We start from the raw sequence: 55,436 nt of genomic DNA, 5'->3' as shown, positions 1-55,436 counted from the left end.
GGAAGGACGGCCTGCTTGCTCTGTGGGAACTGACGGAAGACTGGTCGAAGCAGTATCGCCAGGTGGCGGAACAGGTCCTCGGGTAGTCGGCGCCTCAGCCTGTGAGTCGTCGATAGCCGATGAGGGTTGCGGCTATGCCGACGAAGGCGAGGAAGTGCTCGGCCTTGCGTTCGTAGCGACGGTGGAGCCTTCGGGCAGCCTGCCAGCCAGGACAGGGTTTTTCGACCACCCAACGATGCCGGCCCAGCCGCTGTGAGGACTCGACGCCCTTGCGGGCGATGCGGTGGCGGATGCCCCGCCTGCGGAGCCATCGACGCAGATGGTCGTAGTCGTAGCCCTTGTCGGCGTGCAGTTTCACCGGCTTCCGGCGCCGGGGCCCGCGGCGGGACCGGATGGGCGGGATGCCGCGGACGACAGGTTCCGGGCCCAGGCTGTCGTGAATGTTCGCGCCGAAGATACCCAGGGACAACGGCAGTCCGTTCCGGTCGGTGATCAGGTGGATCTTCGATCCCAGCTTGCCGCGGTCGGTCGGATTCGGTCCGGTCAATGGCCTCCTTTTGCGGCCTGCAGACTGACGGAGTCGATTGCGCACCTCGACCAGTCCAGCTCGCCCCGCGCTCCAAGTTCATCGAGGACACGCGGTAGAGCCGGGCCCAGACCCGGTCCCGGCTCCACTGGGCGAACCGGCGGTAGACCGTGGGCCAGGCGGGGCCGAACACCGGCAGCAGCTGCCGCCACGTGCAGTCCAACGTCGCCACGAAGCCCGCCGACGCGGAGGTGTTCCCTCTCAGATCGCGGTGTCCATCTGGGAGTCGTGGTCCTCCCCGCTGACCCGAGGGTGGGCCGGCCCTGGTCCTGGCCGTGGTCCTGGTGGTCCGCCCTCCGGGAGTTCCTGGCGGCACTGCGGGATCCCGACCGCGTGCCTTCCTCGCCCTCAGCACCGGTGCCCATGTTCGGAGTCACCCAGCAGTGGGCTGCCGTCGAGCAGGAGCGTGTGACCACGGCCCTGGGCGGGCGGCGGGTGGACCGCACGTCAGGAAACGGCAGCCTCTTCGATCGTGCCGCGAATCTTGAGGAGTTGGTCGACTCCGGTGATCTCACACAGTCGCCGCACCGGCTGGGACGGCGCCACCACGCGCAGGGTGCCGGCCTGGTGGGTGAGGATCAGCAGGTTCAAGAAGGACGAGTCCGCGAAGGTGATGCCGGAGGCGTCGAGGATCACCTTCGGGTACTTCCTTGCCGCGGCATCCAGCGCCTCCGCCAACGGCGTGATGGAGTCCATGTCGTAGGAGCCGCGAGCCGCGATGACCCAGGCGCCGGACCCTTCGTACTGCTGTACCTCTGCCGTATGCGAGGCGTGCGCGGTGCCGTGTTTGGGCTTCTCACCGCAGCCTCTCACAAGCGTGGGTGTACCGGCCTCGTTCCAGGGCACCTTCCGGCTCCTTCTGTGGCGCTCCCAGCGGGAGCATGTCATCGATTGCAGGAAAAGTATGTCATGCAACAGAGTTCCAGCAAGAGATGTCCCCTAAAATGCTCAGCATGGTCGCAGTGCCCGAATCCCACACCGGATGGACGTTCATCACCAGCCACGCTCGTGTCCTGGCAACCGTCGCCGACAACCCGAACGCCCGCATCCGTGACATCGCCGCCCATTGCCGGCTCACCGAGCGCGCCGTGTCGCGGATCATCTCCGACCTCGAGAGGGACGGGTATCTCTCCCACACCCGCGACGGGCGCACCAACACCTACCGCATCGAACCGGACAAGGTACTGCGCCACCCCGCCGAAGCCGGCCTCCCCGTCGCATCGCTGCTCTCCCTGCTCGTGCAGGACGAGACCGACCGCGCCGGCAAACCGTCCATCCAGGAACAGCATCCGGTCCACACGCACCATCCTCGATGAACAGCAGCGTCATCCCCAGCCTCCGGGGTGGTCAGGACAACGTCGGCGCGGTCCCTGCCCATCGCGGGGTTCTTCCAGGTGACCTTCACCGGGAGCGCGACCCCAGTGGCGCAGGAGGCGAGGGTGCCGATCCCGTCATGCCGTGCCATGGGAAGCGCCTGCAACTGTCGCCGATGTATGGCGTACTGGAGGGCCATCGTGCATCTGATCTCGCTACCCGATGTGGAGGAAGTCCTGGGTGCAGGTGAATCTGTACCCGCCCGCTACGGAGAAGTTGGCCTGGACGTAGTCCTCGACCTGCTCCCGGCGGGGAGGGGCTGGCAAGGGGGCGAGGCCGAGCATGAAGGCGGCGACTTCCACGGCGGCGGGCAGATCGGGGGTCTGCACGTGCGCAGGCACGGTGACCAGATCAACGAGTCTGGTGAGCCTGCCGTCCAGGGCGCTTCGGGGGTCGAAGCGGGGACCGCCGAAGTGCTGCAGCATGCGCATGCAGTCGCTGTCGGGGTTTTGCAGGGCGATGACACACACCCCGCTGCTGGTCTTCCAAGACACGAGCTGGCGCAGGTGGGCGGGCCACTGGTCCAGCGGAATGTAGTAGAGGACATGCGCGCACAGCACGAGGTCGGCCTTGCTGCGGGGGCGGACGTTAAGGATCTCCTCTTCGTGGATCTCTGCCTGGGGAAGCTGGTGCGCCAGGCGTTTGCGTAAATCAGGGTTGGGCTCGACCGCGACGGTGTGCTCAAAGTGCCCGGCCAGCTGGCCGGTGGTCTCACCGCTGCCGGCTCCTGCGTCCAGCAGCACCCGGCGATGGGGGATTGCGGAGACGACCTGGCGGAGATAGTCGTGGGCCTTCCGCTTCTGATCAGTGTGCGCGAGGAACGTCGCGAACGCCTTCTCGTACTGTGTGCTCTGGGAATTCCAGGCAATGAAGTCCGCGGTCATGTCTGAACCTTTCATGGCTGCTTCGGGGCTGAGGGCTGGCGGGGCACATCAGCTCGGCCAACGCGCGGGCACCCCCCGTGGGACCGAGGAGAACAGCAACTCGTCGAGTTGCGGCCGTACTTCGTTCACAACGCAGCACTGTCGGCCACGCCGTCCACCGGCCGGGCGATTTTCAGGCGATCTCAGCTACCAGCACGAGGAGATCAACAGTCACTCAGCGTACGCAGCCACAACAAGTGGGCCAGAGCCCGTTCTCGGACAGAACCACCTGGGGGGTGTTGCTGTCCAACAGCAAGACTCTGCGCGGCAAGCGCGGAACGGCTCCAAGCACTGGCGACGCTGGGCGTGGAGTGGGCGGTGGGGTAAGTGCCTACATGGTGGTGAATGGGCACGGTTCCGTGCGACGCTGCAAGGACAACCAGCCTGGTCTGGTGAGAGACCCTGCGTCCTCCCTGAGGTCACCACGATGGCCGGGGCGGGATTCGGGTGGTTTCGCTCGGCTGTGCGTGGCCCCACGTCGCGCGCTGACACCCTTTCGTCAGGGGTGTGATGGGCTCGACCTCGGATCTGAGGCCAACCATGAAGGATCTCACCGTCATCACGCAGCAATACGCTGATCGGACCGTGATCACCGCAGCCGGGGAGATAGACCTCAACACATGCCCGGCACTTTGGCGGGCCACCCTCGTCAGCCCGCTCGGCGGCAGAACACTGCAGATGGACCTGTCCGGGGTGACCTTCATGGACTCCACCGGCCTGAATCTCATGCTGCAGCTGCGTAAGCGTCTTCTCGCCCAAGGCGGCCAGATTGTGGTCACGGGGCTTCAGCCCCGGGTTGAGTCCGTGCTGCGCCTGACGGAGACCTATGAGCTTCTGACCACTGCTGCTGTCAGCAAGGCAGCGTGAGGCCAGGAACGGCCGTGAGGGCCGGGGTGAGTGCTTGCTTTCATTAGAATGATCTACATGGACATGCGGAGGATCGTCGCAGTGCTGGCCGAGGAGGCCGACCAGCAGATCCAAGACCAGGTGTGGCAAGTGGCGCCGAGCGACCGCGCCCTCGCCCTTGAAACCGAGGCTCGCCTGCGAGATGTTGTCGGCCCCCAGGACGTCCAGGAGGCCATGCCTCCGATCAAGCGGCTCGAACACCTGCGGGAGACTCTCGCCGTCCTGGCCATCTCGCTCGCTCGCACTCACGGCCGCATGGCCTGGTTCCTCTCCGGCGCCCTCAACGCGCTCGAACCGGTCCTGCGCTGGCGTGCCCTGCCAACTGAGGGCGGCGGCACCTTCGGCACTGTCCTCCCGAGCCCTGAGGAATACACGGAGGCGGAGGATGCCGTCCGCCGACTCCAGGACGCCCTTGCACAGATCACCGCCCCGCCAGTCGACCCCGGCAGCGCTCACCCACATCAGCAAGCAAACGGAGCTTGAATGCCTGTCGGCAGGGTTCCCCCAGTTGGAGGCGGCCAAGGTCGCCGATAGCGTCGGGTCACTGCCGAGACCTCTGTTCGCGGTTCACTCATGAAAATCTGCCAGCGGATGCTGGGTCGGTGGGTGTGGCGCTAGGCGTTGTGAGCCCAGCGGCCGACGCGGAGCCGGAGCTTCTTGCCGAGGCAGCGCGGCACCCCGAATGGACGATTGCCGGTCGCCGTCCTGAAATGCGGGACCTAGCGTCGTGGTCACAGCCCCATGAGCGCGGAAGGAGGGCTGCCGCATGCCCGTCCTTGGGTATCACTACGGCCCTGACTGGAATCAGGAGCTCTACCAGGCGACCATCGACCGGGTCATCCCAGACCGCAACGATCTGCCGAGTGGGTTGATAGCTCACTATGCCGCACCCCGGGAAGAAGGCGGCTGGCAGGTTATCGACGTCTGGGAGTCTGCGGAACATCACGACCGCTTTCTTCGGGAGAAGGTGGTGCCTGCCGCCCAGGACCTCGGTGCGCCTCCCTTCGAGACCAAGGTGACCGAGCTCTACAACTCCCTGGTCGCGTAGCAGCATTCAACGTCTCTGTACCGTGCGCGGCGTGACAGGACGCGGCGCCGGGCCACCGCGACAGTTCAGTGGACAGGGCCCACCGTCGTTGACTTCTCGGTCCGCCACCCGTGGATGCCCAGCAGCATGCCGTCCAGCGGACCGCCGACAGTTTCGCGTAGGTCCGGTGCGGGAGCGGGCCGGGGGTTGGGGCCCGCGACCTCCATCCGTATACCTCGTTGCCCTCGCTGAGCTGTCGGGTGGACAGATCCTGCCAGAGTGTGAGTGACCTCGACCGCAGGTGGCGCATGCCCCAGATCGCGTCCTCAGGCTACGCCCGCCTTCTCGGCGGGAAACGTGTGCGCAGAGGAGCCGGGCCCATCCGATTGCGGTCAGCATCCAGGAAAGGCGACCTCCATGGATCTGGAAGTGAAATTCCGGCGTATTGCCGTGAGTAAAATCTCCGACCCGGGCAGCAATGCCGAGGTCGAGTTCACACTCGCGGCCAACGGCCAGACACAGAAGTTCGTGGACAACGATCTACGCATCGGCATCACCCCCATCAACCGCACCTTCCTGGTGCGCGTCCCGCCGACATCCACCCTGAACATCGCTGTCGCAGGGGTGGAGAAGGACGTCAGCAGCGCTGACGACCCGCTTCCCGGCTTCGTCCGACGATTCGGTGCGGCTCAAAACTTCGGCCTGGGCACCCACTCCATTTCGGCGAGCAACATCCACATGACCTACCTCATGGACTTCGAAGTCCAGCCGGCGCCCGGTCTGCTCACCTCCCTCACCGGCACCGCAACCCTGACCACCACGGACGACCGCGCCCCCGGCCCCTTCACCACTCCCATCACCGTGGAGCTGTTCTTCAACGACCCACGTACCGAAGTCAGCATCAGCTCATTTCCTCCCGTCACGGTGCAGACCGGCAACGGTCCGGTAACCGTCACCCACACCGCAGGAGGCAACGGCACCTTCGACAAGAACACAGGAACCATGCGATTGCCGGCCGGCCTCCACTTTGACCTTCCGTTCCCTGCCAGCGACTCGAACTTGCCGCTGACACTCACAACAGGAAGAGCCGGAAATCTGATCGGAACACCACTGAATCGCACCACTGGTGGCATCCGACTCGTCGGCACCGCCACCTTCACGGGAGGCACACTCGCCGGCAAGGAAGGCACGCTCGCCATCGATGGCGAACTCACACAGCTACCGTAGCCAGAGAGGAGTGGCCGGCGCACTTCGTGGCCTTCGACCTGGTCCACCGAGGCGACGACCTGACTGGCTGGCCGTACGCCCGGCGCCGTGCGGCGCTGGAGGCGCTGTTCGCGGAGCTCGCATGCGGCCCTGTATGGAGACCTGGAACCCCTCGTTCACGCCGTCCCTCCGGCGTCCTGACCTGGATCTGCCCGGCCTTGGTACATCCGTACAGCGGTTGTCGGTGAACATCGGGGCGGCACATGACAACGTCACAGTCTGTTTTGGGCTGACCCGCGAACACCAGGCATGGCGCGCGATCAGCAACCCATGCTCCATGGCAATCTGCGGGCCAAGCGGCGTTTTGGAGCCGGAGGTACCCCGCCCGTGGCGGCGAGCATCAATCCCACCGTCAGGAGACGTCGCCTGGGAGCTGAGCTGCGTCGGCTCCGCCAGGCCATTGGGTTGGAGAGCACGGAAGTGGCCGAGCGGCTGATGGTCTCCCAGCCCAAGATCAGTCACCTGGAGAACAGCCGCCGCGCCATCAGTCCCCGCGATGTGCGCGACCTGTGCGCGATCTACGGGGTGTCAGACCAGCAGGTCATCGACGCCCTGATGGAGATGGCGAGGGAATCGGGCACACGGGGCTGGTCGCACGCCTACGGCGACATCCCCCAGAGCGTCTACATCGGCCTGGAGACGGACGCTGCCTCGGTCCACGTCTACGAGCCCCTGGTCATCCCGGCCCTGTTGCAGACCCCGGCCTATGGGCATGCGGTCATCGGGGAAACGGTTCCCCGGCTCACTGCCGGGCAGGCCGCCGCACGGCTGAAGGTGCTGCTGCGCCGGCAGCACCGGATCTACGACCCGGCGGGCCGGTTGCGGCTGGGGGCTGTGGGCTGTGGGCTGTCCTGGACGAGTCGGTCCTGCGTCGTGTCATCAGTTCTCCCGACGTCATGCGGGGGCAGCTGGAGCACCTGACCGCGCTCGGCGCGGAGCCGAACGTCACCGTGCAGGTCCTCCCCCTCGCCGCCGGCGCTCACCCGGGCCTGTCGGGGCAGTTCTCCATCCTGGGGTTCGCCGACAATCGCGGGGCGAGGGTGGTGTATCTGGAACGGTTCACCAGCGACCTCTACCTGGAGAAGCCGTCCGACGTGCGGCACTACAGCGTGATGTACGCCCATCTCCAGGCCCAGGCCCTCGACCCTGCCAGCACCCGCATGCTCATCACCGACGCCATCAAGTCGTACACCGAAGCGGCGAACCGCCCCTGATCGCTGTGCCCAGTGGGGCGCGCGCCGGGGCGGTGGCGGCCGGGATCAGGTCGGCGGGGCAGGGCCGACAGCGGCTCCGGCCTCGGAGAACATCGGTACAGCGGCCCACGCTTCCAGCATCACGCGCCCGGGGGCTGCTCGTCCTGGTCGGCGTCGGTCTCCGGCTCGTCGTCGGGGTGGGGCCAGCGGCCGAACGGCCCGACAGGCTGCTCGGGGGTGGCGCCGAGTACGCCGGGCCCCTTCATGCGGTGCGGCGGCAGCGGGATCACGCATCCTCCTCTTCCTGGGCGGCCTGCGCCAGCAGCGCCGCCACGGCGTCGTTCGTCCCCTCGGCCTGTTCAACGAGCGTGTCCGTCACCTCGTCGCCGGTGCCGTCGAGGACCTGCCGGGTGAGAGGCCCTGACCATCGGCGGCCCCAGCCCAGCCACTCCGGCTACCCGGCCTCCGTGCCCGGGGCATCCCGCTGGCTGAGTGAGTCCGCACCAGCACGGCGAGGGCCTCCACCACAGATCCTGACGGCGAAGCCCGCACCGAATGGATCACCGCGAGAAGCAGAACGAGAAGCAGGGAAGCAGGGAAGCGATGGAATCCGCATTCTGCGGCTCCGTCTGCCCCGTTATGCCCCTCTGTTTTTGTGTGGCGCCTTGTTTGTGAGGCAGGAGCCGGGGCACAAGCGGCTTCACCGCGACCGCGGCACCCAAGGTTACGAGGAGGCGCGTTCCATGACTGCCGGCGAGAAGGCCAAGGCGAAGACCGAGCAGGCCGAGGGCAAGGCCAAGGAGGCCCTGGGAAGCGCTCTCGGCAACGACCGCACGGCTGCCGAGGGGCAGGTGCAGAAGAGCAAGGGTGACGCCCGTGAGGCCAAGGAAAAGGCCAAGGACGCCTTCAAGCACTGACACGTTGTACTAGCCGAGGGCCTTCCCGAAAAGTTTCCGGGGAAGGCCCTCGATTTGCTGTGGAGGTACCGTGCGCCCATCGCTCCAGGCGTTTGTCGGCGGTAGTCACAAAATCCATCGTGCACGCCAACTACAGAAGGCCCGGAAGGGCGTTTCCGAGTAGGCCTCCGGTTCAGCGCTACGACGACGCTCCGCCCGCCGCGTCCCAGCCTCCGAAGAAGTCGGACAGGGCGCGGCGTTGCTGTCCCTCACGAACAATCTGTTCGGCGAGGACGTCGCGGTCGATGTACGGGTCAACGGCGGCGAACACTAGGCGCTGGAGTTCCTCTGGCTCGAGGGCTTCGACCTCCCACTGCACGGGGTGGTCGATGTCGACGCCGTAGCGGCGGGCGAAGGCCGGCCATCTCGGGTCGCGGCGTTTTCCCTCGGTCGCGGGGAGCTCGTACTCGTTGATGACCTGGTCGTAGGTGAGCAGTACGCGCCGCACCCGGCTCCAGCAGCGTGCGCGCGCCACCCAGTCGCGTTCGACGTCCTCACCCGAGCAGTCGAAGTCCCCGGCGTTTCTCTGGGGCACCGTGAGTGTGCGACTGGCGTTTTCACAGCTCATGAGCTGTCGCGAGCACAGTAACGGATGCAACACGTGTGGTGCACGAATCACCGAGCCCCACGCGCTGTCATCCGACGGGCTTCGGCGCCCCCACTCCCCGGGCCGAGGTGTGCGACCGGACAGGAACGAGCTCAAGGCAGGTCAGAAATGTTTGTGCCTGAGGGAAGCTCCAGTCCAGAGGGGATCATCTGCAGGCCGAACCTCGGAGGGTGGCTGAAGTCGGCTACTTGGGACAAGTCGACGGTGCCGCCTCTGAAGCGGGCGGGCGGTGCCGTGCGGTAGATGGAAGGAAGGTGGTGTTCACCGAAGTTGACTGTGGTGCCGGTGAAGGTCGCGCCGGTGAAGTCGATGGTGCCAGCGGAGAACTCAGCACCCTCGAAAGGGACTTCTCCGCTTGTGAAGGCAGCGTCTCGGAAGTTCACATGAGCGCCGGTGAAGTGGGCACTGTCGAAGGTGACCCAGCCGCCACTGAAGGTGGCACGGTTGAAGCGGACGGTGCCACTACGGAATTCGGCGAGCCGGAAGTAGACGTGAGCGCCTTCAGCAAAGTCGGCTTCGTCGAAGATGATCTGGTCCGTTCCGTGGCCAGCAAAGAGGGTCTTGACGAAGAGGACGTCGCCACCGGTAAAGCGGACGCCACGGAAGTCGGCTTCATCAAGGACAGCACCGGTGAAGTCGAGGTCGTAGCCCTGCCAGGACGCGGGCGCACCGTCGCGCAGGTGGGCGGCGATGAGTCCCAGAACAGTTACGCGTACTTCCCGCTCGCGCTGCCACGACACCAGCACCTGATCATCGGTTGGTGGATCGGGAGCATGCGGCATTCTCAAGTAGCCGCACAGCACGTCGATGCACATCTGTCGCTCCTGCAACCACTCATCGGCAAGCCGTGCCATCGCGTACGCGCCAGCCATGCGTACGGCTGGCTGGTCAGCTCCGAGTTGTTCGGCCGCGGCGCCGAACCGTTCGATCAGCGCCTTGCCGTACTCACGGAGGTCGGTCGCTTCACTGAGATGCTGGCGCCGATAGGCGACCACGAGTGCCACGACCCCGCCGACTCCCGCCACCACAGCCAATGCGATCTTGATGGCGTCGTAGGTATCACCGGGCTTGAGCGGTCCAGACACCTGAACGCGTGGCTCCCCCAGCACCAGCCACAGAAGGCCCAAGACTGTGAGCGCTGCGGCCACGGCCAGCACTAATACTACGACGATATGCAGGCCCAATGGCCAGCGCATGACACCGCGCGGAGCCAGGCTCGAATTCCGCTCAGCCGCGGTCAAGCTCGATCTCCCGGCCCGTCGGCGATCACGGAGTCGAAAACGACCGCATGTTCATCGCCACAAACAAACAGCCTCATCACGCCCTCCCCCTGGTCCTTCCGGTGACAAGCGTGGCGTACCTTCAGCACGCGCACCAGATGGCTGGGACCGTCGACCAGACCGCCAGTAGCTATCCCCTCCTCAGCGACGTTGGGATCGAAAACAAGCACTGCCCGTAGGAGAGCATGCCTCCCACCTGGCGCTGTCACGTTGGTTGGCCGGTGGGATGATCTTCTGGTTGATCGTGCTGGAGGGGGCTGTCTGTGGGAGCCGTGTCTCTGTCGTACAAGGGGCACCGGTATCCGGTCGAGGTGATCTCTCACTGTGTGTGGCTGTACTTCCGCTTCCCGCTGTCGTTCCGCGAGGTCGAGGAGCTGATGCTCGAGCGCGGGATCGTCGTCTCCTACGAGACGATCCGCCGCTGGTGCGCCAAGTTCGGGCAGACCTACGCAGGCGCACTGCGCCGCCGACAGCCTCGGCCTGGGGACAAGTGGCACCTGGACGAAGTCTTCATCAAGATCAATGGAGCACAGAAGTACTTGTGGCGGGCCGTCGACCAGGACGGCAACGTCCTGGACATCCTGGTGCAGAAGCGCCGGGACAAAGCCGCGGCCAGACGCTTCTTCCGCAGACTTTTGAAGAGGACCGGTGCGGTGCCGCGAGTGATCGTCACCGACAAGCTCCGCTCCTACGGAGCGGCCCACCGCGAGGTCATGCCCTGCGTCGAGCACCGCCGGTCGAAGTTGCCCTTGCCGAATACCTAATCCACGCAGGTGGGATCGGGTTTGGGTGTTGGCCGGGGCCGATCGAGTCGCCGGTATCGCGCGGCGCCGGTTGGCGCGGCATGATGAACGGTCGTGCTGCTGAGACTGGCGTACCTGGGTGTGACGAACGCGTTCGCGATGCTGCGACTGCTGCCGATGAGCGACCGGGAGAAAGATGTCGAGATCCTGGCCTTGCGCCACCAGATCGGCGTTCTGGAACGGCAGCTGAACGGGCAGCAGGTCCGGTTCCACGCGAGCGACCGGGCGTTTTTGGCGTCGCTCCTCCATGGCCTGCCACGGGAAGTGCTGCGCCGGATGCGGCTGCTGGTGCGGCCGGACACGGTACTGCGCTGGCACCGCAACGTCATCGCCCGCCAACACGCTTCCCAGTCCCGGCCGAAGCGCGGAGGCCGGCCCCGCACCGTGCACTCGATCCGGGCGCTGGTGCTGCGCCTGGCCAGGGAAAATCCAAGTTGGGGCTATCGGCGCCTGCACGGTGAGCTGCTCGTACTCGGGGTGAAGGTGGCAGCATCCACGGTCTGGGAAATCTTGAAGGAGGCCGACGTCGACCCGGCGCCCGAGCGGGCCTCCAGCACTTGGGCGGACTTCCTGCGCTCCCAGGCCGACGCGCTCCTCGCGTGCGACTTCTTCGAAACCGTCACCCTGTCCGGGGCCCGCCTGTACGTGTTCGCCGTGATCGAGCACGCCAGTCGCCGGATCCGGATCCTGGGCGCGACCGTGCACCCGACCGCGTCCTGGGTGGTCCAGGCCGCGAAGAATCTCGTCATGGACCTCGAGGACGCCGGCTGCCGGGCTCGCTATCTGATCAGGGATCGGGACGGGAAGTTCCCACGGCCGTTCGACGAGGTGCTCAAGGACGCGGGTATCGAGGTGGTGCTCAGCGGCGTCCGGATGCCGCGCATGAACTCGATCATGGAGCGGTGGGTGCAGACCTGCAGGCGAGAGCTGCTAGACCATACGCTGATCTGGAACCAGCGCCATCTCCTGCGCGCCCTGCGCGAGTTCGAGACGTTCTATAACGAGCACCGGCCGCACCAGGGTCTTGCGAATGCCCGCCCTCTCCACTCGCTGCCCGCTCCGATCGAGGACCCGGACCGGATCGCCCATCTGGACATACGACGGCGAGCGCGACTCGGCGGCACCCTCCACGAGTATCAACATGCCGCCTGACCAGCACGGAGGAGGTATTCGGCAAGCGCAGGGCTCCGAGTTGTCTCCAGCCGCTGACCAGACAGCTCTGATGGAGTGCGTCCAGTCACTGTCTGCCGGGCTGCTGAACCAGTTCGGCCTTGAGCCCACGTTCCCCTGACGCGCACGCCGCACGACAGGAGCGAAAGACGGACGGCTTTCAACGCACGCTCAGTGAGGCGTGGTGGATGAAGCTGTCGAGGGCTGCCCGTACTGCGGCCGTGCGGGTGCTCATCTCGTCCCGGTCGGCGGCGCGGTGCACGGTGTTGGCGTCTTCGAGGATCTGTCGGGCCTCGGCGACGAGCTCGGCGTCCCCGGTGGAGAACAGCAGGCCGTTGATTGCCTGGCGGGCGACGCCGCGCACGCGTTGCCCTTCGAGACGTGCGGCTTTGTGCTCGGGTCCGTCGGGGTGTTCCTGCTTACGCCACCACCAGTCCTGCTGGGCGCGTATGAACTCGGTGATGGCGCCGGTGTAGGCGAGCACGGCTGCTCTGCGCTCGGCGCGGTTTCCAGCGTGGCGTTGGAGGAGGTAGCCCAGGCAGCCGCCGAGGAGGGTGCCGGCGACCGCGATGAGGCTGGTCAGTATCTGAGTCATCGGCGCTCGGCGTGGTCAGGGACGCGAGTTACAGCGGGAGTTGTATGCCGAGTTCCTGCATGGCGCGGGAGGGCGGGCCGCCTTCGGAGCGTTCGGTCTTGTAGCCCTTGACCCGGGGTTGGAGGGTGCGCGGGTCGACCGCCTCGGCGGGGGCACTCCTGGCGTACAAGCCATCGGGCTCAGTGTCACGGTCGTGAGGCAGCAGCCAGAAGACGCGGCGGCGGAAGGTGCCGGAGGCGCGGGAGGCCTTGGCGTCGGGGCCGAGGATGGCGTAGCCGACCATGCGCCCGTCGCGGTGGTAGGGGGGTTTGCCCTTGCGGGTGGGCAGCCGGTCCAGGCTTTGGCGCACGTAGTCGAGGGCGTTGATGTCCTCCAGCCATACGAGTTCGGCTTCGTGGCTGATCTCGTCCGCGCTGATCAGGGAACTCATGCGCTGGTATCCCTTTCCTCGTCGGTGAGCAGTCCGATGCCCGGGTAGTACTTGCGCTGGTTGGACACTTTCATCTCCTTGGGCGAGGCCAGTCCGACCAGTTCCCTGGTTCGGGAGGCGAACGCGCGTGAGGAGATGATCTGCGCGCCTTCATTGTGGCACCAGGCGGTGTAGGCGGCGTAGAGCGCCGTCTGCTCGGCGCGCAGGTCGGGGCCCAGGCGGCAGCACTCTTCGTAGAAGCGGCCGGTGTGGTCCTCGGTCTCGGCGTAGGCGGTCGTGGCGATGCGGACGCGTTCGGGGCCGGTGAGGTCGCGGTCGCCGCCGAGGTAGCGGCGGGCGCCGTCGATGAGCCAGGCGAGAATGCCGGGGCCCTCTTCCATGACGAGGAGGTCGGCCAGGTTGTCGATCTTGCGGTCGTCGGGCACGACGCGTTCGAAGGGGATCAGGCGCATGCGGCGCCAGAACGCGAAGCCACCGGTGCCGACTTCGGGCTTGTGGTTGCCCAGCAGCCAGAGTTTGTGGGTGGGTTCGAAGCTGAAGGGGTCCTGGCGCATGCGACGGGCCTTGATGCGGTCGCCGCCGGTCAGCAGTTTCACCCGGGCTTCGTCGAACTTGTCGCCGGGCTTGATCTCCGAGCAAACGTAGACGCGCCGGCCGTGGAGTTCGGCGAGGTCGGTGGGGTGGCCTTCGAAGGGCTTGGCCATCAGGAAGCCGGGCGGGGCCGCGTCGGCGTAGTCGCCGAGCAGTTTCATCATGACGTCCAGGAGGACGGACTTGCCGTTCTTGCCCGTTCCCCACAGGAAGGGAAGGATCTGGGCTCCGACGTCCCCGGTGATCGAGTACCCGAGCAGCAGGTGCAGGTAGTCGATCATTTTGAGGCCTTCGGCGTCGTCGCCGAAGGTGTCGGTCAAAAAGCGCAGCCAGCGCGGAACGGGCATTTGCTGCGGGCCAACAGTGGTTGAGCGGGAGTGGAAGTCCTTGTTGGGGTCGGGGGCCCTCAGCAGCCCGGTGCGCAGGTCGACGACCCCGCGCGGGGTGCACAGGGCGTAGGGGTCGGCGTCCAGGCGGTCTGCTTTGAGGACCATGCCGGGCGCGGACCTGGCCTGGGTGAGCATCGCGTTCATGCCGGAGGTCGACATGGCGCGGGTGCGGTGCTTGTGCAGGGCGGTGGTGGTGAACATGCCGCGGGGGTCGTGGGTGGCGATGGTCTCGGCGAGGTCGCCGGCCGCCCACAGGACGGTGTCGTCCTCGTCGATCTGCCAGCGGGTGGTGTCCCACCGGTACCAGCCGATGTTGGGGACGTGCCGGAAGTCGTTGGCGTAGAGCTTGACGAACAGCTTGGCATTCCCGCGGTCGGTCAGGGTGTCCGGCAGGAGGCCGTTGGCAGTTGCTTGGCCGACGGGTCGCTCGGTGGTGGCCTGAGCGGGAAGCGGCGTGGCGGGGCTCTGTGCGCGGATCTGGGCGGCGACGGCTTCGGGGTCGAACTCGAAGAGAGTCTCGTTGCTGGGCGACGTCACGGGCGCCTCCCCGTGGCATGGAGGGGCCTTTTCAGACCGGCGGCGAGGCCACTGCGGATGATCTGTTCGATGCGCAGTTCCTGGCCTGGACGGGCCGCGGCCGCAGTGTCCTTGAGCGCCTGTTCGGTTTCCTGCCGGGAGAGGCGACCGGCGGCGATGAGGCCGCCGAGGGTGTAGGCGGCCCGGTTGAGGGTGTCGGAGAAGCCCGCGCCCTGGACGACTTGGCCGCAGGCCTCAACAAGTGCCAGGACAGCGGCGAGGGTGCGCTCGGCTTGATCGCGGCCGCCGCCGGCAGCGAGGACAGCCTGTTGGGCCCGCGGTGGGACGGGGCGGGGAGCGGGAATGGTGGGTGCGGGCAGGTGTCCGGTGCGGTCGAGTTCTTGGGCGAGCCATAGAGGAAGGGCCGCGGGCTCGCGGGCTTCGTCGACGGGGGTGTAGGTGCCGTAGTGGGTGGTGGTGCCAGGGGCGATGATGTAGCTGCCGTGGGCGCGGATGTCGACCTGCCAGGCCAGGGCGCGGCCGGGGCTGGATCCGGCGGAGGACTTCCACTGGCGGTTGCCGGTGGCCCGGTACCAGACGTGGAGGCCTCCGGAGGGGGTGCGTACGCGCAGGGTGTTGGTGTCGTCGGCGGGGCTCTGCTGGCCGCGGAGGGCGGCGAGGACGGCGAGGGTGTGGAAGCCGTTGGCGAGGCCTGTGAGGTTGACCTGGTCGCTGATGGGGATGCCTGGGAGGATCCGGTCACGCGCGGGAGGCTCGGCGTCGTGGGCGTCGATGTCAATGACGACCAGGCCAGGCGGGCCGCAGGAGACGCCGATGCCGAATTCCGGGTGCTGCCCCCACCACTGCTGGATGCGGTCCTGGTTGAGAGTGGCCGCGTGGAAGCTGTGGCACCAGCGGCCTGCGCGAAGGCAGGGGCAGTCGCCCCCGGCGTGGGAGTTGGCGCGGCACTCGCTGCAGTTCGCGGCTGGTGTCTTACGGCCCGGGGAGAGGGGGTGCACGGGCCAGCCTCGGCGAGCGCACTCCTGTGCGATGACAAGGGACGGAGCGACTGAAGAAGCAGGGATGGCAGGATCCCTTGAGTCGCTGCGGGAAAACTGCAGCTCAGCAGGCATCTGCACCCCCTAACAGCGACCGAAGCGACTCAACGACGGACACAGCCTAGCGAACGGCGTCGGTGAGTTCGTGGACCACATGCGGAACAACGGTGACGCCGTGTCGATGATGCGACCGGCGAGCGAGCGTCGAGCGACCGAGTGGGAGGCACAGCGACTCAGGACCGCTCGGTCGCTCCCTGCAGACAACGGCAAACTGCCAGGTCAAGCCGAGTGAAAGGCCTGAACAGCGACTGAAGCGACTGAAGCTCTCTGTATATAACGCACGCGCACACTCTCTCAAGCTCCGGTATATGCAAACTCCGAGTCGCTAGAGTCGCTATCTCTCTGCGGAGAACGTCTTGACCTGCGGTTTTCCCCGCTTAACCAGCCAGCGACCGAAGGGGTGCCCCAGTCGCTGGCGTCTGGGTCTCTGTACTCGGCACAGGACAGCGACCCAAGCGACTGAAGCGACCGAACTTCAAGCAATCAGGATCGGCGAGCCCGGGAGAGCAGGGCCGTTGTCACACCCCTCCGATTCACTGTGCAGCAACACGGCGAAAGGGCAGGGATGTTGCACCTGGTGTACGAGGACCCTCGCGGTTGGCTGCGGCACTACATCAAGAAGCGATCGGTCCCGGACCGGGCCTTGAAAGGCACAGGTTTCGTCTATGTCCTGGCGATCACCGGCGCCGTGTCGTACGTGAAGGTGGGCTCCACTGCAGGGCCACGTGCCCGCTTCGAAGCCCTACGCAGTGAAGCACACCGTGTCGGCTCGACCGTGTCCCGGGCCTGGCTCTCGCCTGAGCACCCGGACTACCAGACCATCGAGTCCCGCACCCTGGCAGCCTGCCGAGCGCTATCTCCCTCATCAACGCCTCGAGGCGAGTACTTCCCCGAGCTGGACTTCGTCACTGCCCGCCGCGAAGCTGTGAAGGCGGTTCTGGGAGTACGCGATCAGCCGCAGGTGTCCGTCACGACAGTCGCCGCCAGCCTACACGAACCAGTCCCCTCCGCTGTCCAACGGCGCCTGGCCCCGAGCGTCTACGACGTCCATCGGCGCCGGCAGGCCTACTTTGCCCAGGGCAGCCGACGATCGCGCTTCCTGCAGCGCAATGCCAGCCCGCCGCAACACCCCGGTATGACGCCCTTCCTCAAGGCTCTCAAGGAGCTTGCCCAGCCACTTGCCGAAGTCATCGATCTGCCGTGTCGCCGCCAGATGCAGACTGCCGAGTGGCTTCCAGGAAGCCTAGGGCCTGGGCATGGTGACGCGACTGCGCAGGCTTGAGAGGCGCAGCAATGTTGATCACCATCCTGCTGCTCTTGGGCTTCGGCCTGCCCGAGCACTCTCCCAACAGGAAGCCAGCGGCGTCGTCCCGGCTGGCGGCGGCCGCGTCACTTTCACCGTCGACCAGGACGATCCACGAAACCCCATCGGCGACCGGTTCACCGGCAAACAGTTCGAGAAGGCCCTCAACGTCACCCTCAACTCCGTCATCTTCCGCTCCAGTGGCCAGGACCTCACCACCACCGGTACCTACATCGAGATGCTCTTGCGGCTCTTGGAGCCCGCTCTCTTGGCCCTCGCCGTACTCGCCGTACGCGGACGCATCAAACGCTGACCATCGCCTGCGCCTCAGAGGCTCTCGGGCCCGGCACCGGCCTGATCCTCGCCGACGCCGCCCTGGAGGCCGTCATCGCGGTCCACTCTGACCACCGCCGTCGGCTGATGCGGGATACGTACGCGGGGCCGCATGATGCGTGCGGACGGGGCCACTGCACCACCGGTAACCAGGAACTGCCTGGCGGGTCCGGGGGCAGTGGAGTTGATGACCGAGGCTGACGGTCGACGCCGGCGGAGTGGTGCGGCTGGTCTCCCTACCGGTCGCACTCCCAGCGGACCGGCGAACCGTCACAGTGGGCACAGGGTCCGTGAGACCGGCAGTTCGTCCGCCGGGCGTGCGGCAGCGCGACGCCAGGGCAGTCCAGGCCGAGCGAGCAGGAGATGCTGCTGTCCTCGTGGTCGAGCTGGCGGCCCGAGCAGCCGCCCATGGTGGCGAGGGCCGAGGCGAAGCCGCTGAGGTCCGGCGGCCCCATCTCCCGGCACATCGCGACCAGGTCCTCGAAGACGAAGTCACCGGCCTGGTCGGGACGGTCCGCCTGGAGGGCGGCGCACATCTCTTCTGTGACGCGGTGACCGTTGAGGAGCGGCCAGGCGTCGGGGCCGGCCTGCAGGGAGAGCTTGTCCACGCCGAGGACGTCCGGCCGCCAGTCTCCGGTTTTGGGCTGCGGCAGCATCACCGCCAGGGCGTCGAGGACGTCGCCGGATGTGCGGAGCTCGTGCACGGTGGCCGTGGCGCCCGTCCGGGAGGTGTCCCGCAGGCGTCTGTCCCTGCGGGCCTGCTTCGCGCGCTTGGCGTCTCTTCCCATCCCGGCCTCCGTCGATCGGCGTGTGCCCCCGTACGGAGAACGACGCACCGGCCGGGTCGGTCTCGCCGGGGTCCCCCGGACAGCCCGGCGCGAAGCGGGTACCCGGTGTGATTATCGCTCTCCTGTGGGAGACGGCTGTCCGGACCGGCCGGCGGTCAGGAGGCGTCGGGAGGCCCTTCGAGCCGGGGCTTGGCGTACCCGCCACCTCGAGCGGAGTTGTGCGCACACGATCTGTCCGCCGGGAAGCTGGTGCCCAGGGCCGTGCTCAGCGCCGGGAAGAATCGCTGCCCGTCCTCGAACTGCGGCGTGGTAGTCCAGGTGAACGACTCGCAGCCGCGCATCGCGCGCAGCATCATGCGGGTGCCGTAGCCCTGGCGCTGCCGCTCATCGGTCACGCGGACCTTCATGACGTGACCGCGGCGGCACTCGGCGCAGGACTGCCAGGTGAGCCGCGCGAAGTCGTAGCCACTGCGCTCGCAGACCCGGAGCTGTTGGGGGCCCACACCGTTCTTCGGCGCGTAGTACAGCCAGAAGTCCTTCGTCTGCGGCCGCAGGAGCGTGGTGAGCCTCCACTCCCGTGCGGAGAAGCCGGACGGTGGCGGCCCCTCAGTCATGTGATCCCCCTTCAGGCGGCGCGTCGGTCGCGCCGCTTGATCCTCTCGCTCTCTCCGACCTTCGCCAAGGCCCCCACATTGGCGCAGATAACTGCTCTGTTATCTGCGCGACCGGTCATGGTGAGCTGCGGCTACACCCGGCCCGGCGTGCGCGAAGCGGCCCTGGTGTCTGCGGCAAGGCCGTTGGCTCCGGTGTCCGGTCCATCGTTCCCCGACGTCGATCGGGGCCGGACAGGTGCCGATCGGCGTCGGTCACGGTCTTCCGCGCCGGCCTCCTCATCGCGGGCATCTTCCTATGGTCTGCCCGCTGACCGACCAAGCAGATCAAGGGCCGGAGGCATTCTCCTTGCGGATCGAAGCAGACGAGTCCGTGCTCGCGAGCCAGCGTAGTGGCGTACTCGGACACCTCCTCCGCCTTGCCATAGGACATGAGCAGGTACGCGATCGGGCCCGATGCCTCCTCGGTGATCGGCGGGGCTCTCCACCCCGTTCATCAGGCTCATGCCCTCCGCGTCGGCGATCTGGGTCGCCATCGCGACCGGGCGCGCCCCGGGAGCGGTGAACAGCTGCAGCCGGAACGTCCCCGGCAGGGCGGGGGTGGTGAACATGTGGTCGTCCACGCTCGGCCGACGCGGAGCCGCCAGGGCGCGAAGCTCGTCCTGACCTCCAGGGCGCGATGCCGGCTCGGGGGCTGGGCTGGCGGGAACGTCATCGGTCATCCCCCGATCATTCCCGACCTGGCGGCGCCCGCCCCCGGCCGGTCAGCCGGGCCGCCGTCCGGGCGGTCCACCTCGCCGGCTTCGTCCAGGACCCGACGCAGGTTCCCCCGGAGGACGCACCAGGCAGTGACGTCCTCGGCGGGACGGGGCTGATTGCGGCACGCGGCGGGCCTGTCGGCGTACAGTCCGGCGGCGGGTGACGTACGGTCCCTTGCCCGGCTCGACAGGATGGCCGCGGCCTGCGGTCCCGCGCTTCCTTCGCACGTTGCGCGGGCCCGCACTCGTCGATCCGCTGCTCTGCGCCCGCGTCCGCTGCCGGCGTGGGGATGCGGCGCTGGCCGGCATCCCCACGCCGGGCGGCCACGGATTGCCGGCGGGCAGCGTGCGGTGAGCAGGTGGCGGAGCATCGTGTACGGCTCGAGGCCGGGGGCCGGGGCGGGGAATGCGCGCCGAGCCGGCACCGGGGGGCGGTGCCGGCTCGGCGGGTCGGCGGGCGCGGGCCAACGCGCCTGCCGGAGAGTCCTGAAACGGGTTCGGGCTTGCGACCAGGGCCGTCAGGAGAACACCGACGGCTTGGCCGTCGGTGGTGTGCTGGGACCACCGTCTTTCTGAAGGGGCCTGGGCCGCAAGTCGGCTGGAACAAACGGTGACCCGCCCAGGGCGCTGTGCGCGCGGACTGCACCGTCGCCAGCACGGTGGGCACGGGTCGGCGGGGCGCCGAATTTCGTGACGGGACGCGGAGCATCCGCGAGGCCAGGAAGCCGCATAACGGATATATAGCACGCCGGGGCGAGGCGGCTGGGTGCGCGAGCGTGGAAGGCTGTGTGCCGCGCAGCCCGCAGCACGGCAGGGCCAACTGCCCTGCGGAACGCGTCACTTGCGACCAGAGCCCGGGCCCCGGCATGCCGCCGGCGGCCCCCGTCAGGACGGAGTCCTGCACCCCGATGAGCCATATCCCCCTCCCCCGCCCGGCCGGCCCCGCCCCGGCCTGTTCCTGTCCCCCCGCCACCGTGGCGCCGGCGGCCCGCGGTATCGAACCGAACGGCGCCGCCGGGCGGTTCGGGCCCACCCACGCGCTGATCCTGCTGATCGCCTTCCTGGGGCTGGGCTGCGGCCTGTTCCTCGCCGGCACCGAGCTGGACACCGTCCTGGTGCTGCTGGGCGGCTGCGGGGCGATCGGCGCGGCCACGCTCACCGCGGCCGGCGGCGGCCGCCGCCTGATGACGGTCCTCGTCGAGACCGCCGTGCGCTCCGGCGCGGGCAAGTAGACGGCCGGCCATGACCCGTTCTGCTGCCGACGGCGCACCGCAGCGCCCCTTCGCCGACCTCGCCCAGCACCTGACCGCGCTGCGCCGGGCCGCGCGGCTGCCCCAGCGCAGGCTGGCCGAAGCCGCCAGCGTCTCCCGCGGCGCCGTCCAGCGCGCCGAGTCCGGCACCGCCGCGCCCACCGAGGCCGTCCTCGACGCCTACCTGCGCGCCTGCAGAGCCGGCGAGTCCGACCGGGCCCGGGCCCGTCTCCTGCGCACCCGCGGCCGCATCGCACACCGCGACAGACTCCACGAGCTCAAGGCGCCCGCCCCCGACTTCATCACCGCCAAACGGGACCTCGCCCTCGCCCTCGCCGAACTCTACGAACGGGCCGGCGCCCCCTCCCTCAACAACGCCCGCCTTCGCAAGCTGCTGCCGCGCACCACCGCGTGGCGGATCGTCAACCGCAAAGGCCTGCCGGCCAGCGCCGAGCAGCTGGTGACGTTCCTGACCGTCTGCGGCATCAGCCGCCCGGCCGCACAACGCCCGTACATCGACGCCTACCACCACGTCATCGCCCAACGGAGCACGCGCCCCGCACCCCCACGCACACAACGCACGCAGCTGATCCGCCGCACCCACCCGGTGCCCCTGGCGTACAGCGGCGGGATCTACACCGAGATGAGCGCCGAACTCGCCGGCACGACCGCCGACCTCGCCCGGCTGTTCCCCGCCCTCGAAGAGGCCTTCACCACCGCCCTGCAGCATTACGCCGGCCGCGAAGCACACCGCAACGGCACCACCCCACCCCGCTGGATCACCACCTCTCACAATCTCGACCGACTTATCGCCCGCACCCCCGACCACGCCGACGCCCTCGTCCTCCGCTCCAGCGATGGCAGCACGGCCCGTTACCAGGTCAAGCTCCACCGGGGGCGGCTCGGGCCGCCCCCGGCACTGTCAGGTGTCCGGGCCCCCACACCACCGTCACGACCGGCTCCGGCCGCCCGCGCTTCCTGACTACCGCCGCAGGCGAGCGGCAGCCGCGCCCAGGTACAGCCTGCACGGAAGCACGCGGGGCCGGGTGCGCGAAACCTTCCACCAGATCACCGCCCGATCCGCCGAGGCGGACAAGTCGTCTCCCGGCTGAAGGCAGTGGAGGCAGTACGGAAATCGGTATGCGCAGGTTGTGACGCTGGTCCTACCCTCGATGCGGGAGTTCCGGGTTGGGGGCACCCGTTTGATGCACAGTGAGGATTCGCGCGTGATCTCGATCTACCTGTCTCCGAGCAACCCCCGCTGGACCCCGAAGACCGAGGCCGACCTCCAGGCCGCGATCACCGGCGGTCTCATCGAGGAGAAGCACTACTTCGACGCCAAGGAGATGCTCGTCACGAAGGGCGACAACAGGGAGTTGGCGCGCGACCTGTCGTCCTTCGCTATCGACGGCGGCACGATGATCGTCGGGCTGGCCGAAGACAAGCAGAACGGCACCTTCAGCCTCGCCCCGCAGCCCCTGCAGGGGCTGCCGGAGAGGGTCGAGCAGGTCGCTCACTCTCTCCCCGACCCCCCTCTGGTGATCCTCACCGACCCCATCAAGTCGGAGGCAGATCCCGCCCAGGGATACCTCGTCATCCACATCCCGGCCAGCCCGCTGGCCCCGCACATGGTCGACGGGCGCTACTTCGGGCGCGGCGACAAGACCAAGCGGACTCTCCCGGACTCCGAGGTCGTCCGGCTTCACGAACGACGCCGGAACGCTGAACAGGATGCACTCTCTCTGCTCAAGCACGAGATCGACAACGATCCGATGCAAGACGTCGGGAAGCAGTCCCACATGTTCCTCGTCGCCCAGCCCCTCGCCGCCCCACGGGACATGCTCTTGGACCTCACCAGCGGACCGAACTGGAACCTGCAGCTCGCCCGGTTCATCGAGAAGGCCTACACCCCCGAGATCAACGCTCGCGTAGATGGCCTTGAGACCTACCCGAAACTCATCGACGCAGGCAACGGATACCGACGCAGCGGAGGGGCCGCCCGGGCCAGCAACAACCTCGGCGACGGCCGCATCTTCACGCGAAACCCGGGCACCTACCACGACGAAAACGCGATCGAGCTGCGGGTCTTCGAGAACGGAGGCCTCCGGCTCTTCTCCAGCCGCCTCTCCGAGCGGTTCGCAGGAGATACCGAGGACCACTTCATTTACGATCCTGCCGTGGTGGGCAACACCCGTCGCTTCCTCGCACTCGTGCGCCAAGCTGCAGAAGACGCCAGCTACATGGGCAACTGGGCCCTCGCCCTGGGCCTCACCAGGCTCCGTGGCCGCAGCCCCTACACCAGCGTTCCGCGGAACTACCGGGGGACCTCCGTGCAGCGGAACCGCTACGACCGGGATACCTACGAGCAGGCCACGGAGACCGCCTGGGCGGAACTCAACGAGACTCCCGGAGCGGTCACTCGCCGCCTCGTCGGCTCCTTCCTGCGGACCCTCGCCGCCGAGGAGTACTTCGACACGGCACTGAACGATGACTGACTCCTCATGAGGCGTTCTTTGACAGCAACGGCAAGGAGTGGCTGCGGACTGCGGATGCCCTAACGTCATCCCCCGCTGCCAGGTGGTGGAAGGGGAACCCGGCCCCGAACCAGGTCGGCGACCGGCCCTCACACGACATCTGTCAGCCACGGCGCTTGGAGCATTGAAGGCGGAGGCTCGGGCGGTGCACCGGCAGCTGGTGCCGGTGTGGCGCCGGCGCACCCGGCACGGCCGCGTACTGTCCCTGGACGCCGACCTCGGTGACGGGCTGTCGCTCACGACCTGGTCGCCGCCGACGTCGACCTCCTCGCCCGCACGGCCAGCGGGATATTCGAAGATGAGCGGCTCAACGCCGTGCTGCGCAGCCTCAACGACGCGGAGCGGCGGGTCGTGTTGGCGTACGCCGAGGGCGCGGGCACCACCTGGGCCGAGGCCGAGGCCGCCGCCACCGACCCGCACGCACTCGGCGAGCGAGTCCGGCGCAAGACCAAGCGGCTGGCCGCCGAACAGCGGCGCCGTGTTGAGAAACGCCGGGCTTGAAGCGGCGCGTTCGCGGTGTTTTTCAAGATTCTTTGCCGGTAGGGCGGCCTGCCGGAGCCGAGAGGTGAAGACCCTCTCGTCGAAGGACCCCACCCACCATGATTGCTGTTCCTCTCCTGGCCCTCCTGATTCTCGCGCTCGTCGTCTGGCAGGCCATGGACAAAGCCAGGGACACCGACGTCACCGGCATCGTCAGGGTCGCTCTCGCAGCGATCGTGACACAGGCCCTGACCTACATAGCGCTGCGCGTACCACCCGAGGCCGCACCCGATCGGCTGCACAGCGCTGTCACGGCACTGAGGACGGCCTGAAGCGGCCGAATTGGCTGGATGCTCGGAACGAAGCCACCCGAGTGAATTTGGAGAAGGCTAGATATTCGACTACGCGTGTCAGTGCTGTGAACTGTAAGGGCCCTGGCAGCTTACCAGAGGATAGGTTCGGGCATTGAGGGGCAATCGCTCAGTGAGGACTCACTGGTATGGCGCGCTTGAAGCAAGACAACGAGTCAAGACCGCCTGATCGCGCGCCATCTGCGCAGCCCTCGCAGTCACCACATCCATCGACTGCCCCGGCCCCTATCCCTCCAAGGAGGGGAAACAATATCCTTGCACGCATCCTCCACGCCATTGCAGGACCAGAGAAAATGGATGAGGTTGCAACGCGGGATAGTTCGCCAGGCCCTGAGGCTATTCCGTCCGATAAGTATAAGCTAGCCTACGATGCTGCAGTACATGCAATGTCGCAGCAAGATACCACGCTCACCAACCTAAGAAACAGAACAACCAGCCTCATCACCATTGCGGCGCTAATTGGATCATTCTCCTCCTTCTTCGGCTTGGGGACGAAGGACAAGCCGCTTCCCGTATGGTTCGCGGTGGTCGTAATCTGCTTCATCGTCGCGATTCTCATTGGTGCAATCTATGTGCTATGGCCGAAGAGCGACTGGAGCTTCGGGCCGGACCCTTCTCAAATTCTTGGGTCCGAGTACGACGACTACAACCTCACATGGGCGCTGGCTCAAGGAATGGCTGATCACATCGCGGTCAACGAAAAAGTGATTCGCTACAGAGGCAGGATGTACAGCGCGTGCGTCGTGCTTCTCGGTCTGGAGGCGGCATTTGTCGTCGCCGCATCGCTGGCCACCAGGTGATACGGGCAGTGGGGTATATAGGAGGCGAGCAACTCTCAATTGTCTATTTCAGAGTCACCTGAACCCGCAAGAATCGGGAAGAATATGTCAGCCCGTACAGCTCCGGATCCGATTCCGCCTCGCAAGGGTGTGAATAAGGCGGATCTCAGCCGAATCGTCGGCGAGAGGCTTGGAAGCAATCAGGCGGGGGCCGCCGCTGTTGATGCTGTACTGGACGCCATCGTCCGCGCGACCGTCGCAGGGGACCGGGTCTCGATCACCGGCTTCGGTTCGTTCGAGAAGGTCGACCGCCCGGCCCGGTACGCCCGTAACCCCCAGACGGGCGAGCGGATTCGGGTCAAGAAGACCTCCGTTCCGCGCTTCCGCGCCGGTCAGGGCTTCAAGGACCTGGTCAGCGGCTCGAAGAAACTCCCTCGAGGCGGCGAGGTCTCCGTCAAGAAGGCGCCCAAGGGCAGCCTGACCGGCGGTGCCGCCGCAACGACTAAGAAGACCGCTGCGAAGAAGACCACTAAGGCGGCCCCCGGTAAGACGACAGCGAGGAAGGCCGCGCCTACGAAGAAAACTACCGCCGCCGCCAAGAGGACAACCTCAGCGAAGAAGGCCACGGCGGCCGCCAAGAAGACGACTGTGGCCAAGAAGACAACCAAGGTGGCCGCCGAAAAGACCACAGCGAAGAAGGCCACCGCCAAGAAGACTGGGCATCGAAAATTGTAGGCCGCTACTACGGGGTGGGAGCAGGCCGCAGCTGGTTTGGGTTATCGCGTCCTCCTGGGACGCGGATGATGACGACGAGGCATGGTTCAGACTCTCCCGAACGCTGGACGGGTTCGATCCAGATGCTGCTGAAAAGGTTGGCGGCACCTTCGGCGTCGATGGTCTTGTCGAGTGCAAGGAGGACGGCGAACCCGGCGTTGGTGTTCTGGTACTCGGCGGCCTGGGCAACGTATTGGCGCAGCGCGGGCTCGCTGGCGTCGTCTTCTTCGATCTTGCATTCGACGTTGAAATGCACGGCGCCGAAGGAGACGAGGATGTCGGTTCGTCCGCCGGCCTTGTCGATGACCTCTGAGGTGACGACGCCGAAGAGCGATGAGAACGCCAGCACTTCCCGGTAGTGCTGGTGGAAAAGGGCTTCGTCTACCTTCTGCTTCTTGCCGTCCTTGTCTCGCAAGCGGAGGTATTCGGTGTAGGAGCCGCCCATCTTGCGTCCGATGTCGTAGCACAGGTATGCGAACCGGATCGTGGTATCCAGAAGTGCGGTGAACTCGTCGGCGATACCGGGTCGAGTCTTCCAGTTGTCGGAGGAGTTGCGCCTTGAGGCGGCCGTACTTGGGGTCAGCGATGGCCGCCAGGACGTCGTCGTGAGTGCGTAGGCCGAGCTCCAGGCGGTCGAGGACGTGCTCGGGTGTCTGGTCAACGAACGCAGCGAACTCGTCCTTGAGTTGGTGTGCCAGCCGCTGCCAGCGTCGCGCTTTTCCCTGATCAGCTGCCTGCTGATCGCCGGAGTTGTTTCCGCTCTTGGTGCGGTTGAGGAGGCCGGCCAGGAGTTGCTGGGCCGCGGGATTGTCGCGGATCTCCTCGTCGGCTGAAGCTGCTGCCCTCTCCGGTCGCCAACCCGTGGGGGACCAAGCCGATCTCCGGCATCTGGGAGCAGCACCGCAACTGGGTCCGCGCCCTGCCCGAATTCCTCGTGCCCCTCGAAGTGGAGGTGGACGGCGAACCCGTCACGAAACTCCTGCCGTTCGACAGGAAGAAGATCTTCCCGTACGCGTACCGGCACAGCTTCGCCCAGCGGCACGCCGACGCGGGAGTGAAGCCGGAGGTCCTCAAGGACCTCATGGACCATCGACAGCTGCAGACCAGCCAGGCGTACTACCACATCGGCCAGGACAGGCGGCGCGAGGCCATCGACCGGGTCGCGGTCATGCAGTTCGACCGGCACGGCAACCGGGTGTGGCGCCAGGTTCAAGGGCTCTTGGACTCCGAGCACGTACGGCGCGAGATCGGCGAGGTCGCCACGGCGTACGGCATGTGCAGGGAACCCACGAACGTGGCAGCCGGCGGGCACAGCTGCCCGCTGCGCTTCCGCTGCCTGGGCTGCGAACACTTCCACACCGACGTCTCCTACCTGCCGGACCTGGAGGCGTACCACGCAGACCTCCTGCGCAGCCGCGAGAAGCTGATGTCCGCCTTCGAAGCGGACGACTGGGCACGCGCCGAGGCCATGCCGTCCCAGGAGGAGATCCGCCGGGTCCGCCGACTGATCAGCCGCGTCAAGGCGGACCTGGACGATCTCACCGAAGAGGAGCAGGCGCAGATCCAGCAGGCGGTATCGGTCATCCGCCGTGGGCGCAGCGTGATGCTGGGGATGCCTCGCATCGGCCAGCCCCTACCCGACGTCCGACCGAGGAGGACCACATGAGCTCCACGATGACCGCTGGCCGCAAGGCAAATGGCGACCGGCGCCGCCAGCGGGTCGTGAAGGCCATCAACGCCGCAGCGCAGAAGGGGATCCGCATCACGGTCTCGGGCATCGCCCGTCAGGCCGGGGTCGACCGGACCTTCCTGTACCGGCACCGGGATCTGCTCGCCCTGGTGCACGCTGCCGAGCTCGAGCCCGCGGAGCGGGACTCCGCATCAGGTGTCTCCGCGGTGAGCAGGGCCTCGCTCCAGGCCGACCTCGCGAACGCCCAGGCCCGCACCGTCCGCCTGTCCGCACGAATTCAGCAGTTGGAGAAGCGCTTGTCGCAGGAGCTGGGCGAGCAGGCATGGCGCGAGTCGGGCCTTGGTGCTCCCACCGACATCGAGGAGCTTCAGCGAACGATCCTGCGGCTCGAGCACCGCACCGTCGAGTTGACCGAGGCCCTGGAAGAGAGCCAGGCCGATCTGGCAGCGGCCCGGGAAGCCAACCGTGAGCTGACCCGGACCCTCACCAGCGCGGAGAGCAGGGCATCCGTACGACCCCTTGATTCTCCACGCGGGGGCGGTCAGGTGGTGTCGCTCGCCGGGCCGAGGTGAACGTGGGACGCCCACAGGAGCGGCGCGCGGAACGAGGCCCGGAGTCGCCGGGTCGCCGTGTGCACGGCCTGGGCGACCTCGAAGGGGTGCTCGGCCAGCGCCGTGTAGGCGTGGTCCGCGAACGCGTAGGCCGCCTCATCCGACACCGGCCACAGGGTGCCGACCACGTGGCGGAACCCGGCCAGCTGGAACGCCGTCGCGAGATGCAGTGCCTCGTCCACCAGTCGGCTGCTGCCCTGCGCGGTCGAGCACGCCGACAGGTAGGCGAGGTGCGCGTCGATGTCGAGGCCGCCGACCTCCGCGACGGTCAGGTCGCCGTCGTGGAGCTTCAGCGCGCTGCGGTCGGGGTGGTCGACGTCGGTGACCCCGTGGCACGCGAAGTGCGCCCAGCCGGCCGTGGCTAGTGCCGTCCGTACCTCGGCCAGCCCGGCCGCTGCGCCGATCAGCGGCGGCTCGGCCGCGGACAGCCGGCGCCGCACCATCGCGGCCTCCTCGGCGGCCTTGGGCAGTTCGGCCGCCGCCTCGGCCGCGATGAGTGTTCTGGCCAGCCGCTCGGGCCCAGTGCGCCGGCTCAGCGCCCGCTGGAAGGTCCGCACGGTCGCGGTGTACGAGGACACGACCCGGTCGATCACGTGGTCGCCCTCCGGCAGGACTGCGGCGTGCAGGGGCAGGAAGGCGAGCACTCCGACCGGCATCCACTGGACATGGGGCCAGGGCTGGCCTTCTTCCGGTGCGGCGCGGTGGCGCAGGTGTTGGAGCACCGGTCCCATGACCGCCGTTCCGGCCCACCGCAGCAGATCGGTCAGCGTGTGGTTGGCGAGCACGGGATCGTCCGCCTCGGGGCCGAGGGCGGACTGGAAGGACCGGAACCGCGCGAGGGCCTCGGCCGCCGTGGTCGGCGCGAGCGATACGACGGCGACATGCCCGTCCGAGGTGAGCACGAGGGCGTCGCTGCGGATCGCGCTCAGGTTGATCGCGACGATCGGGGCGCCCTCCGCGGCCGGGGCGAGCTGTTCGACGGTGGGCGCCCGGTGGAAGTCTTCCAGGCCCTCTTCCCGCTGGATCCGGGCCACCAGGTTGCGCCAGCGGAGCGCGGCCCGGTGCCGGGCCTCGCCCAGCCGGCCGGAGTCGAGCCGGCCGGAGTCGAGTCCGTCGTCCGGTGCGGCGTTGAGGACGTGCAGCAGCTCCTCGAGTTCGGCCGCTACGTCCGGCAGTTTCGCGCGGACCGCCCGGAGATCGGCGCGGTCGTCGAGGGCTTGAGACAGCAGAACGCCGCGCCCGCGTTCCAGTAGTTCGAGCGCTTTGGCCGGGTTGTTGTCCTGCAGCGCGGCGGCCGCAGCGTCGGCGGCCATCCCGCCGATCTCCAGCAGCAGCCGCTGGCGGCCCTCGCGGGTCAGCGCCCGATCCGCCAGCAGGGGAAGCAGGGCGATGGTGGTGTCGAAGTGCCTGACGGCCTTGGCCCAGCGCTCTTGTAGTGCGGCCACCCGCGAGGCGGCCAGGCCGGCCCGGACGCGCAGGTCGACGAGGCCCGATTCGGCGGTGCTGACAGCACCGAGCAGTTCGAGGGCCTCGGTCGCGATCACCTCGGCGTCCGACCGTGCAAGGTCGGCCCCGAGTGCCTGGAGTCGGCCGCCCAGGGCGTAAGCGAGGTCGAGCCGGATCCGGGCCAAATGGTGGCTGTCCGGTTCCACGAGCCGGATCGCCTGCCGGGCGGCGTCCTCGGCGGCATCCAGATCGGCATCCTCGGTGGATCGCATGAATCGGGTGAGGTGCATGCGGGCGAGATTGGACCATGCCCGGGCACGGTTCGCCGGCCGCGCCCGGGGTGCCTCGGCCGCTCGGCGTGCCGCCTCGACGGCCTCCGTGATCACCTCGGCGGCCCCGGTCCGTTCGAACTCCGCGCGCAGCGCCAGAGCGAGATTCACCTGAAAGGGGCTGTAGTCGTCGTGGGTCGGCGCCATATCGCGGAGGGCTTCACGGGCGGCCGACACTGACCGCTCCAGATCTGCGACGTCCCGCCGGGCCCCTCTGTGGTGGCGCATGCGGCAGGCGATGGAGAGCGCGGACCAGCAATGCGCCCTGTCCTCGTGGGCCGAGCCAGCCGCCGCGGTCGCCTCCTCGGCGACGGCCACCGCCTCATCGAGGCTGGCCAGATCGCCCGTCGTCTCGTAGCGCGTTTCGAGGGCGACGGACAGGTTGCTGAGGACGCCAGGGTTGTCCGGGTCCAGGGCCAGAGACAGGCGCCCCAGGTCGATGGCGGTCTGCAGGTCGGCCCGATCGGCCGTCTGCTCGTAGCGGTCCTGATGGAGGTGCGCGAGGTTGGCGATGGCAACGGGGAGATCCGGCTGGCCCTCAAGCAGGGCGACCTCCCGCGTGGCGTGACCGATCGCGGTGTCCATGTCGGGGCTCGTGCCGGTGCGCCAGGAGCGTGAGCTCAGTGCGTACGCCAGCTCGCCGAGTCGGGTGGGGAGGCGGACGTCGTCTTCGGAGGTGTCGGCCACCGCCGCCGTGCCGCACCGGACGACTTCCTCTAAAACGTCGGGGTCACTGTCGAGGCGGTGGAGGAGCACTCCCAGATGGGCGATGTCGGCCAGGGTCTGGGTGTGCGCCCCGGTGCCCGGGGCCGTGTGGTCACGGAGGTCGCGTGCGGTGGAGTACGCCTCGTCCAGCGCCGGCCGGCTCCCGTTCAGCTCGTACTGCCAGGTCAGCGCTGCGACCAGGAGGCTCCGCAGATCGTCACGGAGCGGGTGGGCGGCGGCGATCCGCAGCACCGCCCGGACGGTGTCCACGAGCCGGAGGGCGAGGGCCGGACCGTCCGTGAACAGCGACCAGTTGTTCAGCTCCGTGAGCGCGTCGTGAAGGGCCGGTACCTGCCCCTGCCACGGCGTCGGGTCGGCCCCGGCGGCCAGGGCCCGTTCCAGGTGGACTAGGGTCAGCTGCAGGTCGTGCTCCCGGTCGAAGAAGCGCGAGAACGCCAGGTACCGCAGCCAGCAGTACCGGGCGAGGTGCTCGGGCCCGTGGCCGGCCGGATCGCGGCGGATCGCCGAGGCCAGCTCGACCAGCTCCCGGAGCCGCTCCGCCCCGTCGGGGCCGGCCGGGACGGCGAGCTCGGTGAAGCGCTCGGTCTCTGTCAGCGATGCGACCAGGTCCTCGCGGTCATCCGACAGGAGGTACCGCTGGTGCAGGGCATCGCCCAACGCGGTCAACCGGATACGCAGGGCGCCGGTGTTCCCCGCGGTCGACTCGACCGAGTCCCGAAGCAGTTCCACCGCCGAATCGAGAGCGGCGCGATCACCGGTGTCCAGGAACCGGCGCAGCCGGATGCGGCCCAGGGAGCTCAGCGCGTGGGGGCTGCGGTCCGGCCCGGTCAGCAGCCGGGGGTCGATCACCGCCTCCGCCTCGTCGAGCAGGTCCGGTGACCCGGTGGCCGTGCCAGCGGTGAGCAGGGCGTTGGCGAGGTTCACCGCGAGGATCCGGGACTGGGCGCCGTCGGCCGCGGCCACGGCCTTGCGGTGCATGGCGATCGCCTCGGCGATCAGTCGTTGTTCGCCCTGGTGGTGGTACTGATGCTCGAGCACCTCGCCGAGCGTCTGGTATGCGGAGACCAGCCCGGCCGCGTCGAGCCCTCCGGCCGACAGGACACCACGCAGAGCGTCCGCGGCCCGGTGCAGGTACTCCTGGCGGCCCTCCCACCGTGCGTACTGCGCGCCTCCGAGCCAGGCCAGGGCCATGGCTTTCGCCGGGGCCGAGGTGTCGGCGATACGGTCCGCCAGAGCCAGCGCGCGATCGAGGTCGGCGGTGTCCCCGGTCCGTTCGAAGCCTCTGGCGAGAAACGCGACCTGCAACCAGCGGAGCGTCGGGCTGTCCTGGGCGCCGGGCTCGGCCGCCGCGGTGCCGCTCGACGGCGGGTGGTCGGCGACGGCTGTGATCGGCTCGGGATCCTGCTCGACCACCGCCATTTCCAGCATCACCTCCCGCAGCAGGTCGGCTTGGGCGGCTGCTGCCTCCGCCGGGAGTGCAGGGTGGTGAGTCCGGAGCTCGGACTCCGCCCGGCGGAGCCAGAACCCGTTCCCGCACGAGCGACGCAGCAGCAGTGCGGCCACGCCGAGAAGCATCCGGGCGTCGCAGGCCAGCTCAGGGTCGCCGGGATTCGTGCGCACCAACTTCCAGGCGTCCATGGCCGCCCAGTGCAGGACCTGCGGGTCCCCGTACACCTGTGCGGCCGTGATGTAGGTGTGGCCCCGGTGGAGGAGCGCCTCAGCCCGGATGGCGCTGCACTCGGGCAGCTCAGACACCGCCTCGCCGAGCAGGTCGAACGCGTATCCGAAGTCGCGCTGCTTCCTGTAGGCCAGGAACCGCCGGGCGCGCGCCCGCCCGACAAGCGCGCACACCCCGAGCCGGAAGCCGGTGGTGGCCCTGCGGAAATGCCGGCCGGCCATGACCTTGGACCAGGCGCGTATCTCCTTGTACAGCAGATCCGCCCGATGGGTCCGCTGGTACTCCCGGTTCAGGGCCACCGCCCGGTCCCACCGACCCCGCACCGCGGGCGGGACCAGCGCGTCCAGCTCGTCCTCGGTCACCAGCTCGGAGAAGGCGTTAACCAGGCCCAGCCGACGGCAGCGTTCGAGCAGAGCCAGGTGCTGACGGATCGCCGTCGCCACCTGCTCGTCAGACGCGTCCATGTCGGCGAGGACGGCGTCCGCCTCGGGCTCCAGCAACTCGGGGTGACGTTCGAGGATCTCCCGTGAGCGCTGCCAGTCCGGGGCGAAGACGAAGCGAAGGAGCGTCTCGGCAAGCTCGTGGACCGGGTCCGGCATCGCTGCCCCTATCGCCTTCGCCAGGTGTGGATGCCGCTGGCGGCCAGGAACGCCACCCCGGCCGCGATGACGGTCGGCGCTGGGGTGGAGCCCGCCAGCAGACTCGACACCAGCCAGGCCGCCGCCGCTGCTACCGCGCCGGAGGCGACCGGCAACAGCCTGCTGAGGCGCGTACCGCGGCCGGCCACCGCGCCGACCGCCAGGGCCAGGGCCAGGGCCAGGGTGCCGAGCAGTGCCACCATGGCCGGCTTGGCCGGTCCGGGCAGCGGAACCTGGTACGACAGTGCCTGGATCGCTCCGAGGGCCGTCGCGAACGCCCCCACCACCGCGAGCTGCAGGATGTTGACGCGCTCCTGGCGGCGGCGGTGGTCCTCCTGTGCGTCGTGCGCCACCCGCTGCGCCACCGTGTCGACCAGACCGCGCAGTTCACGCGCGCGCTGGAGGGCCGTCTCCAGGTAGGCCAGTTCGTCGCCCAGCCGCTCGGCCAGCCAGGTGGCGGTCGGCGACTCGTCGGACGGGCCGCCGGTGAGCTGCGCGGTGCGGGCCGCGGCGGCCAGGTTGACGCGGGTGGCGTCCACCGCGCGGCGGAGGTCAAGGAGCCGGGTGGCATGGATGATCGCCCGGGCCTCGTCGGCGAGCAGCCGGGTGAGCTGTTCCGTGGTGACGACCTCGCCGCCGCCCTGCAGGGCCGTGAAGCGGTCGAGCAGTTCACTGGTGACGCCGTCCAGGTGGGCACGCACGGCGCCGGACGCCCGGCCGCCGTCCCAGACCCGGAGGTGGTGCCGCAGCCTCGCGCAGTGGAGCAGGTGGACGGCCAGCGGCGGCAGGTGTCCGTCGTCGGACCAGGCCCAGCTGCTCAGCTGGTCGGCGTCCCTGCGCCGACCCAGCACCACCATGCTCCGAACCCGGGCCCGGCCGTTCCCGTCGGCCCGCTCCGCGACCGCGAACCGGCCGGCGAGGGCCGCGGTGTCGCTTCCGGCAGCCTGCCGCGCCTCACGCTCGGTCGGAACGTCAGCAGTCTGGGCGAGCAGAACCCGGACTTCGCCGAGCACCTCGGCGGTGCCGCCCGCGACGCTCTCCCACCGGGCCAGCAACGGAGCCCAGTCCGGTGCACCGCCAGACAGCGCGACCGACAGGCACAGCGCGTCGCCGTGCCGCCGGAGCACCGACTGACCGCTGCCGGCCTCGTTCTGCGCCAGTGCGAGCAGGGGCTCGGTGCCCAAGGCGGAGACCGTGGCGGGCAGAGTGTGCGCGATGTCCGCGGAGACACTCGCCGAGTGTCCGAGAACCTCCGCGCATCTGCCCCACAGCGCCCGCAGACCTGCGTACGACTCGTCAGCCAACTCGCCCTGAGCGGGCGCGAACCGATGGATGACGAGCTCGTGTTCAGCCGCCACCGGGAGGGCCCGCGGCGGCCCGCGGCCCGCGCCCGCGCGCGTTCAGCGAGGCGATCAGCACATCCAGCCGCTCCTGGACCTCCCGCGGTGCGGGCTGCTTGTCGACGTGCTTGACGCGTATGACGGTCAGCAGGCGGAGATCGTCGATCACCGCGATCATGGCCGCCGGGTCGGCGTCCGCCGTCGCGTCCGCCAAGCGGCCCAACACCCCTGCGGCGCTAGACCAGCGTTGAGCCGACAGCTCCCTCAGCTTCAGCTCCGACAGGATGGCGACGGCCGTGGCACGCAGTTGAGACCATTCATCATCGTCGACGGGCCCCGATCCCGGGACCTCCCCCAAGTCCATGCGGGAAGTCTATGAGCGGAGCCCGGAGGCTGAACAGCCCCCGTCGGGGCGGCTACGACGCGGGGATCGTGCGGTCCGTCCATGCCGTCCCTGCTCCCGAAGGAGGCACGATGCGCCCCGTCACGATCATCGGCACCGGGCTCGACGGACGCACGCCGGCCCGCGGACAGCTGATCCCAGCCTGTCGGTTACCTGACTGCCGCGCTCATGGGAACGCATGTCGAACAGCTTCACTGTCGTGATGCAGGCGGCCGCCGACCAGGTCACCACTGCCACCGGCATACACGCCACCGAACCCGCCAACCCCCTGCTCGGACCGATCGGCCGGACGGTCCTGGACAACCTGCTACCCGCCCTACGGCGCCAGCGCGTCAAGGCCCGCAGCCGCAAGAACCCGACCAGCAAGTACGGGCCGAACGCAGGAAAACAGCCGGAAACCTACTCTCTCCGTCGAGATCCACGTCATGGAAGGCGGACTTGCATCACGCCCGCGCCGCAGGCAATGCGCACTGGCATTCGACCTGGGATGCGGGGCCCTATGGCACGGTGCGTCCCTTACCCGATCGAGTGATAGCGCCACACCTGTTGCACGCGGTAGCGTCCTCCACACTGCTGCTGAGCTGCACCAATCCTCATCGGATCACGCTGCACGACGGTTGACCCCGCTAGAAGCGACGATGTCCCCGTGATCGGCGCTGTCCTGCCGCCTGACGGTCACGATGTCGCCGTCACAGATCGCCGCGTCGATCATGGAGTCGCCGGAGACCGTCAGGGCGAACAAATCGCCGTCGCCCACGACTTGGCGGGGCAGAGAGTAGACGTCCTCAACCATCTCCTCGGCGAGCAGCGGGGCTCCGGCGGCGATCCGTCCGACGAGCGGTACGTCGACTGGCGCCTCGCTCCGGCCTCCCAGTTCGGGCGCCCACGAGGGCCTCACGCGGTAGGCGCGGGGGGTGTGCGGGTCGCGGTAGAGGACGCCTTTGCGCTCGAGGGCCATCAGCTGATGTGCGACCGAGGACGTACTGGCGAGCTTCACGGCCTGGCCGATCTCCCGCATCGACGGCGGGTAGCCCTGCCGGTCGACCGTCTGCGTGATGTAGCGGACGATGGCCGCCTGGCGGCTCGTCAGCTCTCCTTCAGCGGTCCGGGGGCCCGGGGGGCGGCCCCGGCGGGCGGGCGCGCTGTTCTCCATCCCGGTCACCTCCATACAAGATCCTCACGGAAAGCGACCCTAACCCGCCATCCGGCGCAAATGGAACACCGTTGCGATCAGACCCGCAGGCAGTCAGATGGGGCGGCATCCAGGCATGTCAAGTGATCGCGGTCCCCCACTGCATCCCGCTTCAGTGAACACCCCGGTCGATGTAAGGGACGAAATGCGCATCAAGGTCCGCACTTTCGAGGTGTAAGGCGGTCAAATTCCCCCCTCGGGTAGGCCGGGCCCCATCTTCACCCCACTTGCCCGGCGGGGTTCTCGATCGCTTCGTTGAACAGGGACGTCCCGGTCGGCGTTGCAGCCGTTCTTGTCGAGGTCCTTCCAGTGCGGATAGAGCTTGTCCCGGTCGTAGCCGACGCGGATCTCCTCGGCGACAGGCAAGGCCGCGACGCCCTCCAGGAGACGCGTTTCCTCCACGGCGGGCGGCGGCGATGGTCGCAAAGAGGGCGGCGAGAGCAGTGGCGGCGCAGAGCAGGCCACGCTTGGCATAGGGGATCGCGCCTTGCTGGTTACCAGCAGACCGGCGCTGGTCGCCTGCCACTGCGGCCTCTCAGTGCCCGTTTGGGCGAGCAGCTTTACCGCATAAACGATCTTCCGCACGGGGTAGGCCCCTGAATCAACAGACTGGAGCGACAATTTCACTTGTCGACCTCCCCGGTGACAAGTACTCTTGTCGCCATGGAATCCGCTCTGAACGACTTCTGGCGCGACGTCATGACCCTGCGGGAGCCCCCGTACCGGGAGCCCATCGACGACGAGATCCTTCGGCTTCAAGACCAGGTGGCGGAAGCCGCCCAGGAAATGGCCCGCGCGATCTCCACACGAGAGTCCGCCTACCGCGCTGACGGCCAGGAAGCCCCCAACGGCACAGCGCTCTCACCGGACTGGCAACTCGCATACCTGTACACCCTTCACGAGATCGAGGGCATCGCCAGGCGGCTCGCTGACCGCACGGCGCGCACCGCCGGCGGGACCGGAGCAAACTACGCCCAGCTCGGAGCAGCCTGGGGAATCACCAAGCAGGCTGCGAGGCTGCGCTGGCCCGGCGCCGTGCGCAGGCCCGAAGACACCAGCGGTGAAGGCGCACCGTTCGAGCTGCGGCTCGCTGGGGGCCTCGCCGACATCATCCAACTCCCCCACGAGGGCGGGTTCATCTGGGAGGCCACCGGCGCCGACGGCACCAGTGGCCGGGCCGAGGAGCCGTACGGAAACCGGATCGAGGCCGCTGCCCACGCCGGCTCCTTCCTCGCCCGGCACGCTGTCCCGGCAGAGGAGACGTACGACCATGATGCGGCGCACGCCGGCTGCTTCGAACCCCACACCGGCCCCGACGGCTACGTCGACTGCGACGGCAAGCTTCCAGGAAGAACTACGGGGTCACGCTCGATCCGGCCCACGGCGAGGACGTGGTGACCGACCTGACCCCTGACGAGGCCGTATAAGGAGCTCAGGGACTTCAGACCCGTCCCCCGCAAGAGCGACGCATTCCAGCAGTCCGTCACGGCCGAGGACATCCAGGCGGTGTGCCGGCGGGCCTTCGGCTCCACCGTCCAGGTCGCCTCCGCGGTGGAGCTGGGCGAGCGGGCGGGCATACAGAACACCGCCTACCGGATCACCGCAGGCAGCGTGGGAGCGCCGGCCGTCCTGCGCTTCGCCCCGGCCCTGAACGCCCGTTCGTGCTGCAGGGGTTGGTTTTCTTGGTCGGCACTGGGACTGCTGAGGTGGGCGGTAATCTAGCTGCCCCGTTACTGCACGATACGGAAAGTGACTTACTGTGACCTCAGCTGCTGTTCCCGCCGCGATCTCAGACTTCTACTGTCACCAAGCCATTCCTGGTCTGGTGGACATCAAGGTCGTGACGGAGACGGACAGGGTGCTGGCGTTTCACCACACCAGGCCATCTCATCCGGTGCACATTGTGGTGGCGCCGAAGGTGCACGTTCCGTCGTTGGTGGACCTCGGGGAGGACAACGCCGATCTTCTCATTGAGGTCATGGACGTCGTGCGGGAAGTGGCCGGGAAGGTGAGGGCTGAGCACGGCGCTGCGTCGATTACCACGAACGAGGGTCTGTACCAGGAGTCGCAGCACATGCACTGGCACGTCTATCACCGGGGTGAGACCGAGAAGGAGATCCTGGCGATGTACGGGCATCACGACGGCTGATCGCTACCGGTTGCGTGTGGCCACCGAGGCCTGGCGGCGGCCAGCGCCTCGGTGGCCACCAGGGCGGCGGCGCGGTGGATTTCTGTGCGGTCGGGCTGCTGGGTGTCGCCGGAGGTGCTGGCCAGGCGCATGCACGCTTCCGTCAGTTTGGTCCCCTCTGTCAGTGCGTCGTCGTCGGGGATGACCAGGCACCGGCCGGGGTGGCAGCTGGCGTAGGCGTGGGCGTTGTCGAGCTGGTCGCCGCGGCTGACGGAGGCGGGCAGGGGGATGAGCACGGCCGGCTTGGCGAGGGCTTCGATCTCGGCGAGGGTTGTTGCTCCGGCGCGGCCGATGACCAGGTCGGCGAGCCAGAGTGCGTCGGTCATCTCCTCGTGCAGATACTCCAGTTGCCGGTAGTTGTCGATGCCGGCAAGGGCGGGGTCGAGGTTGCCCGTGCCGCAGACGTGGATGACTGAGAAGTGGGCGCAGAGCTGGTTGAGCTGGCGGCGCACCGCGTCGTTGATGCGGGTGGAGCCCTGGCTGCCGCAGAAGATCAGCAGAACGGGGAGGTGGGGCTTGAGACCCAAGTGCTTGCGTAGCCGGTCCGGGTTGCCGTCGGCGAGGTCGTGGCGCAGGGGAAGTCCGGTGACGACCGTTTTCCGGTGGAGCCAGCGCGGGGCGGAGGAGGAGGGCGGGACGGACAGGCAGACCCGGGAGGCCATGCGGGCGAGGATGGTGTTCGCGAGGCCGAGCGAGTGGTCCGATTCGTGAATGACGAGGGGCACCCGGCACAGCCAGGCCGCGATGCCGACGGGGACGGTGACGTAACCGCCTTTGCTGAAGACGACGTCCGGGCGCTCTCGCCGCACGGCCTTCCAGGCAGCGCCGATGCCGCGCAGCACAGTGAACGGCATGCGCAGGTTGCTCCACGAGCCATAGCGTTTCAGACCTGCTGAGGGGACCGGCCGGAAAGGCATATTCGCGTTCCTCGCGTATTCCTGCTCGATGCTGTCCGAGCGGCCGAAGAAGACGAGTTCGTGTGTGCCGCCTTGGCTCAGCTGGGCGGCTACCGCGAGAGCGGGGACGACATGCCCGGCGCTGCCGCCGCCGGTGATTCCAATTTTCATTGCACCGTGTCCGGTTCAGTTGGGCGTGGTCTTTTGATTGGCTGCCTGTCCCGGCGAGCGTGGGTGCCGGTACGAGATGCAGGCCGGTCCATCGTGCTGCTGTGCTGCTGCTGTTGGTCGGGTCGGCCGGACTCGAACCGGCTCCTCGGCAAGACTTTTGCCGTGCTCCGCCACTTAAGCTACGACCCGTCGGCGTTACACGAGATTAGGCGTGAATGGATCGGTCCGTCAACGCACTGAGGGTAATTGGCCGCAAATTTCAGCCACTTCTTCCGTAGGTTTCTGATGTGATGTGGAATTGATTTTCGGCGTGCGAATTTTGATGCCGCCGATGTGGTTCGCGGCGGCATCACGCGGACGCTTTTTCGTCTGGTTGCTCGGTTAGCGGGCGCTGGAGAGGCGGGGGATTTGGCTGACGGGCATCGAGTCGTGGCGGCTGGACCAGCGGTCGATGACCTCGACGGTGGTGTCGGTCTGCTGCGGGGAGAGGACCAGGGCGTGGGGGACGCCGACCTGGCGGGCGTAGGCGAACTTTTCACCTGCTGCTTCCGGTCGGTCGTCGACGAGCAGGCGGACGCCGTGCTGCCGTAGCTGTCGGACGATCCGGTCGGTGCGCTCGCGCATCTCGGGCAGGTCGGCTCGCAGCACGATGAGGTGGAGATCGGCGGGGCCGCATCCGGGTTTCCAGCGCAGTCCGTGGTGGTCGCGGTGGAGGTCGGCGAGGGTTTGCAGGCAGCGGGTGATGCCGATGCCGGAGCAGGCCATGTGGGCGGGGCCGCGGTTGCCCTCGGGGACGGGGACGGTAAGGCCCATGGGGGCGGAGTACTGGGTGCCGAGTTCGAAGACGTGGGCGACTTCGATGGCGCGGATCGTGTGGTAGCGGCCGTTGTCGCAGCGGCCGCACCCCATGCCTTCGGCTGCGCGGTGCAGGGCGGTGCCCTCCGGCTTGAGCGGGGGCAGGCCCGGCGGGCCAGCCCAGGACAGGTGAGGGCGCAGTCCGTCGGCTCCGTCGGAGATGGAGAAGTCGTCCAGGTGGGCGACGGAGGTGTCGAAGTAGAGCTCGGTGTGTGAGCAGTCCCAGGGGGTCAGGGTCCCAGCCTGTTTTCCGAACAGGCCGGGCAGCGCGTCGGCTTGAAGGAGGTCGACGCGGGTTGCGCCGGAGGCGGCGGCGAGTTTGCGCGGGCTGACGTTCAGGTCTGAGCGGATGGCCACGGCTGCAGGAGCTATGGAGCCGTCCGGGCGGGTGAGAGCGAAGGCGATGACGTTGACCACGGGGTCGTCGCAGACGTGGGGACGGCCGGCGATCACGGCGCCGTCGCCGCGGTGCCCGCAGTGGTCGCAGGCGAGGATGCTGCTCTGCCCGATGTCGCCCAGCACGAGGTGTTCGGTGGATGGTCCCGCAGCGATGGATCCGCCGTCGGCGGTGGCCTGGAACACGCCGGTCAGACCCATGCCCAGCAGGGCGGCGCGGCAGGCGTCGTTGAGGAAGCCGATCGAGGCGCGCATCCCTTTGGCACTGGTGTCGAAGGTGTAGGCGTCCCCCATGACGAACTCGCGGCCGCGCATGAGGCCGCCGCGCGGGGAGAGCTCATCGCGGAACTTGGCGGTGCTCAGGTAGAGGCGTACGGGCAGGTCGCGGTGGGATCGCAGGTGTTCGCGCACGGTGGCGACCGCGATCTCCTCGGAGGTCGGGGCCAGGCACATGTCCTCGCCGCTGCGGCTGCGGGTGGTCATCAGGGTGCCTTCGGTCTGGTAGACGTCCCAGCGGCCCGACTCCTCCCACAGGGTGCGGTTTTGCAGCGTGGGGAAGGCGACGGTGTTCGCGCCGCGGTCCTCGAACGCGTCGCGGGCGATGCGGGAGAGCCGGTCGTGGACGCGCAGGCCGAGGGGCAGGAGAGTGTGGACGCCGGTGGCGGCGGTCCGGCCGACGAAGCCGAGGGACTCGAGCAGGTTCATCGTGGTCGGCGTGGCGTTCACCGCCCGGGGACGTACGGGGGGCCACAGCTGGCTGGCGTACAGCGGAGTGTCAGTCATGGCCGGCTCCCAGCACCTTGGTTGTGAGTGCGTCCAGTTGGTTGGCGGTCGCGGCTATGTCGTGGCGGAGGGCATTGGCGGCCGCGGCCGTGCACAGTGCCCGGCGCGTGTGGGGTGTGGCGGCGATCTGGTCGACAGCGGCGGCCAGGGCGTGCGGGTCGCCGGTGGTGTAGGGCAGGCCGCCGGAGCCGAGGGTGTCGCGCAGGCCGGGCAGATCGCTGAACAGGACGGGCAGGCCGTGGGCCTGGGCCTCGACGGCGACCAGACCGAACGCTTCAAGCCGGGCGGTGGTGAACACCAAGGCGTCGAAGTCGGCGAAGAGTGTCCACAGGTCCTGGCGCGGCAGGAAGGGGGTGAACTGGACTCGGCCGGTGAGGCCGAGTTCGGCAGCTCGCGCTGTCAGGGCCGGCAGTTCGCTGCCGCTGCCGATGACGGTCAGGTGATGGTCGTGGCGGGTCAGTGCCAGCGCCTCGATCGCGGTGATGGTGGACTTGTTGCGGTCCAGACGGCCGGCGTGCAGCAGCCGCAGATTCTGTCCGTCGGCGGGCCGGGCGGTGGGTGTGGCGGGCAGGGGGATGCCCCACGGGATGATCACGAGCCGGTCGGTGAAGTGGCCGCCGGTGAGGGTGTCGACCTGGTCGGCCATGGCCTTGTTGGGCACGGCCACGGCTGTGCTCGCTGTGACGATTTCGGTCAGTGCCGCGCGGGCCTGCTCGCTGTCGGTGGCGGCGATGACGTCGGTTCCGTGGGCGATGGAGACCATCGGCGTGCTGCGGTCGGCACGGGCGAACGCGAGTGACAGGCCGAAGCCCAGATGCTGGGCGTGGATCACGTCGGCTCGGTGGGCGCGCAGGATCTCCTCGACTTCGCCGGTCAGCTCCGCCACGTACGTATCGAAGTGTGGCCCGTACGGTTCCTTGCCCGTAGTGAGGGTGACTGTCTGTTCGAAGCCGTGCTTCCAGGGCTTCGAGCCGAGCAGGGCCATGAAGGTGGAGTGGAAGCGCGGTGACAGCTGCTGGTAGACGTCGCTCGCCCAGATGGTGGAGCCGCAGGAGGGCTCCAGGGGCAGATCGATGCCGGTGATGATGCGGGGGCGGCTCACCGGGGCTCCCCCAGCGGTGCGCAGGACCGGTGCGAGGTGAAGGCGGCGCGCAGCATGACCGCCAGGCCGGCCCAGCCCACCGCGCAGGCGGCGTCGATGACCGACAGGCCCGGCTTGAAGCCCTGCCGCGGCCAGGCCTGGACGTAGTGGGGGTGGCGGGCGGCGAATTCGTTCCACACGACGGTGATGCCGTGCTGGGCGAGCGCGGAGGTGTCGAGGTACTGGCGGGTGCCCTCGCCGGCCCACAGTTGCTGTTCCTCGGCATGGGCGCAGATCTGGACCAGGCGCTCGTTCTTGTCGGCCGTGTTGGTGTGGGGCATCTCGGAGGTCAGGCGCAGGGTGGTCTGTGCGCCGAGGGCGACGGCGAGTTGGGTCACCAGGTCGAGGTTGAGGTCGACCAGCCAGCGGTGGCCGGCCGACAGAGGTGGGGCGATGGCTTGGAGGGCCTCGTCCAGGTGCGGGGTGCGGGCGTACGCGAGACGCAGGGTCTTGAGCATGCTGGCGGGATCGAAGCTCTCTGCGATCCGTGTCTCGCGCAGGAGCTGACCGTTGCGGCGGGTGACCGGGACGGTGATCCAGGTGACGCCGTGGGCGGTCTTGATGCGGTTGCGGTTCTGCCAGCCGCGCTCGGTGTACTGCACCGTGTCATACAGGGCGACGGTGCTGCAGCCGATCAACGCCTCGCAGAACCCGAGCCAGGGCAGGAACGGCGGCTGTTCGATGTAGAGCACGTGCTACTCCTTCTCCGCCGGGTCCGAGGGCGGGTGCAGCAGGGTGAGCAGAGGAGTCTCGAAGGCCTCGAAGGGGCGGCCCAGCGCGGCTGCGGCCGGACGCAGCCGCCAGCCGGACTCGGCGGCGCGGTGCCGGGTGTAGTCCTCGCTGAGGTACCAGCGACCGCCTTGCGTCGCGTGCCGGGACAGAGCGAGGACCTTCGCGTCGAGAAAGGGCTTGATGTCAACGAGGACGGTGGGGTGGAAGCCGCTGCGGGGCGCGTGCGGCTGGCCGTAGAGCACGGTGTGGCACGAAGCGACCCGGGTGGCGGCGTTGGATGCGGCCTTGCCTAGCGCGAGGTGATCCTGGTGGTCGTTGGTCACCGTCGGGCTGTGGGTGATCAACGTGGTGCAGCCGAGGCGGACCAGTTCGCCTTCCACGCGCGAGATCAGGTCGCGGTCGGCGCGCAGGGCCCCGTCCCTCAGGTCGAGACAGGTGATCTCGGCTCCCGTGCCGTCCCAGGCCTGGCGCACCTCGTCCCAGCGGTCCTGCGAGGCGAGGCGGACGCCGCGGGCCGCGTCGGCGAGGGAGACGCCGTTGACGCCGCGGCTGGCCATCACCACGGTCACCGCGGCGCCGAGTTGGCGGTAACGGCGCAGCGTTCCATACGCCATCAGCTCGGCGTCGTCGGGGTGGGCGACCACCGTGACGACCCGCTCGGCCTCGGGTGTGAGGGACACTGGGTCACCGTCCCTGGAAGTCGCGGTAGAGCTGGGACGGCATCGCCTGTTCGCCGGTCGCCTGGTACTTGCCGGCGTACAGCTCGATGTCGCCCTGGACCTTCCAGAACGTCACTTGGGCGACACGTAGGCGCGGGTAGATGCACACCGGCTGTACCGCGTGGAGCTGCAACGTGAGATGGCCGTGCGACCCGATGTCGATCAGGTCGGCTGTGACGTGCACGAACAGGCCCAGTCTGGCCATCGAGGAGCGGGCCCGGATGATCGGCACGAACGTGTCGCTGCCGATGCGTTCCGCGGTGGACGCCAGGTAGATCCGTCCCGGGGAGAGCACCAGGCCGCCGTCGGCGATGGTGTGGTGCTCGAACGGGTTGTCGCGGGCGCAGTCCAGGTGTTCGTGGGTGTACCAGCCGATCCGGGTACCGAGGTGCAGGTCGTAGGAGTTGGGACTCAGCTGACCGGGATCGAAGGGATCGATGTCGATCTCTTTGGTCTTGACCCGGTGGTGGATTTCGGGGCCGGTGAGGATCACGCGAGGACCTCCGGCGTGCGCACGTCCCCGGCGACCGCTTGCGGGGACCAGGCCGAGGGGACGCTGAGGTATCCGTAGGTGCCGAGGTAGGGCATGACCTGGCCGCTCGGCTCCCAGAAGCTGACCTGGCCCGTCCGCATACCCGGATACACCCGCAGCGGCTGGACGACCACGATCTCCAGCGTCCACTGGTGGACGGAGCCGAGCTGGCCCAGGTCTGCGGAAACCTGGAGAAAGCAGCCGAGCCGGCCGAGGGAGGAGCGGCCGATCAGACTCGGCACGTAGCGGTGACTGCCGATGCGTTCGATGGTCGCGCCGAGGTAGGTGATGCCCGGCTGCAGGACGTAGCCGTCGGCGGGCAGATCAATCGTCTCCAGCTGTGCCGGCGTGCGCGGGTCTGCCACGGTGCCCGTCTGCACCTTGAGCTGGGGCCCGAGCCGGTAGTTGACGCTGTTGGGGTTGATCATGTCGGCGTCGAACGGGTCGAAGGTGATCTCGCCGCGTTCGACGGCCTCCTTGATCGCAGAGCCGGTCAGAATCACCGGGCACCCCCTGGCGCGACGTAGGTCTGCTTCAGCAGCCGCCGCTCCTGCAGGGGAAGGGCGTCCTGCTCCGCGCCCAGCGGCATCCGCCCGTGGGCGTAGCGCCACTGGTCGAACACCAGCAGCTCCCCCGGCGCCAGTCGCACCGTGGCGCGGTACTGGTGGGCGGCGTCGACCAGGCGGCTGAAGGCCTCAGCGATGGACGGCGCCGCGTGGTCGACGCTCGTGAGGAGTTCACCGCGCTGAAGGTGCGGCAGCATTTTGCTGGTGAACCGGATCGCAGCGTGGCCGCCGAGGCATTGGGGCAGCACGGCGAACTGGGGCAGGCTTTCGCCGACGCCGTGCACTCCCTCATCTGCGAAGTAGCGGAACACAGGCTGGCTCAGCAGGTTCCGGTCGGTGAGCGTCAGGGCTTCGGCGGCCGCCCACAGGTCCGACAGAGCGGAGGCCCCGCCGCCGGCGGGGTCGGCGCGGACGCAGTACAGGGCGATGTAGCGCGGGCTTTCGGCGCGGTCGACGAGGTCCACGTGGAGCCGGTTCTCGCCGGTGCCGTGGGTCCGGCCCGGGTCGACGCTGGTGCGCACGCTCAGATCGCTCCAGCAGCCGTCGTCCGGGTAGACGCTGAGGACCGGACCGAGCGAGGAGAGCAGCCCGAGCGCCAGCTCCAGGTTGCGCTGGTGATCGCGCGGGTCCGGGAAGCGGACCAGAGCACGGCCCCTGCCGCTGCTGGTGAGCTGAGCGGCGAATCCCCTGGGCGCCGTCGGGCCGTGAGTCAGGGCCGGGGCATCGAGCGTCAGCAGGTCGTTCATGACAACTCCTGCAGGAGGGCAGAAAGGACACCGCGAAGGGTGCACGGCGGGGTGACAGACCGGGCCGGCAGATTCAGCCGGTCGGCGAGGTAGCGGGTGGTCGCGACGGCACACGCGCCGCCGGGCGTGAGGTGGGAATCCTGGGCGGTGACGGGCTCCTCTCCCAAGGCACGGGCGTGGTCGCAGACCGTCTTCAGGGTGTGCGTGCCGTCCAGGAGGACGAGGTCCGCGTCGAAGGGCGCGCAGTCGGCCAGAGCCCGGCGCGTGACCTGTGTGGGCAGCCCGGTGCGGAGGCTGGCCAGGTTGAGAACGAACGCATCGGCGCCAACGATCCTGCGTGCCTGTTCGGTGGCGGCGCGGGCCACGTCCCTGCGGGAGGCCAGGACGGCGGGAAGGCGTCCGAGCGTCGATGCTCCCCAGGCGTCGTACGCGGCCACGACCGGGCCCAGGCCGTCCGGCTGTGCTGGTGGTTCGCTGGGGAAGGTCTCGACGGTGATCCGCGTCCTGCCCGGTTCCGGCATGTCGATCTGGACCAGTCCGCGCCCGTTCTCCGGCGCCTTGATCACATGGCGGTCTTCGGACGACCAGTGGTACCAGGCGCTGTGGCAGTGTCCGGACACGACGATCGGCAAGGGCCAGCCGTGCTCCTGGTCGGCGATGTCGTGGGCGAGACCGCTGTGGCTGATCCCGATGACGACGTCGGCACCCGCGGCCGTCAGCCGGTCACGTTCGACGGCAAAGAGCGTCCCCGTCGGTTCGTGGAAGGTGAAGCCGGCGCGCTCCTGAAGCGGGATCGCTTCGAAGGCCTGCCGGCCGAGGTAGCCGACAATCCCGACGCGCTGACCCCGCGAATCGAGCACGATGCTGCGCTCCCAGCGTCCGGCGAAGGCCTGCGGCGGGCGGACGTTGGCGCACACCACCGGGGGGAACGTCTGTGGGTTCTCAAGCCGCATGAGGTCGGCGACATCGTGGTTGCCCGGCACCAGCGCGTCGTACAACTCTGTCAGCAGTCCTTGTTCGATGCGCCCTTGGGAGAAGGCGTGGAAGGCGTTGCCGCCGAAGAAATCGCCGGCATCCACCACGAGTGCCCCGTCGGCGCGTCGCCGGCGCAGGGCTGCCAGCAAGCCGCGTCCCTCGGGGACAGCGGAGTGAAAGTCGTTGGTGACGATCAGGGAGGGGGTCATCGACTCCTCCGGATCGCGACCACCCGCAGCGTTCCAGGAGCTTTGGGCCAGAACTCGCCTCTGGAGATGCCGTCGATCTCCTCCCAGAGCAGGCCGTCATCGACGCTGGCGGCGCTGCGGTCCTCCAGGGTGCGGCGCGGCACCACCACCACTCCGCGCGTCACCTTGCGGGTTGCGGTGAACACGTGGGAGGTCAGCGCCGTTGACAGTTCCCAGTCGAAGGGCAGGATCGACACCAGCACGCTGCCCTGGTCCAGCCCGCCGTCCAGGTCGATGCGGCGCACGTCGTTGATCGTGATGCGCGCCCGCTGGCCGAAGGGCTTCAGCCGGTCCTGCAGGATTCCGCCGAGCCGTACGTCCCGCTCCACGGCCCAGATCCGGCAGCCGGAGGCCGCGACGGCCGCGGACAACGTGCCAAGGCCTGCTCCCACTTCGAGGACTTGTGCCGCGGTCGTGAGTTCGGCGCAGTCCAGCAGTCGCCGAGCTGTGTCCGCAGAGCGCAGGAAGTGCTGACCGAACTCGGCACGCGCAGCGAAACCGCTCTGCGCAAGGACCTCGACAGTGCTGGCAGCGCCAGCGCGTAAGAGCGGCGGCGCATCCCCGCCTAGGCGTGCCGCCTGATCGTAGGACATGGCAGGGCACCCCCCTTTCGAATGGCTCACGTGCCGCATCGTGTGCTGCGGTTCCACGAGAATCGGCTCAACTGTTCGATTGCGTCGACGACTTGGAGGGAGTCCCGCAGGAGTCCCGCATCCGGCAATCCGTCACCACTCGCGTGCGGTGGGTGATTGGATTGCTGCGTGGTAGAAACCGCCCGTCACCCCTTGGCCGTCGCGCGGATGGCGCGCGGCATGACGCAGGACGCACTTGCGGCCGGGATTCAGGCCGCAGCCCACCGGCAAGGGCTGCGATCGGGCACTGACCGGATGCGGGTACGCAAGTGGGAGCGAGGTGTGGAACCCAGCGAGGAATCGCAGGGATACATCGCCGAGGCGCTCAGCCTGCCCGCGGACATCGTCCGCAGCGACGACTGGCCGAACTGGCTGCCGCTCAGCGCCGACGGCGTCGTCCCTCTTGGTCCCCACAGCTTCGTGCCCGCCCTGAGAGAGGCCCTGCGAACAGCGATGGAACGCCGCACCTTCATGACGATCTCCGGCGCCGCCCTGTCCGCGCTGGCCGCGGAGTGGGCCGGCGGCCCTGCCACCGCGCTCGCACAGGCCCGCGCCGGAAAACCGATCAGTGACGAACTCGTCGCCTTCTTGGAGAACTCCACCCAACATCTCGCCGGGCTGGTCACCGAGGAGCGGCAGCACACGCCCACCCTGCTGGATGCCCACCTGTCCACGGTGACCGGACTGCTCGAACACGGCCGCTACAGGCCCGCCCTCGGGCTGCGTCTGCACACCCTGGCAGCCTCCCTGTCCCAGACCGTCGCCTGGCACCGCTTCGACCTGGGCCGCCATACACATGCCAGCCAGTACTGGATCGCCGGCCTACACAACGCGCACGCGGCCGGGGACCACGACATGGGCGCCGGCCTCCTCGGCGACCTCGCCTACCAGGCCGCCTGGCGCCGCGACCACACCACCGCGGCAAACATCCTCAACCACGCCCTCACCCGCGCCCAGAATCCCGCCGCCCGCTGCCTGCTCCAGCTACGCCTCGCCCGCACCCTCGCCGCAAGAGGCGAGCGGAGCGAACAACGCACCGTGCTGCGCGCCCTCGCCGCGGCAGAGAAACACCTGGGCGACGCCGGCGCCGACCGGCCCACTTGGTGCGCCTGGGTATCCGAAGCCGACCTCGCCGTGGACTCCGGCCAGGCCCTCCTGGACCTCGGCGACACCGGCCGCGCCCACCGGCTCATCACCGAAGGCGAACGGCTGCTACCCGCAGCCCGGGACAAGACCCGAGGCGTATTCCTCGCCTACCGCGCCGCAAGCTACCTCGATTTGAAGGAACCCGAGCCCGCAGCGACCGCTGCCACCCAGTCCCTGCTCCTGGCCCGCCGCATCGGAGCACCCCGCTGCGTGCAGCTTGTCGACGACCTGCTCCCCCGCTTCCAGCCCTACGGGGACGCCAAGGGCGTTTCGGAACTCCTCCAGCTCGCAGCCGCATAGCGCGAAGCAGAGCAACCTGACGTCCAGGCCCCTGTTCACAAAGCGAGTGAGCCCAGCAGGACCCGGGTTCCCCTGATGGACGGAAGCGGCCCCGAGCAGCCGCAGATTTTGGACGAGCGTCCAGAGAAGTGCCCGGGAAGAGGAGGATCGAACGCTCGCACGCCGAACGGTGCCTCTCCCCTTGCGGGAAGCGGCGAACTCACCGTTCGGCGTACCGTTCTGAGTGTCTAGTCCAGAGTCGATGGGCAGAGAACCAGTGGTCACGAGCATTCTTTGCCACGACCACTCCATGGCCGACAAGGCTTCGGGCATCCGGTCGCTCGACGAGACCACCTGGCTGCTGGAGGTCATCGAGGAATCCGACATCGCTCGGACGCAGGTGATGGAGTCGACGCTGATCCTCGCTGAGACGCGGTGTGCCGAGGCGACGATGTCCGAGACCTGGGAGGCCTGGGTCACGGCCATGCAGCTGGGATCCGCGCTGTTCGCCGCGGTGAACACGAAGTACGTCGGCGACATCACATACCTGCCGGTCAACGGCTCGAAGCCGCTCTATCTCGCAACCGTCATCGACCTCGCCTCACGACGGCTGGCAGGGTGGGCGATCGCCGATCACATGCGCACCGAGCTCGTCTTCAACGCCCTGGCGGCCGTCGAACGGACCCGCGGAAGCCTAACCGGAGCGGTGATCCACACCGATCACGGCTCGCAATACACGAGCAGAGCCTTCGCTGAAATCTGCAGGTCAGCAGGGGTCGGCAGACCATGGGGGCGGTCGGCTCCCGCGCGGACAACGCCGCCGCAGAAAGCTTCAACGCCGCCTTCAAGAGGGAGACCTTCAAAGACCGGAAGGCCTGGTCGAGCGCGCGTGAGGCCAGACTCGACGCCTTCCGCTGGCTGACCCGATACAACACCCGCCGCCGGCACTCCCGCCTCGGCCAGCGGTCCCCGATCGCCTACGAGAACGATGCCCAACCGGCAGCAACTACCCTGACCCAAGCCGCATAGACGTGTTCAACATCCGGGGTCAAGGCCCGTGGCCCGGCTGTCCCCGCTCAAGCACAAGGACCTCAACGTCCTCGGCCGCTACAGCTTCACTGCCTCCCAGCCGCGCGACGGCCTGCGTCCGCTGCGCGACCCGCAAGCCGTCGACCTCGACGAGGACGACGACGGACAGGAGTGAGCCGGCTCAGGCCGCGGAGTCGAGGAAATCGGCTACAGCGGTGGGGAACCGCACAGACCGCCGCCATCGACTCGGCCCCACTCAGGGCAGTGAGAACTGCGCGGCGTGGCCGAAGGCGATCGCGGGGACGAAGTGGTGGGCGTCGAGCGTCCCGAATTCGGGGATGGTCTTCTCATGCCCCGGCGCCTTGACGTCTCCCTCCAAGGCGGGGTTGGAGAAGTGCACCCACGTCACCCGCCCGTCAGCGGTGTGGCCCTCCTCCGCATAGACCCCCTTCACGGGGACGCGCGGCAGCCGGGTGACCCGGCCCTGCGGGACCAGCCCGTTCTCCGTGCGGCGGTAGGTGTCCTGCGAGTGGTAGGCGCGCAGGGTGCGTTTGGTGCTCCCGGACAGCCACTGGCGAAACGTCTGGACCATGTGGTCCCACCCCGAACTGTCCACCCCGTCGATGTCCCACAGCTCACGCCAGGAGTCCATCAGGGTGTCGGGAGGCGCGTGGAAGAGCGCCGGCGGGTAGAGGCGCTCATCGAACCGACGGGCCCTGCACAGGTTCACCACGGCGTTGATGCCGGCGCTGAAGCCCGAGACGGTGGTGGTGAAAGCGCGCGGCACCTGCTCGTCGCCGCGCCGGCCCACCGACGGAAACTGCGAGGTTCGGCCGTAGGGCATACGCACCTTCACGAGCGGTGCGGTCCTGCTGGACACGAGCTGGTTGGCGTAGAGGAAGCGTACGACCTCCTTGAGGAGACGGCCGAGGCCCGGTTGCGTGTCGAGCGGGCCCCAGTTCGCGCTCGGCTGGACGGGCATGACCACGATGGGGTTCCGGCCGGCGGCCAGCAGCTGGTAGATGATCTTGTATCCGGTCACCAGGTAGTTGACCGCGAGCCCCACGTAGGGCTGCGTCACGTCCTTCGCGGCCTTCGCCTTGGTGATGCCGTACGGGTACTCGCCGAGGAACGGGTAGGAGTCCGCTGGGTAGCCCCGGTTCTTGAACGTCGGCGGCGTGTAGAAGACCACAACCTCCGGAGTGGCGGCCAGCGGCTTGAACGGCACCCACGTTCCGATCAGGAAGCGGGGCAGTCGGCCGCCGCCGGCGACCTCCTTGGGCCCGAACTCCAGCAGGACGAACCGGCCGTGCCTGGCAAGTTCGACCAACACCCGCGAATGGTTGAAGCGCTTCCATTCCATCGCGGCGAGGTCTCCGAAGACCGGCTCGTCGAGCCGGCGCAGCATCTCGGTGTTGTGGAAGGCGCCGCGGTAGATCCACTCTTCCCCGCCGGCATGGTCGACCAGTGCCGCACGGGGGTTGCCCAGCAGCTCCGCATCCGGCCTCACGGTGATGCTCGGAGCCAGCCGCACGGTACCGATCGTGGTGAAGATATCGAGCACTCCGTCGTGCAGCACGGCGTGCCCGGCCGGGTTGGACGACAGCCAGCCGGAGGCTCCGATGGCGGAGATCAGGAACTGCTCGTCAGTGAAGCCGTCCATCGACACGTAGATCTCAAGCTGGTTCAGAGCCAGCGAGGCGTCCACCTGTTGCCCCGGCCTCGGGTTCAGGGTGACGGGTTCGGGGCCTCTCGGGGACGTGAAGACGAGTCGGATCCGGGCATTCGGCAGGGCTGCGCCGTTGACGTCGGTGACATTGATGGTGATGAGCACTTCACAAGGTCCCGGTCATCAGGTGGAGGCGGATGCCCTGGTGATGGTCACGACGGCTTCGGCACGGACGCTGAAGACCTTCTTGCCGTCGGCGGTCGTGAAATCGACGAAGTCCCCGTGAACGGTGTAGTCGTCCGCTTGAAACCTGCGTTCTCTCAGCGGCGGTTCTTTCGGCGCCGTGTACTCGACGGTGTACACGTTCACGGCGGCCTCCTGTGCTGTCACAGTTGCTGTCCGGTCTTCGGGTCGTAGTTCACGGCCACTGCGGCCACCTGATCGGTCGGTAGGACCTCGGTCCACTGGTCGAACACCTCGTAGGGCTGGGCCGGCCGGAATCCGCCGGCCAGGGGGTCGAATCCGGTCTCGAAGACCTTCTCCGAGTCCTTTGTGGCCTTGTAGTCGGTGTTGACCGTCTTAAGCTGCTCGGCGACCAGGGACAGCACCTGCCCGATCTTCTTGCCGTGGAACGAGTCCGGGTCTTCGGCCTGGGGGACGTAGAGGACGTCGAGGCCGGCCTCCCCCTCGACGCTGGTCAGCCAGTTCAGTGCGGCCTGCTCTTGGCCGGGCCGGACGGGCAGGACGGCCTTCACCCAGGCGGCGTTGAGGAACTCGTTGCGCCGCTCGTCTCCGTCGATCTGGATGAGCCAGCCCAGAGAGCTGCCGAGCGGCGCGGGCTGGGTCTGCTCCGTGATGAGGTAGTCCACCCGCCAGTCCGGCAACGATGCCTGCGGGTCGACGGCCCGGTACTTCTCTGCCCGGGAGTACCATCCGGCCACGGTCTGGCCCTGGAGGGGACGAACCGTGGTCCCGGTCGGAAACGTCTCGGCCTCCGAAGGCAGGGGGTACCGGCCCGAGCTGTCCTCGGTGACGGAGGGGGGAGGCACCGGACCCGGGCGCCAGTAGTCGGGGGCGACGAAGTACAGCATCTCTTCCACGTCGAAGAGGTGCCCGATCCCCTCGGCCTCCGGGAAGGGCAGGTGCGCCGGGTTCTTCGGGTACTGATCTGCCTGCTCCAGCCGGCGGATGAGGCTGCGGAAGACCACCCGGCGCTCTTCGCTGCGCAGGTCTTCGGGAGTTCGGCTGCGCATGGTGCTCACCAGGCGCAGTCGCTCATGGACGGCTTTGCCATACGCCTCATGCTGCAGCCGGTCGACTTCCTTCTTGTAGGCCTGTTCCGCCGCTTCGTTGGCCGTCTCGATCGCCAGTTTCGTCTCCGCCTTCGGCGTGTAGGTGATGGCCGCGCTGAAGGGAATCGACTTGTTGCCCTGGAAGTTGGCGTACGTCAGCCGCAGTCCGAGGCTGTTCTTGGCGACATCGGGGTTCTCTGTCATGTCGAGGACACCGGGGTCGATGGTGAACTGGACCTGGGCTCCCCGGAAGTCGACTTCCGGGGCCACGCCCTTCTTGATCTCGAAGCCGTCCGGTGGTGCCGGGAGCGGAAAGTCGAACCGGAATTTGATGAGGTCGTTCTCTCCCAGGACCGGTTTGAAGATGCCGACATTGGGGTCGGTGTCCGGCGTGTAGGTGTTCTCCGCGTCGGTGTCGGCCCCGTGGGTCAGGACGAACGTCAGCGACAGCGGGTGGGTCACCTTCTGGTCCGGCGGGACGATCTTTTTCTCCGGCTTCTGGACTGCGGTCAGGTCGGGCGCGTCGACGACGTTGACCATGTCCCCCAGCCCGAGTTCTCTGCCGGGATCGCCGATGAACACTTGCCAGCACAGCCGCGTGCCGATGTGCTGGAGCTGCACCCCTACTTTGCGCATCTTGCGGCGGATCTCGTAGTTGACCAGGTCGGTGGTGTTGTTCTGCAGGACGTACCGGCGGCTTGAGGTGTCCGTCGATTCGGTCACTGTCTTGAAGGTGGTCTTGAAGTTCCGCTTGATCTCGCTGGTGGCTTTGGCGGCCTGGGTGCGGGTGTGCTTGTGGGTGGCCTCGGATCCCCGTTTGACGGTGTTCTGGGTGCTGAAGCTGGCACTGACGTCAGCGTGGTAGATCTTCGCGTTCACTCCGCCGGTGGCACTCACCCCGAGCTTCGTGTCGGTCGCGTTCTCCTCCTTGACGGCGTCGGCGATGTCGTCCTGCTCGGTCAGGCTCTCTTCCGTCTTCCGGGAGATCTCCTCGGACACCTCGGTGGACTTCTCGACCAACGTGCGTCTGGTGCTGGTCTCGACCACCTCGACGCTGCCGCCCGGGCTGACCCAGATGTGTGCCACCGGGGTGCCGAGGAAGGTGTCGAACTCGAAGAAGTACTCCCGGAAGAGGTTCACCACTCCCACCGGCGACAGGCCGGCGAGCTCCGCCGCGTCGTAGTGCTGCGCGAGCGCGGCAAGCTTCGGATCGGTCATCGTGCGGGCTTCCGGGCCGCGGAAGTGGGCGAGCGCCGTCAGCCCGGCGAACGGGGAGCCCTGGTGGGCCGTGGAGGCAGCCATGGAGGAGTAGGCGCCGAACCATCCGGTCAGCGGATGGTAGACGCCGAACAGTTCACTGGCGTACGGCAGCGAACCCGCGAAGTCGGCCAGCGGCCGTCCGGCGAACGTCGGCAAACCCGGAGCCGGCACGGTGATCCGCTGCGAATGGCTGGTGGGCCCGTTCGCCGCAACGGCGAAGGCCACCGAGACCAACGGGTTTCCGGGGGTGGACTTCAGGAGGAGGACGTCACCGCTGGCTGCACGGGCGGGAGCCACGAAGGAGATCATCTGAGGCTGCCCGGACCCGCTGATCAGGCGCCACGCGTACTGGCGAGGATCCGCCTGGTCCTTCTGGAGGAACATCTTCTCCAGACCGGCCACTCCCGGGAGGGAGGCGGGATCCAGCACGTTGATATCGGCGGACAGCCCGAGCGAGAGCCGGTTCCCGTCGGGAAGCTCCTGCTGGCTGCCTTCGACCTTATAGGTCCAGAGTTTGTACGACGCTCCAACTGCGCTGCCCAGGACGGGCGTTGCGCCGACAAACGTGACGACCAGCGTCATGGCAGGGGCAACCCTTCACTTGGTCAGTGCATGCTTTTGGGGTTCCATGGCGGGCCTGGATCCTCACCGCATCGACCGCCCGGCCACCCGGCTGGGTCAGACAGTTCCCCTGCATGGCCCTGTCAGAGCGGCTCCGAATACCGCCGCCTCACGCCGGCGCGCGCAGCGCGTGATGATCCGGTCGGGGGCCTCGGCGAGAGCGGCCTTGACCGCCTCGCGGTGGTCAAGGGCCACCGGCGCTGACTCGGCCGGCCGCCCACGCAGGTCCGCGAAGACATAGAGCGTGCGCAGCAGTTGGTGGGGGCCAGGGTGGTGGTCTCACTCCGCATGGCCAGGCCGCGCGGGAGCGAGTGCGCATGCTCGCCGCCGATGCCTTTGCTCTGGGTGAGAAGAACGCAGCGATAGCCGCAAGGCTGCGGGTCAGTGTGCGGTCGGTGGAGCGGTGGCGCCGGTCCTGGCGCGAGGGCGGACGGGAGGCACTGCGTTCGTCGGGCCCTGCGAAGCGGCCGAAGGTGGATGACGACGCCTTCGCCATGCTTGAGCCGTTTCTGTTGGAAGGTGCGGTCGCTCAGGGGTGGACGGATGAGCGGTGGACGCTTTCGCGGGTGCGCATGCTGATCGCGGACCAGCTCGGGGTGTCGTTGTCGGTCCGTGGTGCGTGGGAGTTGCTGCGGCGGCACGGCTGGTCGTGTCAGCAGCCTGCGCGGCGGGCTGTCGAACGTGACGATGCGGCGGTGGCCGGCTGGGTGAAGGAGACCTGGCCCCGGGCAAAGCCACCGCGGCGGCGCTCGGGGCGTGGCTGGTCTTCGAGGACGAGGCCGCCGTCTCGATGACG

At 68.2% G+C, this 55,436-nt stretch carries 54 protein-coding genes, 1 tRNA gene and 5 pseudogenes (1 of these 60 running past the window's edge); 28 read left to right on the top strand and 32 right to left on the bottom strand.

Annotated elements, in window-relative coordinates; genetic code table 11:
• Positions 1 to 86, top strand: partial view of a hypothetical protein gene (locus ACZ6BB_RS39950; RefSeq protein ID WP_471620011.1) — the final stretch only. 448 nt of this gene lie to the left of the window's left edge; the window shows 86 of its 534 coding nt (coding positions 449–534); its start codon lies off the left edge, out of view; it ends in the stop codon at positions 84 to 86.
• An 8-nt stretch (positions 87 to 94) separates the two neighbouring features.
• Here ACZ6BB_RS39950 and ACZ6BB_RS39945 read toward each other — a convergent pair.
• Positions 95 to 902: pseudogene (locus ACZ6BB_RS39945) on the bottom strand (IS5 family transposase).
• A 131-nt stretch (positions 903 to 1,033) separates the two neighbouring features.
• A complete protein-coding gene (locus tag ACZ6BB_RS39940) occupies positions 1,034 to 1,432 on the bottom strand; it encodes an STAS domain-containing protein (RefSeq protein WP_471620010.1) in 399 nt (132 codons plus the stop codon).
• Between the two features lie 107 nt (positions 1,433 to 1,539).
• Here ACZ6BB_RS39940 and ACZ6BB_RS39935 point away from each other — a divergent pair, with 107 nt between their 5' ends.
• Positions 1,540 to 1,902, top strand: a complete 363-nt coding sequence (locus ACZ6BB_RS39935) for a helix-turn-helix transcriptional regulator (protein WP_471620015.1) — start codon at positions 1,540 to 1,542, stop codon at positions 1,900 to 1,902.
• 213 nt (positions 1,903 to 2,115) lie between these two features.
• On the opposite strand, the gene ACZ6BB_RS39930 is transcribed toward ACZ6BB_RS39935, so the two are convergent.
• Complete coding sequence (locus ACZ6BB_RS39930; protein WP_471620009.1) at positions 2,116 to 2,844, bottom strand: class I SAM-dependent methyltransferase; 729 nt, start codon at positions 2,842 to 2,844, stop codon at positions 2,116 to 2,118.
• 579 nt (positions 2,845 to 3,423) lie between these two features.
• Here ACZ6BB_RS39930 and ACZ6BB_RS39925 point away from each other — a divergent pair.
• The 6 genes from ACZ6BB_RS39925 (at position 3,424) to ACZ6BB_RS39900 (ending at position 7,296) form a co-directional block, all read left to right on the top strand.
• Positions 3,424 to 3,750 carry an STAS domain-containing protein gene (locus ACZ6BB_RS39925; protein ID WP_471620008.1) on the top strand — a complete coding sequence of 109 codons (327 nt, stop codon included), beginning with the start codon at positions 3,424 to 3,426 and terminating at the stop codon, positions 3,748 to 3,750.
• A gap of 48 nt (positions 3,751 to 3,798) precedes the next feature.
• Entirely contained in the window at positions 3,799 to 4,272 is a 474-nt protein-coding gene (locus ACZ6BB_RS39920; protein WP_471620007.1) for a hypothetical protein, read from the top strand.
• A 283-nt stretch (positions 4,273 to 4,555) separates the two neighbouring features.
• The gene (locus ACZ6BB_RS39915; protein WP_471620006.1) at positions 4,556 to 4,837 is read left to right on the top strand and encodes a hypothetical protein; all 282 of its coding nucleotides are present in this window, start codon (positions 4,556 to 4,558) and stop codon (positions 4,835 to 4,837) included.
• Between the two features lie 396 nt (positions 4,838 to 5,233).
• Positions 5,234 to 6,043, top strand: a complete 810-nt coding sequence (locus tag ACZ6BB_RS39910) for a hypothetical protein (protein ID WP_471620005.1) — start codon at positions 5,234 to 5,236, stop codon at positions 6,041 to 6,043.
• A gap of 444 nt (positions 6,044 to 6,487) precedes the next feature.
• A complete protein-coding gene (locus ACZ6BB_RS39905; RefSeq protein ID WP_471620004.1) occupies positions 6,488 to 7,003 on the top strand; it encodes a Scr1 family TA system antitoxin-like transcriptional regulator in 516 nt (171 codons plus the stop codon).
• On the top strand, positions 6,979 to 7,296 hold the full coding sequence (locus ACZ6BB_RS39900) for a DUF5753 domain-containing protein (RefSeq protein WP_471620003.1): 318 nt from the start codon (positions 6,979 to 6,981) through the stop codon (positions 7,294 to 7,296). Before ACZ6BB_RS39905 ends, ACZ6BB_RS39900 begins: the two co-directional genes overlap by 25 nt.
• A 119-nt stretch (positions 7,297 to 7,415) precedes the next feature.
• Here ACZ6BB_RS39900 and ACZ6BB_RS39895 read toward each other — a convergent pair whose 3' ends face one another.
• Positions 7,416 to 7,565, bottom strand: coding sequence for a hypothetical protein (locus tag ACZ6BB_RS39895; protein WP_471620002.1), 150 nt, complete (start codon positions 7,563 to 7,565; stop codon positions 7,416 to 7,418).
• A 453-nt stretch (positions 7,566 to 8,018) separates the two neighbouring features.
• On the opposite strand from ACZ6BB_RS39895, the gene ACZ6BB_RS39890 reads away from it, so the two are divergent.
• The gene (locus ACZ6BB_RS39890) at positions 8,019 to 8,192 is read left to right on the top strand and encodes a CsbD family protein (RefSeq protein ID WP_471620001.1); all 174 of its coding nucleotides are present in this window, start codon (positions 8,019 to 8,021) and stop codon (positions 8,190 to 8,192) included.
• A 178-nt stretch (positions 8,193 to 8,370) separates the two neighbouring features.
• Here the strand turns inward: ACZ6BB_RS39890 and ACZ6BB_RS39885 are convergent, their stop codons facing one another.
• Both ACZ6BB_RS39885 and ACZ6BB_RS39880 read right to left on the bottom strand, forming a co-directional pair.
• Positions 8,371 to 8,766 carry a hypothetical protein gene (locus ACZ6BB_RS39885; RefSeq protein ID WP_471620000.1) on the bottom strand — a complete coding sequence of 132 codons (396 nt, stop codon included), beginning with the start codon at positions 8,764 to 8,766 and terminating at the stop codon, positions 8,371 to 8,373.
• Positions 8,767 to 8,930: 164 nt separating this feature from the next.
• The gene (locus tag ACZ6BB_RS39880; protein ID WP_471619999.1) at positions 8,931 to 10,079 is read right to left on the bottom strand and encodes a pentapeptide repeat-containing protein; all 1,149 of its coding nucleotides are present in this window, start codon (positions 10,077 to 10,079) and stop codon (positions 8,931 to 8,933) included.
• Positions 10,080 to 10,381: 302 nt separating this feature from the next.
• On the opposite strand from ACZ6BB_RS39880, the pseudogene ACZ6BB_RS39875 reads away from it, so the two are divergent.
• Both ACZ6BB_RS39875 and ACZ6BB_RS39870 read left to right on the top strand, forming a co-directional pair.
• A pseudogene (locus ACZ6BB_RS39875) lies at positions 10,382 to 10,861 on the top strand (IS6 family transposase); the annotation flags it as partial.
• Positions 10,862 to 10,975: 114 nt separating this feature from the next.
• The gene (locus ACZ6BB_RS39870) at positions 10,976 to 12,073 is read left to right on the top strand and encodes an integrase core domain-containing protein (protein WP_471619998.1); all 1,098 of its coding nucleotides are present in this window, start codon (positions 10,976 to 10,978) and stop codon (positions 12,071 to 12,073) included.
• A 178-nt stretch (positions 12,074 to 12,251) separates the two neighbouring features.
• Here ACZ6BB_RS39870 and ACZ6BB_RS39865 read toward each other — a convergent pair whose 3' ends face one another.
• The 4 genes from ACZ6BB_RS39865 to ACZ6BB_RS39850 are packed head-to-tail and all read right to left on the bottom strand — an operon-like array spanning position 12,252 to position 15,631.
• Entirely contained in the window at positions 12,252 to 12,686 is a 435-nt protein-coding gene (locus ACZ6BB_RS39865; protein ID WP_471619997.1) for a hypothetical protein, read from the bottom strand.
• A gap of 28 nt (positions 12,687 to 12,714) precedes the next feature.
• Positions 12,715 to 13,116, bottom strand: coding sequence for a DUF6009 family protein (locus tag ACZ6BB_RS39860; RefSeq protein ID WP_030950611.1), 402 nt, complete (start codon positions 13,114 to 13,116; stop codon positions 12,715 to 12,717).
• Positions 13,113 to 14,633 (bottom strand): DNA primase family protein, encoded by a 1,521-nt coding sequence (locus ACZ6BB_RS39855; RefSeq protein ID WP_471619996.1) that lies wholly within the window; start codon positions 14,631 to 14,633, stop codon positions 13,113 to 13,115. The genes ACZ6BB_RS39860 and ACZ6BB_RS39855 overlap by 4 nt, the downstream gene beginning before the upstream one ends.
• The gene (locus ACZ6BB_RS39850; protein WP_471619995.1) at positions 14,630 to 15,631 is read right to left on the bottom strand and encodes a bifunctional DNA primase/polymerase; all 1,002 of its coding nucleotides are present in this window, start codon (positions 15,629 to 15,631) and stop codon (positions 14,630 to 14,632) included. The genes ACZ6BB_RS39855 and ACZ6BB_RS39850 overlap by 4 nt, the downstream gene beginning before the upstream one ends.
• Positions 15,632 to 16,307: 676 nt before the next feature.
• Between ACZ6BB_RS39850 and ACZ6BB_RS39845 the strand changes: the two genes are divergently transcribed.
• Both ACZ6BB_RS39845 and ACZ6BB_RS39840 read left to right on the top strand, forming a co-directional pair.
• On the top strand, positions 16,308 to 17,012 hold the full coding sequence (locus tag ACZ6BB_RS39845; RefSeq protein ID WP_471619994.1) for a GIY-YIG nuclease family protein: 705 nt from the start codon (positions 16,308 to 16,310) through the stop codon (positions 17,010 to 17,012).
• Positions 16,987 to 17,346 carry a hypothetical protein gene (locus ACZ6BB_RS39840; protein WP_471619993.1) on the top strand — a complete coding sequence of 120 codons (360 nt, stop codon included), beginning with the start codon at positions 16,987 to 16,989 and terminating at the stop codon, positions 17,344 to 17,346. The genes ACZ6BB_RS39845 and ACZ6BB_RS39840 overlap by 26 nt, the downstream gene beginning before the upstream one ends.
• 256 nt (positions 17,347 to 17,602) lie before the next feature.
• On the opposite strand, the gene ACZ6BB_RS39835 is transcribed toward ACZ6BB_RS39840, so the two are convergent.
• The gene (locus ACZ6BB_RS39835; RefSeq protein WP_471619992.1) at positions 17,603 to 18,154 is read right to left on the bottom strand and encodes a hypothetical protein; all 552 of its coding nucleotides are present in this window, start codon (positions 18,152 to 18,154) and stop codon (positions 17,603 to 17,605) included.
• A gap of 155 nt (positions 18,155 to 18,309) precedes the next feature.
• Complete coding sequence (locus ACZ6BB_RS39830) at positions 18,310 to 18,768, bottom strand: N-acetyltransferase (protein WP_471619991.1); 459 nt, start codon at positions 18,766 to 18,768, stop codon at positions 18,310 to 18,312.
• Between the two features lie 1,663 nt (positions 18,769 to 20,431).
• On the opposite strand from ACZ6BB_RS39830, the gene ACZ6BB_RS39825 reads away from it, so the two are divergent.
• The 7 genes from ACZ6BB_RS39825 to ACZ6BB_RS39795 all read left to right on the top strand — a co-directional run bounded on the left by ACZ6BB_RS39825 (position 20,432) and on the right by ACZ6BB_RS39795 (position 25,672).
• Entirely contained in the window at positions 20,432 to 20,755 is a 324-nt protein-coding gene (locus tag ACZ6BB_RS39825) for a hypothetical protein (protein WP_471619990.1), read from the top strand.
• A gap of 10 nt (positions 20,756 to 20,765) precedes the next feature.
• On the top strand, positions 20,766 to 21,755 hold the full coding sequence (locus tag ACZ6BB_RS39820; protein ID WP_471619989.1) for a helix-turn-helix domain-containing protein: 990 nt from the start codon (positions 20,766 to 20,768) through the stop codon (positions 21,753 to 21,755).
• Between the two features lie 190 nt (positions 21,756 to 21,945).
• On the top strand, positions 21,946 to 23,268 hold the full coding sequence (locus ACZ6BB_RS39815; protein ID WP_471619988.1) for an AlbA family DNA-binding domain-containing protein: 1,323 nt from the start codon (positions 21,946 to 21,948) through the stop codon (positions 23,266 to 23,268).
• A 354-nt stretch (positions 23,269 to 23,622) separates the two neighbouring features.
• Positions 23,623 to 23,808, top strand: a complete 186-nt coding sequence (locus tag ACZ6BB_RS39810; protein WP_471619987.1) for a hypothetical protein — start codon at positions 23,623 to 23,625, stop codon at positions 23,806 to 23,808.
• Positions 23,809 to 23,906: 98 nt separating this feature from the next.
• A complete protein-coding gene (locus tag ACZ6BB_RS39805; RefSeq protein ID WP_471619986.1) occupies positions 23,907 to 24,119 on the top strand; it encodes a hypothetical protein in 213 nt (70 codons plus the stop codon).
• A gap of 425 nt (positions 24,120 to 24,544) precedes the next feature.
• On the top strand, positions 24,545 to 24,958 hold the full coding sequence (locus ACZ6BB_RS39800) for a hypothetical protein (RefSeq protein ID WP_471619985.1): 414 nt from the start codon (positions 24,545 to 24,547) through the stop codon (positions 24,956 to 24,958).
• Positions 24,959 to 25,087: 129 nt separating this feature from the next.
• The gene (locus ACZ6BB_RS39795; protein WP_471619984.1) at positions 25,088 to 25,672 is read left to right on the top strand and encodes an HU family DNA-binding protein; all 585 of its coding nucleotides are present in this window, start codon (positions 25,088 to 25,090) and stop codon (positions 25,670 to 25,672) included.
• 7 nt (positions 25,673 to 25,679) lie between these two features.
• On the opposite strand, the gene ACZ6BB_RS39790 is transcribed toward ACZ6BB_RS39795, so the two are convergent.
• A complete protein-coding gene (locus ACZ6BB_RS39790; RefSeq protein ID WP_471619983.1) occupies positions 25,680 to 26,372 on the bottom strand; it encodes a hypothetical protein in 693 nt (230 codons plus the stop codon).
• A gap of 273 nt (positions 26,373 to 26,645) precedes the next feature.
• Between ACZ6BB_RS39790 and ACZ6BB_RS39785 the strand changes: the two genes are divergently transcribed.
• Positions 26,646 to 27,377 carry a hypothetical protein gene (locus ACZ6BB_RS39785; protein ID WP_471619982.1) on the top strand — a complete coding sequence of 244 codons (732 nt, stop codon included), beginning with the start codon at positions 26,646 to 26,648 and terminating at the stop codon, positions 27,375 to 27,377.
• Positions 27,374 to 27,973 carry a DUF6262 family protein gene (locus ACZ6BB_RS39780; protein ID WP_471619981.1) on the top strand — a complete coding sequence of 200 codons (600 nt, stop codon included), beginning with the start codon at positions 27,374 to 27,376 and terminating at the stop codon, positions 27,971 to 27,973. The genes ACZ6BB_RS39785 and ACZ6BB_RS39780 overlap by 4 nt, the downstream gene beginning before the upstream one ends.
• On the opposite strand, the gene ACZ6BB_RS39775 is transcribed toward ACZ6BB_RS39780, so the two are convergent.
• The 5 genes and pseudogenes from ACZ6BB_RS39775 to ACZ6BB_RS39755 form a co-directional block, all read right to left on the bottom strand.
• Complete coding sequence (locus ACZ6BB_RS39775; RefSeq protein ID WP_471619980.1) at positions 27,943 to 32,790, bottom strand: CHAT domain-containing protein; 4,848 nt, start codon at positions 32,788 to 32,790, stop codon at positions 27,943 to 27,945. The genes ACZ6BB_RS39780 and ACZ6BB_RS39775 overlap by 31 nt on opposite strands.
• An 8-nt stretch (positions 32,791 to 32,798) precedes the next feature.
• Positions 32,799 to 34,187 carry a CATRA conflict system CASPASE/TPR repeat-associated protein gene (locus ACZ6BB_RS39770; protein WP_471619979.1) on the bottom strand — a complete coding sequence of 463 codons (1,389 nt, stop codon included), beginning with the start codon at positions 34,185 to 34,187 and terminating at the stop codon, positions 32,799 to 32,801.
• Positions 34,177 to 34,533 carry a CATRA system-associated protein gene (locus ACZ6BB_RS39765; RefSeq protein ID WP_471619978.1) on the bottom strand — a complete coding sequence of 119 codons (357 nt, stop codon included), beginning with the start codon at positions 34,531 to 34,533 and terminating at the stop codon, positions 34,177 to 34,179. Before ACZ6BB_RS39765 ends, ACZ6BB_RS39770 begins: the two co-directional genes overlap by 11 nt.
• Positions 34,534 to 35,200: 667 nt before the next feature.
• A pseudogene (lexA, locus tag ACZ6BB_RS39760) lies at positions 35,201 to 35,740 on the bottom strand (transcriptional repressor LexA); the annotation flags it as partial.
• A gap of 207 nt (positions 35,741 to 35,947) precedes the next feature.
• The gene (locus ACZ6BB_RS39755) at positions 35,948 to 36,349 is read right to left on the bottom strand and encodes a hypothetical protein (RefSeq protein WP_471619977.1); all 402 of its coding nucleotides are present in this window, start codon (positions 36,347 to 36,349) and stop codon (positions 35,948 to 35,950) included.
• 78 nt (positions 36,350 to 36,427) lie between these two features.
• Here ACZ6BB_RS39755 and ACZ6BB_RS39750 point away from each other — a divergent pair, with 78 nt between their 5' ends.
• A complete protein-coding gene (locus ACZ6BB_RS39750; RefSeq protein ID WP_471619976.1) occupies positions 36,428 to 37,162 on the top strand; it encodes a hypothetical protein in 735 nt (244 codons plus the stop codon).
• A gap of 427 nt (positions 37,163 to 37,589) precedes the next feature.
• Positions 37,590 to 37,913, top strand: a complete 324-nt coding sequence (locus ACZ6BB_RS39745) for an HIT family protein (RefSeq protein WP_471619975.1) — start codon at positions 37,590 to 37,592, stop codon at positions 37,911 to 37,913.
• Here the strand turns inward: ACZ6BB_RS39745 and ACZ6BB_RS39740 are convergent.
• The 11 genes from ACZ6BB_RS39740 to ACZ6BB_RS39690 form a co-directional block, all read right to left on the bottom strand.
• Positions 37,901 to 39,019, bottom strand: coding sequence for a UDP-N-acetylglucosamine--N-acetylmuramyl-(pentapeptide) pyrophosphoryl-undecaprenol N-acetylglucosamine transferase (locus ACZ6BB_RS39740; protein WP_471619974.1), 1,119 nt, complete (start codon positions 39,017 to 39,019; stop codon positions 37,901 to 37,903). The two genes, ACZ6BB_RS39745 and ACZ6BB_RS39740, sit on opposite strands and share 13 nt — an antisense overlap.
• Positions 39,020 to 39,133: 114 nt before the next feature.
• Positions 39,134 to 39,208 (bottom strand) — tRNA-Thr (locus tag ACZ6BB_RS39735).
• Positions 39,209 to 39,400: 192 nt separating this feature from the next.
• Positions 39,401 to 41,053 carry a proline--tRNA ligase gene (locus tag ACZ6BB_RS39730; RefSeq protein WP_471619973.1) on the bottom strand — a complete coding sequence of 551 codons (1,653 nt, stop codon included), beginning with the start codon at positions 41,051 to 41,053 and terminating at the stop codon, positions 39,401 to 39,403.
• Positions 41,046 to 42,155, bottom strand: a complete 1,110-nt coding sequence (locus ACZ6BB_RS39725) for a glycosyltransferase family 4 protein (protein WP_471619972.1) — start codon at positions 42,153 to 42,155, stop codon at positions 41,046 to 41,048. The genes ACZ6BB_RS39730 and ACZ6BB_RS39725 overlap by 8 nt, the downstream gene beginning before the upstream one ends.
• Complete coding sequence (locus tag ACZ6BB_RS39720; RefSeq protein WP_471619971.1) at positions 42,152 to 42,886, bottom strand: WbqC family protein; 735 nt, start codon at positions 42,884 to 42,886, stop codon at positions 42,152 to 42,154. The genes ACZ6BB_RS39725 and ACZ6BB_RS39720 overlap by 4 nt, the downstream gene beginning before the upstream one ends.
• Before the next feature lie 3 nt (positions 42,887 to 42,889).
• Complete coding sequence (locus ACZ6BB_RS39715) at positions 42,890 to 43,606, bottom strand: PIG-L deacetylase family protein (protein ID WP_471619970.1); 717 nt, start codon at positions 43,604 to 43,606, stop codon at positions 42,890 to 42,892.
• 4 nt (positions 43,607 to 43,610) lie between these two features.
• Positions 43,611 to 44,138: a dCTP deaminase gene (dcd, locus tag ACZ6BB_RS39710; RefSeq protein ID WP_471619969.1), complete on the bottom strand. Its 528-nt coding sequence runs from the start codon at positions 44,136 to 44,138 to the stop codon at positions 43,611 to 43,613.
• Positions 44,135 to 44,680 carry a dCTP deaminase gene (locus ACZ6BB_RS39705; protein ID WP_471619968.1) on the bottom strand — a complete coding sequence of 182 codons (546 nt, stop codon included), beginning with the start codon at positions 44,678 to 44,680 and terminating at the stop codon, positions 44,135 to 44,137. The genes dcd and ACZ6BB_RS39705 overlap by 4 nt, the downstream gene beginning before the upstream one ends.
• On the bottom strand, positions 44,677 to 45,489 hold the full coding sequence (locus ACZ6BB_RS39700; RefSeq protein WP_471619967.1) for a TauD/TfdA family dioxygenase: 813 nt from the start codon (positions 45,487 to 45,489) through the stop codon (positions 44,677 to 44,679). Before ACZ6BB_RS39700 ends, ACZ6BB_RS39705 begins: the two co-directional genes overlap by 4 nt.
• Complete coding sequence (locus ACZ6BB_RS39695) at positions 45,486 to 46,673, bottom strand: metallophosphoesterase (RefSeq protein WP_471619966.1); 1,188 nt, start codon at positions 46,671 to 46,673, stop codon at positions 45,486 to 45,488. Before ACZ6BB_RS39695 ends, ACZ6BB_RS39700 begins: the two co-directional genes overlap by 4 nt.
• A complete protein-coding gene (locus ACZ6BB_RS39690; RefSeq protein ID WP_471619965.1) occupies positions 46,670 to 47,305 on the bottom strand; it encodes an rRNA adenine N-6-methyltransferase family protein in 636 nt (211 codons plus the stop codon). The genes ACZ6BB_RS39695 and ACZ6BB_RS39690 overlap by 4 nt, the downstream gene beginning before the upstream one ends.
• Before the next feature lie 321 nt (positions 47,306 to 47,626).
• Between ACZ6BB_RS39690 and ACZ6BB_RS39685 the strand changes: the two genes are divergently transcribed.
• The 3 genes and pseudogenes from ACZ6BB_RS39685 to ACZ6BB_RS39675 form a co-directional block, all read left to right on the top strand.
• Positions 47,627 to 48,790 (top strand): XRE family transcriptional regulator, encoded by a 1,164-nt coding sequence (locus ACZ6BB_RS39685; protein ID WP_471619964.1) that lies wholly within the window; start codon positions 47,627 to 47,629, stop codon positions 48,788 to 48,790.
• A 487-nt stretch (positions 48,791 to 49,277) separates the two neighbouring features.
• Positions 49,278 to 49,798, top strand: a pseudogene (locus ACZ6BB_RS39680) (IS3 family transposase); the annotation flags it as partial.
• Positions 49,799 to 49,826: 28 nt separating this feature from the next.
• Positions 49,827 to 49,973 (top strand): annotated as a pseudogene (locus ACZ6BB_RS39675) (hypothetical protein); the annotation flags it as partial.
• Positions 49,974 to 50,054: 81 nt separating this feature from the next.
• Here the strand turns inward: ACZ6BB_RS39675 and ACZ6BB_RS39670 are convergent.
• Genes ACZ6BB_RS39670 through ACZ6BB_RS39660 form a run of 3 tightly spaced genes read right to left on the bottom strand, consistent with a single transcriptional unit; the run spans position 50,055 to position 54,601 of the window.
• Positions 50,055 to 51,632, bottom strand: coding sequence for a hypothetical protein (locus ACZ6BB_RS39670; protein WP_471619963.1), 1,578 nt, complete (start codon positions 51,630 to 51,632; stop codon positions 50,055 to 50,057).
• Positions 51,633 to 51,650: 18 nt separating this feature from the next.
• Positions 51,651 to 51,836 carry a hypothetical protein gene (locus ACZ6BB_RS39665; RefSeq protein ID WP_471619962.1) on the bottom strand — a complete coding sequence of 62 codons (186 nt, stop codon included), beginning with the start codon at positions 51,834 to 51,836 and terminating at the stop codon, positions 51,651 to 51,653.
• Positions 51,837 to 51,853: 17 nt separating this feature from the next.
• Positions 51,854 to 54,601 (bottom strand): hypothetical protein, encoded by a 2,748-nt coding sequence (locus tag ACZ6BB_RS39660; protein ID WP_471619961.1) that lies wholly within the window; start codon positions 54,599 to 54,601, stop codon positions 51,854 to 51,856.
• Between the two features lie 350 nt (positions 54,602 to 54,951).
• Between ACZ6BB_RS39660 and ACZ6BB_RS39655 the strand changes: the two genes are divergently transcribed.
• Positions 54,952 to 55,434, top strand: coding sequence for a winged helix-turn-helix domain-containing protein (locus ACZ6BB_RS39655; protein WP_471619960.1), 483 nt, complete (start codon positions 54,952 to 54,954; stop codon positions 55,432 to 55,434).
• Positions 55,435 to 55,436 lie beyond the last annotated feature (2 nt).

It is taken from the genome of Streptomyces sp. NPDC041108, assembly GCF_055592645.1.
This window is presented reverse-complemented; position numbering and strand designations above follow the sequence as displayed.

Coding starts and splice junctions, on each gene's coding strand:
- ACZ6BB_RS39935 (WP_471620015.1), top strand. CDS start 1,540: ATGGTCGCAGTGCCCGAATCCCACACCGGATGGACGTTCATCACCAGC.
- ACZ6BB_RS39930 (WP_471620009.1), bottom strand. CDS start 2,844: ATGACCGCGGACTTCATTGCCTGGAATTCCCAGAGCACACAGTACGAG.
- ACZ6BB_RS39925 (WP_471620008.1), top strand. CDS start 3,424: ATGAAGGATCTCACCGTCATCACGCAGCAATACGCTGATCGGACCGTG.
- ACZ6BB_RS39920 (WP_471620007.1), top strand. CDS start 3,799: ATGATCTACATGGACATGCGGAGGATCGTCGCAGTGCTGGCCGAGGAG.
- ACZ6BB_RS39915 (WP_471620006.1), top strand. CDS start 4,556: ATGCCCGTCCTTGGGTATCACTACGGCCCTGACTGGAATCAGGAGCTC.
- ACZ6BB_RS39910 (WP_471620005.1), top strand. CDS start 5,234: ATGGATCTGGAAGTGAAATTCCGGCGTATTGCCGTGAGTAAAATCTCC.
- ACZ6BB_RS39900 (WP_471620003.1), top strand. CDS start 6,979: ATGCGGGGGCAGCTGGAGCACCTGACCGCGCTCGGCGCGGAGCCGAAC.
- ACZ6BB_RS39890 (WP_471620001.1), top strand. CDS start 8,019: ATGACTGCCGGCGAGAAGGCCAAGGCGAAGACCGAGCAGGCCGAGGGC.
- ACZ6BB_RS39865 (WP_471619997.1), bottom strand. CDS start 12,686: ATGACTCAGATACTGACCAGCCTCATCGCGGTCGCCGGCACCCTCCTC.
- ACZ6BB_RS39860 (WP_030950611.1), bottom strand. CDS start 13,116: ATGAGTTCCCTGATCAGCGCGGACGAGATCAGCCACGAAGCCGAACTC.
- ACZ6BB_RS39840 (WP_471619993.1), top strand. CDS start 16,987: ATGGTGACGCGACTGCGCAGGCTTGAGAGGCGCAGCAATGTTGATCAC.
- ACZ6BB_RS39835 (WP_471619992.1), bottom strand. CDS start 18,154: ATGGGAAGAGACGCCAAGCGCGCGAAGCAGGCCCGCAGGGACAGACGC.
- ACZ6BB_RS39830 (WP_471619991.1), bottom strand. CDS start 18,768: ATGACTGAGGGGCCGCCACCGTCCGGCTTCTCCGCACGGGAGTGGAGG.
- ACZ6BB_RS39825 (WP_471619990.1), top strand. CDS start 20,432: ATGAGCCATATCCCCCTCCCCCGCCCGGCCGGCCCCGCCCCGGCCTGT.
- ACZ6BB_RS39820 (WP_471619989.1), top strand. CDS start 20,766: ATGACCCGTTCTGCTGCCGACGGCGCACCGCAGCGCCCCTTCGCCGAC.
- ACZ6BB_RS39815 (WP_471619988.1), top strand. CDS start 21,946: ATGCGGGAGTTCCGGGTTGGGGGCACCCGTTTGATGCACAGTGAGGAT.
- ACZ6BB_RS39805 (WP_471619986.1), top strand. CDS start 23,907: ATGATTGCTGTTCCTCTCCTGGCCCTCCTGATTCTCGCGCTCGTCGTC.
- ACZ6BB_RS39800 (WP_471619985.1), top strand. CDS start 24,545: ATGTCGCAGCAAGATACCACGCTCACCAACCTAAGAAACAGAACAACC.
- ACZ6BB_RS39780 (WP_471619981.1), top strand. CDS start 27,374: ATGAGCTCCACGATGACCGCTGGCCGCAAGGCAAATGGCGACCGGCGC.
- ACZ6BB_RS39775 (WP_471619980.1), bottom strand. CDS start 32,790: ATGCCGGACCCGGTCCACGAGCTTGCCGAGACGCTCCTTCGCTTCGTC.
- ACZ6BB_RS39765 (WP_471619978.1), bottom strand. CDS start 34,533: ATGGACTTGGGGGAGGTCCCGGGATCGGGGCCCGTCGACGATGATGAA.
- ACZ6BB_RS39750 (WP_471619976.1), top strand. CDS start 36,428: ATGGAATCCGCTCTGAACGACTTCTGGCGCGACGTCATGACCCTGCGG.
- ACZ6BB_RS39740 (WP_471619974.1), bottom strand. CDS start 39,019: ATGAAAATTGGAATCACCGGCGGCGGCAGCGCCGGGCATGTCGTCCCC.
- ACZ6BB_RS39730 (WP_471619973.1), bottom strand. CDS start 41,053: ATGACTGACACTCCGCTGTACGCCAGCCAGCTGTGGCCCCCCGTACGT.
- ACZ6BB_RS39700 (WP_471619967.1), bottom strand. CDS start 45,489: ATGAACGACCTGCTGACGCTCGATGCCCCGGCCCTGACTCACGGCCCG.
- ACZ6BB_RS39695 (WP_471619966.1), bottom strand. CDS start 46,673: ATGACCCCCTCCCTGATCGTCACCAACGACTTTCACTCCGCTGTCCCC.
- ACZ6BB_RS39690 (WP_471619965.1), bottom strand. CDS start 47,305: ATGTCCTACGATCAGGCGGCACGCCTAGGCGGGGATGCGCCGCCGCTC.
- ACZ6BB_RS39660 (WP_471619961.1), bottom strand. CDS start 54,601: ATGACGCTGGTCGTCACGTTTGTCGGCGCAACGCCCGTCCTGGGCAGC.